This window comes from Mycobacterium sp. 852002-50816_SCH5313054-b (assembly GCF_001667185.1).
In the GTDB taxonomy this organism is placed as follows: domain Bacteria; phylum Actinomycetota; class Actinomycetes; order Mycobacteriales; family Mycobacteriaceae; genus Mycobacterium.
Map to the genome: position 1 here is coordinate 1 of NZ_LZIC01000068.1, position 56303 is coordinate 56303.

Below are 56303 nucleotides of genomic sequence, written 5' to 3' on the forward strand. Positions count from 1 at the left end.
CCGCCGGGTCCGGGGGTGCCCGCGGGCGAGCGCCCCGGCCGGGGATCGACTGGAGCTGGGTCGATCAGATCAACTGGCTGTGGGTGCGACGCGCGGCCTACCTCACGTTGGCGGCGCTGGTGCTGCTGCCGATCGTCACCTTCGCGATGGCGTACTTCATCGTCGACGTCCCCAAGCCGGGCAACATCCGCACCAATCAGGTGTCGACGATCCTGGCCAGCGACGGCTCGGAGATCGCGAAAATTGTTCCGCCCGAAGGCAATCGGGTCGACGTCAACATCAGCCAGGTGCCCGTCCATGTGCGCCAGGCGGTGATCGCCGCGGAGGACCGCAACTTCTATTCGAACCCCGGCATTTCGTTCAGCGGTTTCGCGCGTGCGGTGAACAACGACCTGTTCGGCGGCGGCGACCTGCAGGGCGGATCGACGATCACCCAGCAGTATGTGAAGAACGCCCTCGTCGGTTCGGCGCAGCACGGGCTCAGCGGCCTGATGCGCAAGGCCAAGGAATTGGTGATCGCCACCAAGATGGCGGGGGAGTGGTCCAAAGACGATGTCCTGCAGGCCTATCTGAACATCATCTACTTCGGCCGGGGCGCCTACGGGATTTCGGCCGCGTCCAAGGCCTACTTCGACAAGCCGGTCGATCAGCTGACCGTGTCGGAGGGGGCGCTGCTGGCGGCCCTGATCCGGCGGCCGTCGTCGCTGGATCCGGCCGTGGACCCGAAGGGCGCCGCGGAGCGTTGGAACTGGGTGCTCGACGGGATGGTGGAAACCAAGGCGCTGTCGCCGAGCGATCGTGCCGCACAGGTGTTCCCGGCGACTCTGCCGCCCGAGCAGGCCCGCGCGCAGTACCAGACCACCGGGCCCAACGGGCTGATCGAGCGCCAGGTGACCAAAGAGCTGATGGAGCTCTTCAACATCGATGAGCAGACGCTGAATACTCAGGGCCTGCAGGTCACGACGACGATCGATCCGAAGGCCCAGCAGGCGGCCGAAAAGTCGATATCGAAGTACCTCGACGGGCAGGACCCCGATATGCGGTCCGCCGTGGTTTCGATCGACCCGCACAACGGCGCGATACGCGCCTACTACGGCGGCTCCGACGCCAACGGCTTCGACTTCGCTCAGGCCGGCCTGCAGACCGGATCGTCGTTCAAGGTGTTCGCGTTGGTTGCGGCGCTGCAACAGGGCATAGGCCTGGGCTACCAGGTCGACAGTTCACCGCTCACCGTTGACGGCATCAAGATCACCAACGTCGACGGCGAGAACTGTGGGACCTGCAATATCGCCGAGGCGCTGAAGCTTTCACTCAACACCGCCTACTACCGGCTGATGCTCAAGCTCAAGGGCGGACCGCAGGCCGTCGCCGACGCTGCGCACCAGGCCGGTATCGCGAAGAGCTTCCCCGGCGTCGCCCACACGCTGTCCGAGGACGGCAAGGGCGGCCCACCGAACAACGGAATTGTGCTGGGGCAGTATCAAACCCGGCCGATAGACATGGCCTCGGCATACGCCACGCTGGCCGCGTCCGGCGTCTATCACCGGCCGCATTTGGTGCAAAAGGTGGTCAACGCCGAGGGCCAGGTGCTGTTCGACGCCGGCAACTCCGACAACGGCGGCGAGAACCGCATCGACAAGGGCGTCGCGGACAACGTCACGGCCGCGATGCAGCCGATCGCGGGCTATTCGCGCGGGCACAGTTTGGCCGGTGGGCGTGCGTCGGCGGCCAAGACGGGAACGGTACAGCTGGGTGACACCCAGGCCAACAAGGATGCCTGGATGGTCGGCTATACCCCGTCGCTCTCGACCGCGGTATGGGTGGGCACGGTCCAAGACAACGTGCCACTCGTAACCGCCTCGGGCGCAGAGGTTTACGGTTCCGGACTGCCGTCGGACATTTGGAAGACGACCATGGATGGCGCCCTGAAGGGCACCTCCAACGAGAGCTTCCCCAAGCCGAGCGAGATCGGTGGCTACGCGGGCGTGCCCGCGGCGCCGCCGCCGGCCGCGCCGCCGCAGGTGAGCGTCATACAGCCGACTATCGAGGTGGCGCCGGGCATCACCATCCCGGTCGGTCCGCCCACCACGATCACCAACGCGCCGCCGCCGCCCGGCGGCAACCAGCCGGGCGGCGAACAGCCGGGCTACCCCGCGCCGGGTGGGCCGCAACTCCCCGGCGTCCCACCGGGCGGCCCGCAAGCGCCCCCGCCGCCGCCGTGACCGGCGCTCGGCAGCAGGCCACCATCTCACCGCAGCCGTTGGCGGGCGATCTGCGCAGCGTCGACAACCGCGATTGCCCAAGCCGCACCGACTTTCTGGGCGCGGCGCTGGCGGAGGCCGGCGGCGGCCCGGTGGGCCGGCACGCGCTGATCGGCCGAACCCGGGTAATGACCCCGGTGCGGGTGATGTTCCTGATCGCGCTCGTGTTCCTGGCGCTCGGCTGGTCCACCAAGGCGGCGTGCCTGCAGAGCACCGGCACCGGGACGGGCGATCAACGGGTCGCCAACTGGGAGAACCAACGCGCCTACTACGAGTTGTGCTACTCCGACACCGTGCCGCTCTACGGCGCGGAGTTGTTGAGCCAGGGCAAGTTTCCGTACAAGTCGAGTTGGATCGAAACCGACGCCAGCGGCGCTCCGCAGACCCGCTACGACGGGCAGCCCGCGTTGCGATACATGGAATATCCGGTGCTGACCGGTGTCTACCAGTACGTGTCGATGGCGGTGGCCAAGACCTTCACAGCGCTGAGCAAGGTGGCCCCGCTGCCGGTGGTCGCCGAGGTGGTGATGTTTTTCGACGTCGCGGCATTCGGGTTGGCCTTGGCCTGGTTGGGGACCGTCTGGGCGACCGCGGGCCTGTCGGGCCGGCGCATCTGGGACGCCGCCCTGGTGGCCGCCTCGCCGCTGGTGATCTTTCAGATCTTCACCAATTTCGACGCCCTGGCAACGGCCTTCGCGATGGGCGGTCTGCTGGCCTGGGCCCGGCGCAAACCGGTGCTCGCCGGTGTGCTGATCGGCTTGGGCGCCGCTGCCAAGCTGTATCCCTTACTTTTTTTGGGGCCGATGTTGGTGCTCGGCGTTCGCACCGGTCGCCTCGGTGCCTTCGCGCGCACCGCGGGCACGGCGATGGCGACCTGGCTGGTGGTGAATCTTCCCGTCTTGGTGCTCTTTCCGCGCGGCTGGTCCGAGTTCTTCCGGCTCAACACCCGACGCGGCGACGACATGGACTCCGTGTACAACGTGGTGAAATCGTTCACCGGCTGGCGGGGTTTCGATCCCAAGCTGGGCTTCTGGCAGCCGCCGACCGTGTTGAACACGGTGGTCGCGGTGACGTTCATCGGGTGCTGCGCGGCGATCGCGTACGTCGCGCTCACCGCTCCGCGGCGCCCGCGGCTGACGCAGCTGACGTTCCTGGTGGTGGCCGCCTTCTTGTTGACCAACAAGGTGTGGAGCCCCCAGTTCTCGCTCTGGCTGGTGCCGCTCGCGGTCCTGGCGTTGCCGCATCGCCGAATCCTGCTGGCCTGGATGACGATTGACGCGCTGGTGTGGGTGCCGAGGATGTATTACCTGTACGGCAACCCGAGCCGTGGGCTTCCGGAGCAGTTCTTCACCACCACGGTGTTGGTCCGCGACATCGCGGTTGTGGCGCTGTGTGCGCTGGTGCTCCGGCAGATCTATCGCCCCGAGGAGGACCTGGTGCGGTGGGACGGCCGCCTGGACGATCCGGCGGGCGGCCCGTTCGACCGCGCCTCCGACGCACCGCCCGGTTGGCTCCCGCAGTGGCTGCGGCCCGCCGGGCCGCGGCGCGCGGACGCGCCGGTGGCCGAAACCGACACCGAGGCAGCGGCCGGAGTGGCGCCATGACGCTCGTCGCGATCCCGCTGTTCGATCAGTTCACTGCGCTCGACGCCGTAGGCCCCTACGAAGTGCTGCAACGGATTCCGTCGATCGAAGTCGTGTTCGTCGGACACCGCCGGGGCGAGGTGCGCACCGAGAACGGGATGCTCGGCGTCGCCTGCGACGCCACCTTCGACGAGGTCGGGGCCCCCGACGTGGTGGTGGTCCCCGGCGGCATCGGAACCCGCCGGCTGATCCACGACGCGGGAGGAGAGGCCATCCGCGGGTGGCTGCAATCGGTGCACCCCGACACCACGTTCACCACGTCGGTGTGCACCGGCGCACTGTTGCTGGCCGCCGCCGGCCTGCTCGACGGGCTCACCGCGACGACCCACTGGCGGGGCGCGGACCTGCTCAACGAGTTGGGCGCGCGTTATGTCCCGACGCGCGTCGTCGAGCACCTACCCGAGCGCCTCATCACCGCCGCGGGCGTGTCCAGTGGCATCGACATGGCCCTGCGGCTGGTCGAGCTACTGGTCGACCGCGAGGCCGCGCAGGCCGCCCAATTGCTCATCGAATACGACCCGCAGCCGCCGTTCGATTCGGGTGCGCTCGCCAAGGCCGACGAGGCCACCGTGGCGCGGGCGAACGAGTACCTCCAAGCCCGGCGGTAAAGCGGATTTCCTGGGCCGGCCCCGCGTCCGGTAGCCTGGTGCGGTTGCCGACGCAGGCGACCCTCCTGCCACGGATCGACCGTGGCCGCTCGAGACCAGAGGAGGTGGTGAGGTTTCCATGCGTCCCTACGAAATCATGGTCATTCTTGACCCCACGCTCGACGAACGCACCGTTGCCCCGTCCTTGGAGACGTTCCTCAACGTCGTCCGCAAGGACGGCGGAAGCGTCGACAAGGTCGACATCTGGGGTAAGCGCCGGTTGGCGTACGAGATCGCCAAGCACGCCGAGGGCATCTACGTCGTCGTCGACCTGAAGGCCGAGCCGGCGACGGTATCCGAGCTCGACCGCCAGCTGAGCCTCAACGAGTCGGTGCTGCGCACCAAGGTGATGCGCACCGACAAGCACTGAGTTCCGAGTGTCGTCGGAGCTGCGTAGGCTCAGCCGGAACATATCTGTGATGGCGGACCGAGGAGGAAATTGTGGCTGGTGACACCACTATCACCGTTGTCGGCAACCTGACTGCGGACCCCGAACTGCGGTTCACTCCCTCGGGTGCTGCCGTGGCGAACTTCACCGTAGCGTCGACGCCGCGGATCTACGACCGGCAGAGCGGGGAATGGAAGGACGGCGAGGCGCTGTTCTTGCGGTGCAACATCTGGCGGGAGGCCGCCGAGAACGTCGCGGAAAGCCTCACGCGCGGCGCCCGCGTGATCGTCACCGGGCGGCTCAAGCAACGTTCCTTCGAAACGCGTGAGGGCGAGAAGCGCACCGTTGTCGAGGTCGAGGTCGACGAGATCGGCCCGTCGCTTCGGTACGCCACCGCCAAGGTCAACAAGGCCAGCCGCAGCGGCGGCGGTGGCGGCGGCTTTGGCGGGGGTGGGGGCTCTCGCCCGGCGCCGGCCCCGGCACAACAACCTGCCAGCGCACCCGGTGACGACCCGTGGGGCAGCGCCCCGGCATCGGGGTCATTCGCTGGCGGCGACGACGAGCCCCCGTTCTAACCCCAAACTTCAGACCAGTAGTAAACGGAAAGAAAGACAGACATGGCCAAGTCAAACAAGCGGCGCCCGGCTCCGGAAAAGCCGGTCAAGGCACGCAAGTGCGTCTTCTGCGGGAAGAAAGAGCAAGCCATCGACTACAAGGACACCGCGCTGCTGCGCACTTACATCAGTGAGCGCGGCAAGATCCGGGCGCGCCGTGTCACCGGCAACTGCGTGCAGCACCAGCGCGATATCGCGACCGCGGTCAAGAATGCCCGCGAGGTGGCCCTGCTGCCCTTCACCTCTTCGGCGCGTTAGTCGCCGAAAGACGAACGGAAAGTGTTAACGATGAAGCTGATTCTGACGGCCGACGTCGACCACCTCGGCACCGTCGGCGACGCGGTCGAAGTGAAGGACGGGTACGGCCGCAACTTCCTGCTGCCGCGCGGCCTGGCGATCCTCGCCTCGCGTGGCGCACAGAAGCAGGCGGACGAGATCCGGCGGGCCCGCGAGACCAAGGTGGTGCGCGACCTCGAGCACGCCAACGAGATCAAGTCCGCGATCGACGCGCTGGGCCCGGTCACGTTGCCGGTGAACGCAGCGGGTGACTCGGGCAAGCTGTTCGGCTCGGTGACCGCCGGCGACATTGTGGCGGCCATCAAGAAGGCCGGGGGGCCCAACCTCGACAAGCGGACCGTGCGGTTGCCCAAGGCCCACATCAAGGCCGTCGGCGAGCATCGGGTGTCGGTGCACCTGCACCCGGAGGTCGACGTCGAGGTTTCCGTCGACGTTGTCGCGGACAGCTAACTCAGTAGCGTTTGCTCTCTCCAAGCGGCGGCCATCGATGGGCCGCCGCCTGGTTTTGCGCGCGTGACACGCGCTTCCTCCTGACTTGGAAGTCAGTCCGGGCCCCTCGCCTGGCGAACTAATTCCAGCCCCTCGCCCCAGGGGGTCATTAACCACCCCGTAACGCGGCGAAAATGTGGCCGAAAGCCAACACGCCCGACGCAGTAACCTGCGCCGACACGCCGTAGAGATTCTTGTCCACACGAAACGGGGCGAGGTGTACGACCCTTATCAGCAGAGATGTCACAGTGCCTCGAATTAATCCACAGGTTCTCCACACCCCGCTCAACACAGGTGTCGAAGGATATGCACACACGATGCACAGCGTTATGAACAACGGCCCCTTTAAGTACTGGCCAGCAACGTTTACGGTCGTCCGGGCGCGGTCGGATAGCGGTGCATGTGGTCGTTGGGTGTCGGCGCCTTGACTTAAGCTCACAACGTCGGCTATCGAATGTATGTTCGGGTACTCGTGCTAGGGGAGGTGAGAGTCCGTGGCGGTCGTCGATGACGTGACGTCTGGCATGGATTCGTCGCCTCCCAGCGAGGAGTTCGGGCGGCAGCCCCCGCAGGATCTCGCCGCCGAGCAGTCGGTGCTGGGCGGCATGTTGTTGAGCAAGGACGCCATCGCCGACGTGCTGGAGCGGCTGCGGCCCGGCGACTTCTATCGCCCCGCGCACCAGAACATCTACGATGCGATCCTCGATCTCTACGGGCGCGGCGAGCCGGCCGACGCCGTGACGGTGGCCGCCGAGCTGGATCGCCGCGGGTTGCTGCGCCGCATCGGTGGCGCGCCGTATCTGCACACCCTGATCTCGACGGTGCCCACGGCCGCCAACGCGGGCTACTACGCGGGCATCGTCGCGGAGAAGGCGCTGCTGCGCCGGCTGGTGGAGGCCGGGACCCGGGTGGTGCAGTACGGCTACGCGGGCGCGGAGGGCGCCGACGTGGCCGAGATCGTCGACCGCGCCCAGGCCGAGATCTACGACGTCGCCGATCGCCGGCTCTCCGAGGACTTCGTCCCGCTCGAGGACCTGCTGCAGCCGACGATGGACGAGATCGACGCCATCGCCTCCAGCGGTGGTATCTCGCGCGGCGTGCCGACCGGCTTCACCGAACTCGACGAGGTGACCAACGGCCTGCATCCCGGGCAGATGATCATCGTGGCGGCCCGACCTGGGGTTGGGAAAGCGCTCGCGCTGGATACGCCGCTGCCCACGCCGGCGGGCTGGACCACGATCGGCGACGTCGCGGTCGGTGACAAGTTGCTCGATGCCGACGGAGTGCCGACGCGGGTAGTGGCCGCAACCGAGGTCATGATGGGCCACCCGTGCTACGAGATCGAATTCTCGGACGGGACGGTCGTTGTCGCCGACGCTCAGCACCAATGGCCTACCACCCGCGGCATCCGGACCTCGTCTCAGTTGCGGTGCGGTTGGGACACCATCGCCACGGTCGGGTCGTCGATGCGCTCCGCCGAGCGCGGGGCGAGCACGACGGTGTTGGCCGCGGTATTGCAGGTCGAATCGGTGCGCCGCGTGGATAGCGTTCCCGTGCGCTGTGTCGAGGTGGACAACGCCGCACGCCTATACCTGGCGGGTCGGGGAATGGTGCCGACTCATAACTCCACGCTGGGGCTGGACTTCATGCGCTCGTGCTCGATCAGGCACCGGATGGCCAGCGTCATCTTCTCGTTGGAGATGAGCAAGTCCGAGATCGTGATGCGGCTGCTGTCGGCGGAGGCGAAGATCAAGCTCGCCGACATGCGCTCGGGTCGGATGAACGACGACGACTGGACCCGGTTGGCGCGGCGGATGAGCGAAATCAGCGAGGCGCCACTGTATATCGACGACTCGCCCAACCTGACCATGATGGAGATCCGCGCCAAGGCCCGCCGGCTGAAGCAGAAGGCCGACCTCAAGCTGGTCGTGGTCGACTACCTCCAGCTCATGACGTCGGGGAAGAAGCACGAGTCGCGGCAGGTGGAAGTCTCCGAATTCTCAAGGCATCTCAAACTTTTGGCCAAAGAGCTTGAGGTCCCGGTGGTGGCGATCAGCCAGCTCAACCGGGGCCCCGAGCAACGCACCGACAAGAAGCCGATGCTGGCCGACCTTCGCGAATCGGGATGCCTTACGGCGGCGACGCGGATCTTGCGCGCCGACACCGGCGCCGAAGTCACGTTTGGTGAGCTCATGCGTACCGGCGAGCGGCCCCTGGTGTGGTCGCTGGACGAACGGCTGCGGATGGTCGCGCGGCCGATGACGAACGTGTTCCCGAGCGGCCACAAGGAAGTGTTCCGGCTTCGGCTGGCCTCGGGCCGCGAGGTCGAGGCGACCGGCAACCATCCTTTCATGAAGCTCGACGGCTGGACTCCGTTGGAGGAGCTGAAGATCGGTGATCGCATCGCGGCACCTCGGCGTGTCCCCGAGCCCATCGACACGCAGCGGATGGACGAGTCGGAGGTCATTCTGCTCGCCCACATGATCGGCGACGGGTCATGCGTGAAGCGGCAACCGATTCGCTATGCCTCGATCGACGAGGCGAATCTGGTGGCGGTCACGGCCTCCGCGGCGCACTTCGGCGTGACCGCGGTCCGCGACGATTACCCCGCTGCGCGGGTGACCACGCTGCGGTTGCGGTCGCCGGAGCGGCTGGCACGCGGCCGGCGCAACCCGATCGCCGCCTGGCTCGATAGGCTCGGCCTGTTTGGCAAGCGCAGTTACGAGAAGTTCGTGCCAGAAGTCGTCTTCCGTGCGCCTAACGAGCAGGTGGCGCTATTCCTGCGTCACCTGTGGGCCACCGACGGATCGGTCCGGTGGGATGCCAAGGCCGGCCAGGGGCGGATTTATTACGCATCGACCAGCCGACGTCTCATCGACGATGTGGCCCAATTGCTGTTGCGGATGGGCGTCTTCCCGCGAATCAAGCTCGCGCGGAAGCTTGGCTACCGAGACTCGTGGCACCTGTGCATCTACGGTGCGGAGAATCAGTTGCGGTTCCTTCGTCATGTCGGCGTCCACGGCGTGAAAGCCGCAGCCGCACAGGAGGTCCTGTCTCATCTCGAGGGCATGGTGCGTAATCCCAACCTTGATACCGTGCCCAAGGAGATATGGTCGCGGGTCCGAGAGGTTCTCGCTGTCAAAGAGATGACTCATCGCCAGTTTGCTTCGGCTATGGGTATCCAGTTCTGTGGCTCGACCTTGTGGAAGCAGTCTCCGAGCAGGTCGCGACTGCATCGCGCAGCCGCGCTCCTCGGCGATGCTGATATTCATGACCTGGCCACCAACCACGTCTACTGGGACACGGTTGTCGAGATCACCAGCCTCGGAGACCAAGACGTTTATGACGGAACCGTCAGCGGCACACACAATTTCGTCGCCAACGGCATCAGCGTTCACAATAGCCTCGAACAAGATGCGGACATGGTCATCCTGCTGAACCGGCCGGACGCATTCGAGCGTGACGATCCGCGCGGCGGAGAGGCGGATTTCATTCTCGCCAAACACCGCAACGGCCCGACCAAGACGGTGACCGTCGCGCACCAGTTGCATCTGTCGCGCTTCGCCAACATGGCGAGGTGACGGACCCTTAGTCAGGACAACGATTTCCAGAGACATTCCCGCGCCACCACCTCAAGGGCTCGAGTGGCTCCAGCGATCGATCGACGACGTCGTAGCCACGAGCGCCAACATCGGTTGGTCGGTTTGCATTCGGGATTTCGCAGGTCACGAAATAGCCCGGAGTAGTGCCGATCGTCAGATGAAGACTGCGAGCGTCGGCAAGCTGCTGTTACTCGTCGAGGTCGCACGGCAATGCGCAGAGGGCGATCTCAGTGGCGCTACGTTGCTCGAGCGGGATCCAGAGCTCCTGGTCGCCGATTCGGGAATCTGGCAGCACCTTGACGTCGGGAGACTAGCTATCCAGGATCTCTGCGTTCTGATCGCCAGCGTCAGCGACAACTTGGCGACAAATGTCCTGCTGCAGCGTGTGGGCTTGGGCAAGCTTCGGAACCTTGCCGAATCCCTCGGCCTGGTCCACACAGCGTTGCTTGACTACGTCAGGGATCACCGAGGCCCAGCTGGCCCGGCGACACTGTCCACCGGCTCAGCATCCGAGTTGTCGCGTCTGGTGAGTCAGCTCGCCCGCAAAGAGCTGATATCTCCGACGGTTTCCGAACAGGTGAACGCCTGGCTGGCAACATGCGTAGACCTATCCATGGTCGCGGCCGCATTCGGGCTTGATCCGCTGGCCCATGCGCCGTCGGACCGAAACTTTTTTGTTCGCAACAAAACTGGTGCTGACGCAGGAGTCAGGGCAGATGTTGGAACCATCGGGCGAAACTCCGTCCGGTTCGACTACGCGGTGATCGCCAATTGGGATGCCTCGGACCCTGACCTCCGAGACGCGGCGCTGTCGGGAATGCATGCCATCGGCATGACACTGAGGACCCTTATCGAAAGTGCTTCGTGAACATGATCCGAATGAGACCGTGCCAGCTCAGCTGAAGCGGATGTTCAACGTCGCCATGCCGAAGATCTTTTGATCGCCGGATTTCGCGCCGACGATGACGACCCCGCTGCGGGTCGCCGGGTCCAGCGACTTGATCCGGCCGCTGTACTCGATGTCTGCGCCCTCGGCGGCCGACACGATCGCGGGCTGGGACAGCCGCACCGTGTAGCGGGTAACGGCACCGGGGTCGCCCGACCATGCGGAGGCGAATCCGGCGCCCAACCCCATGGTGAGCATTCCGTGGGCGATCACGTCGGGCAGCCCGGCCAGCTTGGCAATCTCCTCGTCCCAGTGGATGGGGTTGGCGTCGCCGGCCACGCCGGCGTAGTTCACCAGGTCGCCGCGGGACAGTCGGGCGTGGTGCACCGGGAGCTGGTCGCCGACCTGCACGTCCTCAAAGGACGGCGTCCCCGGCGTTCGGGTGGTACCGCCTCGGGCGATCCGTACCTCACCCTCGGGGCGCACCGTCTTCTCGTACCCGGTCGCTGATTCTGCGATCGCGAGGAGATCCACGTCGTGCATCATGATTTTCGGCACGACCAACTTGATCGCCGGATCGATATCTTCGGCCGTGATGCCCACGACAGTGGTGTGCAGGGTGTGTACGCGTTCGCCGGCAGTGTCGGTGTAGGTGTTGGTTACGGTGATGAAATCTCTGCCGGCGGTCCTGCGCACCGAGGTCAGTTCGACGTCGATGCGCAGTTCGTCGCCGGCCACGATCGGGCGGTGCTGCTCGAAGACCTCTTCGGTCTGCAGGTAGGTGTCGTAGCCGACGACCACCGATTCGAACATCCGGCGATTGCAGGTCATGCCGGGGACCGACGTGAACGTCAGCGGCGCCACCAGGCCGGAGTAGCCCAGCTCGGCGGCGGCGTCGACATCCCAGTGCGCGGGGTGATAGTCCTGCACTGCGCGGGCGTATTCGCGGACCTTCTCGCGGCCGACCACGTAGGTGCGATCCATCTGGTAGTAATGGCCGACCCGCGATTCGAGCGCCGACGCTGCTGTAGCTGCGGTCATCAGTTTGCTCAACTTTTCTATCGGCTTGTTTCGATGAGGCCGACCCAAGCACACTAACGTGCGGAAACCAGACCAAAACACGCCGATGCGCTTCGCCGGCTTATTTCGCCCTGAACGTCGTGGCCTCGCGTGTCAACCGGCCGCCGTCGGTGGTGCTCTTTACACTTCGGCTTGTGTCGTGCTGGGAACAACCGTCAACGATCGCGCCGTGCGGTCATTGCGGTGAAGAGACCGTCTGGCTCAAGACGGCTTACGGCGGATGGGGATTGTTCGATGCCGAGATGGTGCCGACGACGGAAAGCTACGAGGGCAATCGCTTTGCGATCGATCGTCGAACACGGCTCGTAGTCGATCTCGATTGCACGTACGAAAAGCGCTGGCCTTCAAGCTGTTTAGAGCTCCACAAATTCTCCTGCCCCGAGACCTACGACAAGGCCCGGTTTTACCCGAGTAGGCCTCGCCAGCCGGTCCACGTCGAGCTCGACGATTTCTGGGATCGGCTGATGCGTGTGGGAAATGCCGGGCAACGAAAGACGAGTTAGGCCGCAGACGGTCGGCAGCCAGGCAAGTTGAGTAGTCGACTACTCATGTGGGGCGACGTGGCGGCTGACAGGCTGTTGGCGTCCGGTAGCAGTCTGCGAACAAAGGGCGGCGATGGAAGTCACGATCGAACGGTGCGGCGGTTGGATAGGCCGCGCTGAGAGGCTCGGGCCCGTCGACATAGCGGGAATGCCGCAAGGTTCCGGCCGCCGGATGGGTGCTGCCGTCACCGAAATGAGCTTCTACGGCTTGCCGGCCACCATCACCAAGCCGGGTGGCGCCGACCTCGTCGAGTACAAGACCACCATTACCGACGGCACTCGCGCGCACACCGTCTACTCGAACGACCTGTCAGACGCGGCGTATCAACGAAAGCTTGGCGATCTGGTCGGGCTGCTCGAAATGTCGGGAGCCAAGTTCGCGGTGATCGAGCCGGCGAGCAGCTCGAAGGCCGCGATGGAAGCCCTACGATACGACCTGACCGGAGGGGGCATAACGCTCGCGTACTTCACGTTCGGTGATCTCAAGAAGGAGCGGATCCTGTGGTATTCCGACGGGCATCGCTCACTGGACTTCTACCAAAGCGACGTCCGTACCGGCGACGTGCCCGACCTTGACGGCCGCTGCGTCATGGTCAACCTCAAGGGCGAAGGCCACAAGGCGGTCACCGCGACTCTGCTGGTTCCCAGCGTCTGTTTCACCGGCGCCGACACCGCATGGTCGACACCGGTGGACGCAGCGATGATCATCGCCGCCCCGGGTGCGAGCAGCCGGGGCAAGAGCTACCACGCCATCAATCTCGTGGGCGAGGCCTGCAACCACGACTAGACTTCAGCGACTGGGCGGTACCGGAATGTCGGTATGCCGAACCTGGTTCCCCCCAGCGCGTTTCGCTTCGTACATCGCGCAGTCCGCGGCCTCCACGAGATGTTCGACGAGTTGCCGGTCCAGGGGTTCGTCTTCCGGCGACAGCTGGATGCTGCTGACGCCCAAGCTGGCCGTCACACCCCATGGCGTAGCGGCGATTGCCAGGCGCATCGCCTCGGCGGTCTGGATCGCATCCTGGGCGCCGATAGTCTCGGCCACCAAGAATTCCTCCCCACCGACCCGGGCGATCACCGTTGTGCCGTCGCTGATGCGCCGCAGGTTGTCGGCGACGGCCACCAAGATGCGGTCCCCGGTGGCGTGACCATAAGTGTCGTTGATGCGCTTGAAGTTATCGAGATCGACCATCAAGACACTGAGACACGGGGCGCGGGTATTCGTCGACAACAACCTGGACGCCGACCGATAAAACCCCCGCCGGTTGCGCAGGCCGGTAAGCGGATCGGTCGAGGACTTCAGGGCGTCGACCGACAGCCAGTGCACGAGGATCTGCCCGCAAAACGGCACGGCCAGAATGCCCGCACTCAGCACCAGCAATTTGGCCACCGCCATCGAGGCGTCACCGGCCGCGGCGATCCGGACGGCGCACACCGCCGCGGTAGCCAACGCGGCGTCCAGCGTGAGCACCAGGAGACGCGCCGAATGAAAGAACGCGACGTAACCCGCCAAGCCGCCGAACGCCGCGCACCCCAGCAACCCGCTGCGCGGATCGCTCTCGATCAGGCAAGTCACGGCGATGCCGAGCGTCCCCGCCGCCGAAAACAGCTGGGATTGAACGCGCGTCGGCCAAGCCAGCGCCCACACCAGCGCCATTCCGACCAGACTCACAATGAACACCAGCGCCACGGCGCGCCGCGCGGATGTCTGGGGCCCCGCCGGGCTGCTCAGCATCAGCAAGGTCGCCACGGCCAGCGTCGCCAGGATCGTGACCAGTAAGAAGCGGACAAACGGCTGCAATCCCCGCGCCGCGAGATAGTCCGACAGCCAGTCGTAGTGGTCGGGTTGACGCCACCAAACGCCGATCCAGTCCATTTCTCGACGCCCCCGGACCCTCCTGGACAGCACAATTCAACGGCGCAGACGACAAAGCCTTCGTCGTATGCTACTGAGCACCGCGGAAACGAGGGGCTCTTTGGGCTTTCGGCGGTTCCGCGCCATGTTCCGCGGGGAGTTGGTCAACTGATCACACGGTGGATACCTGGCCGTGGGACCGTACCCGTGTGCGAGCCGAATTGCGTGCCAGCCGATCACGGCCGGTCGAGCGATTCCATCGGTTCTGCGAGGCGATCGTCGATCGGCTTCCGTGGGGGCTCGGATCGGTCATCGCCCCGACGTTCCTGGGCTTCTGCCTCATCAACGGCGTCACGTTCAGTATTGATCTCGCGATCCTCACGGGTCTGCGCAGTGGTTTGGGCTTTCCGGTTCCGGTCGCGGTCACCATCGCGTACGCGTCGGCCTTCGCCCTGAGCTACCTACTCAACCGCACCTTCAACTTTCGGTCCCACGCTCCGGTCGGACCACAGGTTGTGGTCTACGCCGTGGTCGTCGTCGTCAACTACCTGGCTTTCATCCTCGGGGTGTCCAGCGTGTTGATCGCCCTTGGCCTGCAATACCAGTTGTCGCGGCTGGTGGCCGGCGGGTGTGAGGCCGTGTACATGTACAGCGCGATGAGGTGGGTTGTCTTCCGGCGCTGAGGGCGCCGGAACAGCCTGGTGCGCAGGGCGAATCCGCGCAACGAGGCTAGAAGGTCGGCGGCGGCCGGTCCTGTTCGATCGACCGAACGACCATGTCCTCTTCGCGACAGGCCGTCAGGGCGACAGCCTTGCCGCTAAGCGCCGCATGCTGCGGGTCAGCGATCGCGGAACGTGATCGGGATCCATCAAGTCGTTCTCGGCCAGCGGGCTATCCTCGTCGGCCACGATCCGGCTGGTGAACCGGCGCAGAGTTTTGCCTTGCCCACGAAGCGTCTCGACGGCCCGCAGGAAGGTCCCACCCTCCCGCAGGGTCTTCCCGAACTCGTCGACGGACACGCCCAGGTGCTCAGCGACGAGCTGTGCCCGCACCGACGTGATCGCCCGCCGGATGGGTTCGTGCGCTTCGGCATTGGGGTCCGCCTCGATGGCGAGGTCGCACTCGCTGTCGAAGCCCAACGACCGGTTGTTGAAATTCGACGAACCGACGCGCAACAACCGGTCGTCGACGATCAGGACCTTCGAGTGCACGTAGATGGGCGCCCCGCCGTCGGTCTCTGGCCAGTACACGCCCAACCGGCGGTGCGCATCGGCGGCCCACAGCTCTTGGATCAGCCGGTGGCGCGCACCGTCCATCGTTTCCCGCTCGAGGCGGTTCAACCCTCTTCGAGGAAGGACGATGACGACCTGCGGACCATCGTCTTCTCTGAGCCGGTCGGCCAGCGCCTCGACCACACGCCGGGAGGCCAGATACTGGTTCTCCAAATAGATGGTGTGGCGCGCCGCGGCGATCGCCGCGAGGTTGAGCGCCTCCACCTCGCGAACCTCGTCCCGATCGTTCAGCGTGGGCAACGTGCGCGCGATGCCGACGTCGACCCGGCGCAAGATCGGCTGCAGGTCGGACGGCCAAATGGCATGGGCGCCGTCGATCGGGTCCAGCGACTGGCCGGTCGCGGTCCGCCACCTATCCCGGGCGACCTCGGCGAGCGCGGTCGCCGAGGCGCCGTCCACCGCGGTCGCGACCTCGTGCCGCGGACCGTACCTGCGACCAAGCGCGCGGCGAAACCGGTTGTCATGCTTGTGTTCCGGGGTATCCCAACGATCCAGCGTGAGGTCGATGCCCCCGCAGAACGCCAAGATGTCGTCGACGACCACCAGCTTCTGGTGATGGACGGAGCCGGTCGGCCGGGCCCCGTCGATGGCCAAGCGCAAGCGCTTGCTGCTCAGCCGATTCACCACCGACACCGGGGTGATGCCGTACCAGATGCCGTCGAATACCGGCAGCAGGCGCAGGTTGGACTTCAGCACGTGAATCTCGAGGTCCGGCCTTCGCCAGAGCAGCCAGTAGAGGAAGGCGCCCAACTGATTGGGGCCGGCGAGCTTCTTGCCGCCCCGCTCAAATGTCGTCCTGGTGTCGAAGTCCCAGCCGACCAGCATGATTCGATGCTTGGCGCGCAGCATCGCCGCCTTCACATGCCGGAAATAGTCGGCGGCGTCGACGATCACGCCCATCTGGTCAGCGCACTCGACACGCCAGCAGGTCTGGCCAGTGATCAGCACGGAACGGCTCTATCGCGTGCTCTCGTCGGGGAGGTCGTGCCGGGACTGATGCAGACCGGGCCCCTGCGGGTCGTCGCCTGGGTGTTCCAATTCTTCCTGCAGTTTGCGTTGCTCCGCGGTCGCCTTCCTCGCGTCTTCGGGCGCGGGCGGCGGGTCAACGTTGACTTGCTGATCCACGCGACATCTCCTCAAGAACTCTGACTCGTGCTTTTCACAGAGAATCTCCCGAATCGCATCATTCGAAACCGGCCGGTGGCGGACCGGAAGGTCGCCGCCGACCCTGACTCTCGGTACACGCTCTGCACAGATTCGCCATAGCGGTTCCACAGGCTGTGGCGAAACGATGTGAGCAGGGGAGTGGGAGGGACGTTGAGCGGACCGGCCGCCGTTGTCGACGGAGTCCTGGCCAAGCCACGCATGCGGGGCTGGATCCATCAATACTGCGCCGTCGCCGCCCTCGTAGCGGGTGCGCCGCTGGTGGTGGTGTCGTGGGCGGAGGCCTCCAAGCGGGCCGGGCACTCGACGCTGACATACGCCCTCGCCATAGTGGCGATGTTTGCCGTCAGCGCCATCTATCACCGCGTCCACTGGGAGTCGGCGGTCTTCCGGACCTGGATGCGGCGGCTGGACCACTCGATGATCTTCGTGCTGATCGCCGGCACCTACACGCCTTTCGCCAGGTTGACGATGCCCCGGGGGACCGGGCACGTTGTGCTCGCGATCGTCTGGGGCGGGGCGCTGGCCGGAATCGCGCTGACGCTGTTCTGGCCGACGGCTCCGCGCTGGGCGGGTGTGGCGCTCTACCTGCTGCTCGGCTGGGTGGCGGTCTGGTACACCGGGTTGATCCTGCATAACGCCGGAATGGCCGCGACGGTGCTGCTGGCCGCTGGCGGCGCCCTGTACAGCATCGGTGCGCTGTTCTATGGGCTGCGCTGGCCCGACCCTTGGCCGACGACGTTCGGGTACCACGAGTTCTTTCACGCGTGCACGGCGCTCGCGGCCGTCTGCCAATACATCGCCATCTGGTTCGCCGTCTTCTAGAACCGATCCACTCGCCGATAGGCTGGAGGAATGGCAATGACCAGCGTCACCAACCCGATTCCGCCACAAGATCTTTCGGGAATCGTCGGAAGCCGCTTCATCTACACGTACGCCAACGGGTGGCAGTACGAGATGTACGTCAAGAACGCCACCACCATCGACTACCGCATCCACTCCGGACATGTCGGGGGCCGGTGGGTCAAGGGCCAGCAGGTCCACCTCGTCCAGCTCGACGAAGACAGTTACAAGGTCTCCTGGACCGAGCCGACCGGGACCTGCGTGTCCGTCAACATCCTGCCCGGCAAGCGGCGCCTGCACGGCGTGATCTTCTTCCCGCAGTGGATCCGCATGCACGGTGAGCGCACCGTGTGCTTCCAAAACGAGCACCTGGATCAGATGCGGGCCTACCGCGACGAGGGGCCCACCTACCCCATCTACGAAGTCCCCGAATTCGCCTACATCACCCTGTTCGAGTACGTCGGTGTCGACGACGAGACCGTCATCGACACCGCTCCCCACGACCTGCCCCCAGGGTGGTCCGACCGCACCGGCTGACCGACCGAAACCCGCGCTACCTCAGGTCGGCGGCGACGCGCTCCAACGCGGCGAGGTGGTCGTCGACGGTCGCCAGACCGGCGCTCATGGTGTTCACCGAGAGGTGAGTGGCCCCGGCGGCCCCCCAGGCGGCGATGTCGGCGGCGGCCTTATCGGGGTCGCCGGCCCAGCTGACCCGCCCCTCCATCCCGAGCCCGTCGACGTCGCGGCCCGCGGCCGCCGCTGCTCCCTCCACCTGCGAACGCGCGTAGTCGAGTCCTGGACCGGGCTCCATCATCGGGAACCAGCCGTCGCCGAGCCGTCCTGCGCGTTCGTAGGCGCGGTCGGAAGCGGCGCCGAACCACACCGGGATCGGCCGCTGGATGGGCATCGGGGCCAGGCCGGCAGCGCTCACCGTGTGGTACTTCCCGTCGAAGGTGACCGAGCGTTCGGTCCACAGCTTGCGCATGACCTCCACCTGCTCCTCGGAGCGCTTGCCACGGTTGCTGAACTTCTCGCCCAGCGCCTCGTACTCGACGGCGTTCCACCCCAACCCGATACCGAGCCGAAATCGCCCGTTGGTAAGCAGATCGACCTCGGCGGCCTGCTTGGCCACCAACACCGACTGGCGCTGCGGCAGGATGATGACGCCGGTGACCAGCTCGAGCGAGGTGACCGCGGCCAGGTAGCCGAACATCACGAACGGCTCATGGAATGTGGTGTCGATGTCGTAGGGGCCCTGCCAGCCCTTGTGCACCTTCGGGTCGGCGCCCACGACGTGGTCGTAGGCCAGGATGTGGGTGAAGCCCAGTTCCTCGACGCGCTGCCCGTAGGCACGCACGACTGCGGGGTCTCCACCAAGCTCGGTCTGCGGGAACACCACACCAATGCGCATTGAGCGTGCAACCGAGTCACGCCCCGATTGCTTCCGCGCCACGCAATCAACCCAGTAAACACGCGTTCACAGCGAACTGCCAGGGAACCCGGTACCGCCGGTACGCATGACCGGGCGGAGGTGTGGGTACCCGGCCGTTTGGACGGTCGCGAAGTTGGCGGCCTGCGTTCCGCCCTTGGATCGACCGCTCCCGCAATTCGAATAAGGGGAGGCCGACGGCGCACGGCCCGTCGGCGGGAGGAGCATCTGATGCCCGAGGTCCAACTTCACCACGAGGGACATCCGAAGTACCGCCGGATGGTCCGTTTCGACTGGTCGGAAACGCCGCTGCACTGGGTGCCCGGCGACCCGTTCTCGACCCACATGATCAATGTCCTGCACCTGCTGCTGCCCGAGGGGGAGCGGCATTTCATCAAGGCGGTCCTCGAAGCGTCGTCGCTGGTCGATGACCCGGAGCTGGAGGCGGCGATCAAGCCGTTCATCCAGCAGGAGTCCTGGCACGCGTGGGCGCACCAGGTGGTGCTCGACCACCTCGCCGAGCAGGGCATCGACACCAAGCCGTACACCGATCGGCTCGGGAGGCTGTTGTCGATCACGTTGGGCGACCCGCCCAAGTGGTTTCCGCCGGCCATGAAGCGGTGGTGGCTGTATCGGCGGCTGGCCGATGTGGCCGCGCTGGAGCATTACACGGCGATGCTGGGCCAGTGGGTGCTGACGAACCGCGGCCTGGATTACGCCAAGGCCGACCCCATGATGCTCGATCTGTTGCGCTGGCACGGCGCCGAGGAGGTCGAGCACCGCTCGCTGGTGTATGACGTCTACCAGCACGTGTCCGGGAGCTACTCGATTCGGGCGTTCTCGATGCTGTTCGTCTCGCCGCTGTTCATCGGCTGGTGGGTCGCGGGTGCGCGTTATCTGATGGCCCAAGACCCGACCACCGATCAAAAGTGGCGCTGGCGGGACTGGCTGGCGGCCGCTCGCGAGTACCGGATACCGGGCCCGTGGAAGCTCCTCGTGACGACGCCCGTCCGGTACATGCGGCCCAGCCATCATCCGAACGACGAGGGGTCCACCCAGATGGCGGTCGACTACCTGAACTATTCGCCGGTGGCGAAAGCCGCCCGCGAGCGAGCGGGGTCGAAAGAGAAGTCACCGGATCAAACTCGAGGGATCGAGACTTCCCGCAACGGCGCACGAAAGGCGGAGGTTCGATGAAGGTTTCGGTGGATCTGGACACCTGCGACGGCAACGGCGTCTGCATGAGCATCTGCCACGAGGTGTTCGACGTACGAGAGGACGGGCTGCACGTGCTGCAGGAGGAGCCGTCCGAGGAGTTGCGCCAGCAGTTGATCGGCGCCGAGGTGTCGTGTCCCACCCAGGCGATCACGGTGAAGGAGTGATCCGATGCCGAGCCGTCAGCTAAGGGAGGTTGTCGTCGTCGGCGAGGGCGTGGCCGGGACACGTGCCGCCGAGGCCCTGCGCCAGGATGGCTACGACGGGGGTCTCACGATCGTGGGCGCCGAGCGGCACGCCCCCTACCACCGGCCGCCGCTGTCCAAGAAACTGCTCACCGGCCAGGTGCACCGGGCCGGCGTCGACCTTGCGCCGCAATTCGACATGGATGCGCGGGTACTGCGCGGCGCGTCGGCGATCAAGCTGGATCTGTCGTCGCGCACGGTCCACCTGCGCGACGAAAGCCAGGATCTGGCACTGCAATTCGATGGGCTGGTGATCGCCAGCGGCGCGACGCCGCGCCAATGGCCGGGCGCTGCTGTCCCGGATGGGGTGCTGATGCTCCGCACCGTCGACGACTGCCTGGCCATCCGGGAACGACTCGGGTCGCGACCGCGAGTCGTCGTGGTCGGCGGCGGATTCATCGGCGCCGAGGTGGCGGCGAGCTGCCGGTCGACCGGGCTGGAGGTCGTGCTGATCGAGAAGGCAACAAGCCCGCTGCTGGCCGCTTTGGGCAAGGAGCTGGCGCCCCGCTGGGCCGATTTGCACCGTCAGCACGGCGTGGATGTGCGGGTCGGGGTGGGCGTCGACTCGTTCATCGGCAACGGTCGCGTGGAGGCGGTTCGGCTTACCGATGGTTCGCGGATTCCGGCCGACGCCGTCATCGTCGGCCTGGGCGTCACCCCCGTGACCGACTGGCTGGACGGGTCGGGGTTGCGCGTGGACGACGGGGTGGTCTGCGACGGCACGGGCGCGGTGGAGGGCGAGACCGGGGACGCCGCCGTCGTCGCCGCCGGTGACGTCGCGCGCTGGTGGCACCCGCTCTACGAGCGGCACCTGCGCACCGAGCACTGGGATGACGCCGGGCGCCAGGGTGAGGCGGCGGCCAGGACGCTGTTGGCGGGCCCCGACCGGGCCGAGACCTACGACGAGCTGCCGTACTTCTGGTCCGATCAGTATGACGTCAAGGTGCAAATGCTCGGGGTGCCAACCGATTACGATGCGGTCGACATCGTCGAGGGCGATCCCGACGCGTGGGAGTTCCTCGCCGCGTACGGCAAGGGCGGCCGCACCATCGCGGTGCTGAGCACGATCCCGAATCGGGTGTACGCCTACCGCGACGCCATCGCCAACCGCGCCGAGTTTCCGCCCAAGCGGCCGGAGTAGCCGAGGCGGGCACTTCTCACGGTCGCAGCGTCGAAACTGCGACCAGAGCGCATATCGGCTCCCTTTGCGACGCTGAGCGCAGTTTCGAGGTGCTGAGCGCAGGCTCGATAGGTTGTGCCGCGAGCCGCCCGGCGATGATGGACGCGTGACGGTGAACAAGACCAACGCGGTGCTGCGGGTCGGCAACTTCGAGCCCACTTTTGCCGAGGAGCTGGCCCTGCGCTACGAAGCCCCATCGCTTCCCCACGGTCGGGAGCGCGCCCCGTTCCTGGCCGAGCGCGCGACCGACGTCCGCGTGGTGGTGACCTCCGGCCCGCCCGGCGTCGACGCCGACATCATCGGGGCGCTGCCCAACCTGGAGGCGATCATCAACTACGGGGCGGGGGTGGACTCGATCGACCTGCACGCGGCCAAACGCCGCGGCATCGGCGTGAGCAACACCCCCGACGTGCTGTCGGACACCGTCGCGGATACGGCACTGGGCCTGATCCTCATGACGCTGCGCCGTTTTGGCGCCGCCGACCGCTACGTGCGGGCCGGGCGATGGGGGCGCGACGGCCGCTTTCCCTACGCCAGGGATGTCAGCGGCCTGCAGGTCGGGATCTTGGGATTGGGCCGGATCGGCTCGGCGATCGCGACCAGACTGCTCGGCTTCGACTGTGCCATCGCCTACCACAACCGCCACCCGGTCGAGGGTTGTCCGTACCGCTATGCGGAGTCGCCGGCGGAGCTGGCCGCGTCCGTGGATGTCCTGGTGGTCGCCACGACGGGTGACCAGGGGACGCGCAAGCTGGTCGATCGCGCGGTCCTCGAGGCGTTGGGTCCCGAGGGCTACCTGATCAACATCGCGCGTGGCAGCGTCGTCGACCAGGAGGCGCTGGTGGAGTTGCTCGCGGGGGGCGCGCTGGCCGGAGCGGGGCTGGACGTCTTCGTCGACGAACCTCAGGTCCCCGCCGAGCTGTTGGGTATGGACAACGTGGTGTTGTTCCCGCACATCGGCAGCGCGACGGCGCGGACCCGTCGGGCAATGGCGTTGCTGGCGATCCGCAACCTCGACAATTACCTCGCCAACGGAGAACTGCTGACCCCGGTGTTGCCGCGTCGATGACATCGTAGATTTCCGCCGAGTTTGCAGCCGAGCGGCTACGCCAGGCCATCGCTGCGGTTCCCTTCCCGGTCACCGCCAGCATCGGAACTTCCGGCGTCGCACTCGACACCTCAGCAGCCGACACACCTGCCACTATCCGGCGTTGGTTCGCCGGGCCGCGGGATAGCCGGTGGCACCGACCTGGGAATGGATAGGCCGCACGGTGGTGTTGGCAAGGCCATGACTGACGGGATCGAGCTGAGCCCCACTGGCTGGGTGCGCGAACAGACCGAAGAAATCCTGAAGCAAGGTACGACCGACGGGGTCGAGATCCTCGACCGGCCGGTCGTCTTGGTGACGACCACGGGGGCGAAGTCCGGGAAGCGGCGGTACGTGCCGTTGATGCGCGTCGAGAAGGACGGTCGCTACGCCATGGTGGCGTCCAAGGGCGGCGCTCCGGCCCACCCCTCGTGGTACTTCAATGTCAAGGCCAACCCTGCGGTGACGGTGCAGGACGGCGACAAGGTGGTCTCTCTCACCGCGCGCGAACTGGATGGTGCTGAGCGGGAGCAGTGGTGGCGCCGGGCCGTCGAAGCCTTCCCGCCTTACGGCGAATATCAGACGAAGACGGCCAGGCAGATTCCGGTCTTCGTGCTCGAATAACCGTTGCCGCGCCACCGCCTATAACCGACGTCACAGTCGGCGCAGGCGTGGCCCCTCGATGAAGGGGTATTCACGGCAGGCCGTGAGGACCCAGGATGAGTGAGACGATTCAACGCCGGCTTGGCGAATACGACAGCCCGATCGAGGACCAGCTCGAGGACGCCTTCAGCAGGATGCTGAGCGAGGGCACCCAGCGTATGCACCGCACGTGGCGCGGTGTGCTGGTTACCGGCTTCTTCGGCGGCACCGACGTCGCGCTGGGCGTGCTTGCCTACCTGTCGGTGCTGCACGCCACCCACCAGCCGCTGCTGGCGGGTTTGGCGTTCTCGATCGGCTTCCTGGCGCTGCTGCTGGGCCACAGCGAGTTGTTCACGGAGGGCTTCCTGGTGCCCGTGGTCACCGTGGCCGCCAAGCGCGCCAGCCTCCTGCAGTTGCTCAGGCTATGGGGCGGCACACTGTTGGCCAACCTCGTCGGCGGCTGGGTGATCATGTGGCTGATCATGACGGCGCTTCCCCAGCTGCACGACCAGACGATCGAATCGGCCACCCACTTCGCCACGGCGCCGATGTCGGCCCAGACGCTGGCGCTGTCCGTCTTGGGCGGCATGGCGATCACGTTGATGACGCGGATGCAACAGGGCACCGAGTCGGTGCCCGGCAAGATCGCCGCCGCCGTCGCCGTGGCGTTCCTACTGGCCGGCCTGCAGCTGTTCCACTCGATCCTGGACTCGCTGCTGATTTTCGGCGCGCTCGTCACGGGCCGGGCGCCGTTCGGCTATCTCGACTGGCTGGGGTGGTTCACCTATACGGCGATCGGCAATGTCGTGGGCGGACTGGGTCTCGTGACGCTGCTGCGGCTGCTGCGCAGCAAGGACCGGCTGCAGGAAGAGCGCGCAGCCGTGGAGGCCTCATGATGGGGCAGTCCACCGCGAATCATGGTGCCGCATCCGAGATCTCAGCTGAGCGCAATCTGTGGCCGAAGCGATACACGGCCCGGGCTATCGACCGGGCGGCGACTGGGTATGCGTAGTTCATGACCGCCGATTCGCTGATGGTCGCCGCTCCGGTGCGGTTCGCCCGCGCCGGCGCAGCCGATGCCGTGACGGCAACCGAATGGCGTCGTGCACTGCGGGTTTGGTTGCGCGAGGCGACCGACGTGTCTGCAGATGTTCGCGACAACATCCTCCTGGGCGCCGGCGAAGCGCTCGCGAATTGCGTCGAACATGCATACCGCACGCATCACAGCGCCGGCACCATGGAACTCCAAGCCGGCTACGATCCCGCCGCGCGATCGATCAGCGTGTGCGTCAGGGACCGCGGAACGTGGCACCGGCCGTCGCCGAAGAAACCCAACGACCCTCGTGCGTCGCGCGGCATCATGTTGATGCACGCACTGGCCGATCACTGCACCATCAACGCCCGCCCCGGCGGTACTACGGTGTGCCTGAACTACGCCGTCGACCCAATCGCCTTGGCAGACAACAACGTTTGACGCTTACATGCGGGGCGGCGGCAGTCCGGGCACCCACGCAGCTAAGCCCTCCCGGATTCCCCGGGCTATCTCGTCCCTGCGCTCCGCGCTGCCGGGCGGAGCCGTCTCTGGGCAGCCACAGCGCAGCGTGCCGAAGGGGTTCGGGTCGGCGCCCACTGCGTCGGGGTCGGCGTGCGCCGGCGCGGTTGCCGCCACACAGCAACCGGCGGCAACCGCAAAGCCGCCCAGCATTTTCGCGAGTGACATCTGTGCGGCCCTTCGGTCGGCGCCCGATTGTGCTTGCATCTGGAATGACGCGGCCGAGTGCCGATTCGTTCCGCGTCATCTCATGCCACGAAGGCGCGCTCCAGATCCTTCAGCGACGTCTCCAAATGACCGAGTAGCCGCTGCATGTGCGGGACGCTGCGACGGCAGCCCACCAGACCGAAGTCGAGGTTGTCGGCGTTGTTGGTCACGGTGATGTTGACCGCCTGCCCGTCGAGCGGGATCGACAGCGGGTAGTTTCCATCCAGCCGGGCCCCACGCCAGTACAACGGCTCGGCCGGCCCGGTCGAGACGTTCGAGATGACGACGTTGAACGGCGGCGAGGCCGTCGAGAGATATCCGGGAATCAGCCCGAAGAACAGCCCACCGATGTTGAACGCCGACAGGGCCAGCTGTTGCACCGGGGGCAGTTGCGCGAACACCTCTTTCGTGTCGCGGATCGACGAGCTGATGGTCTCCAGCCGCTGCGCCGGGTCGTCGAGGTCGGTCGCCAGGTTGCACAGGAACGTGCCGACCATGTTGCCGCCACGGTCATCGTCGTCCTTGCGGAGGTTGACCGGAACCATCGCGGTCAGCGGAGCATCGGGCAAGGCGTTCTGCTCGACCAGGTAGGCGCGCAGCGCCCCGGCGGACATGGCGAGCACCACGTCGTTGACGGTGACCCCGGCAGCCGACTTGACCGCCTTGATGCGGTCCAGCGCCCAGGACTGTGCGGCCACCCGTCGGGCACCGCCGATCCGCACGTTGAACATGCTGCGCGGCGCCCGGAACGGGAGGGTCAGTTGTTGTTCGAGCAGCGCGGCCCGCGCGAGCCGCACTGTTGACGGGGCCAACGCGAACGCGGACCCCGCGGTCCGGCCGGCCCGGTCAAGGAGCGACGGCCGTTTCTGGCGCCCGTGGCGTTTCCCGCTGTTCCTCGGCGGCAGGTCCCACGGAACGCGCACCTCGTCATCGTCGGGGTCTGAGGTAAACGCCCGTTGCACCAGCCGCAGCGCCGACACGCCGTCCATCAGGGAGTGGTGGTACTTCGTGTAGACGGCGTACCGCCCGTCCTGCAGTCCCTCGACGAGATGGGCTTCCCAGAGTGGGCGGTGACGGTCGAGCAGGCTGCCGTGCAGCCGCGAGGCCAGCTCCAGCAGGTCGCGGACCCGGCCCGGCTCGGGCAGCGCCGAGCGGCGGAGGTGGTAATCGAGCTCGACGTCCTTGTCGAGCGACCACGCGACGTTGGTGAGGCCGCCGAAGAACGCCGGGTGTTTGCGGAACGTCGGTTGAACATCGGTGCACTCGAGCATCGCCTGGTAGGACTCGCGGACGAAGTGAGGACCGGCATCCGCCGGCGGCTGGAAGAGCTGCAGCGAGCCCACGTGCATCGGATGTTCGCGTGACTCGCCGATGAGAAACAGCGCATCCGTCGGCGATATCGGTTCCATGGTCGGCCTCCCCATTCAGTCCATGCAGTCCGGCCGCACCGTCCAGCCGACACGGCTCCTCCCTTCAATTAGCCGCGGCGGGCGCCGCCCACACCTGAAAAACGTGTCGGCGCCGGATCCCGCATGCGAAGCGGACGATTCGTGGCCCGTCAGCCGGACGGATAGACTGGTGGCCCAGTAACTCGCGCGGTTGAGATCACACGCCGCTGAGACCAACAAAAGTCCACGTCAGGGGTTGTGCCGTGCCCGAGAATAAGAGCGAAGCCGCCGGCTTGCAGCCGCACTTCGAGGACGTGCAGGCGCACTACGACCTGTCCGACGATTTTTTCGCGCTGTTCCTGGACCCGACGCGCACCTACAGCTGCGCGTACTTCGAGCGCGACGACATGACGCTCGAAGAGGCACAGTTCGCCAAGGTCGACCTCTCGCTGGGCAAGCTCGGCCTGCAACCGGGCATGACGCTGCTGGACATCGGGTGCGGATGGGGCACGACGATCGTTCGCGCGCTCGAACGCTACGACGTCAACGTCGTCGGCCTGACGCTGAGCCGCAACCAGCAGGCGCACGTGCAACAACGCCTGGACCGGCATCCCAGCGGGCGAACCAAGCGTGTGCTGTTGCAGGGCTGGGAGCAGTTCGACGACAAGGTGGATCGCATCGTGTCGATCGGAGCCTTCGAGCACTTCGGACGCGACCGCTACCCCGACTTCTTCAAGATGGCCTACGAGGCGCTGCCCGCCGACGGCGTGATGCTGCTGCACACCATCATCAAGCCCAGCGAGGAGGAGTTCGCCGAACGCGGACTGCCCATCACCATGACCAAGATCCGGTTCATGAAATTCATCATGGACGAGATCTTCCCGGGCGGGGACCTGCCCAACGCCAGCGCTGTCGAGCAGCACGCCGGAAACGCCGGCTTCGCCGTCAAGCGGGTCCAGCAGCTGCGCCTGCACTACGCCCGCACGCTCGACACCTGGGCGGCGGCCCTCGAAGCGCGCCGCGACGACGCCATCGCGATTCAGTCCCAAGAGGTGTACGACCGGTACATGAAGTACCTCACCGGGTGCGCCGAACTGTTCCGCGAGGGTTACACCGACGTCGCGCAATTCACCCTCGCCAAGGGCTGAGGCCCCCGCGCGGTTTATCACCGCAGCGCTGCGGGTAACACCACGAGCAACAACCTGATTCGGTAGGCGCCGGCGTTTGTCGACGCAAAACCGAAGGAAGGATTGACCGTGGGCGCAAAGCACCGCATGACCGAGCCGTCCGAGCAAACACCGCCGGCGCTTCGAAGGCCGCCGCGCAAAATGCGGAGCGTTGCCACCGTCTGCGAGATCGTCACCGGTGCGGTCGTGTGCGCCGCGAGCCTGACCGCGTTGGTGACCAACACGGCCGAGCCCCAAAAGCCAACGGTGGAGGCGACCTTGGGGCCGGCCCCGGTTTCGCAGCCGGTGCGCCAGGAGGGAACCGTGATCGCGGTGTCCGCGGACTCGGTGACCGCGCGCAGCGCTGACGGGTACACCCAGACCTATCTCGTCACCCCCAACACCGCCTTCATCACCAACGGCAGCCGATCCGCAATCGCCGCTTCACATTTCGCGATCAACGACCACGTCGACATCATCGGGACGATCCGAAACGGTACGGCGCTGGCTACCGCCGTGGCCGACCGCGACGTGGCCAACGGCAGCGGATCGCCCATGGATCACGTTGGGGCACAACCGGTCAGCGCCCGATAGCCGCCCCGTCGGGTGGGGCCTCGACCCTATTGTTCGTCGCAACCGCATCGACGCGCGCCAGCTCGACGGTGGCGCCCGTCATCACCAGCGCCGCCACTGCCAGCACGATCGCCCCGGCGCCGCCGGTTTCCAGGGTCTCGCCGAGCACCACCACTCCGAGCAACGCCGCCACCACGGGCTGGGACACCTCCAGCGTGGGCATCGATGCCGTCAGGGAACCAGCGCGAAAAGCCGACTGTTCCCACGCGAAACCGCCCAGCCCGACGAGCACCCAGGCGTAGAGCTCCGGCGTCTGCAGCACCTCCCACGCGCCGTCACCGAGCCGGTGGACAACTGCCTTGGTGAGCACCGCGAAGACGCCCCAGAGCGAACCCGACACGAAGGCCAACAGCATCGCGGCCAGGGCTCCTCCCCAAACGCGTGCGGCCACAACGCATCCGGCGAGCAGCGGCGCCAATACCAGTAGCACAGCGGCCCAGGTGTGCAACGATCCGCCCGTGCGGCCGGCCTGCGGGTTGCCGACGGTGACGATCACCGTCACCGCGGCCGTGAGCAGCACGGCCCAGATCCACTCGCGCACGGTCACGCTGCGGTCGGACAGCCTGGCGCTGACGGGCAGGGCGAACAGCAGCGACAGGACCAGCAACGCCTGCACCAGCAGCACCGACCCCTGATCCAGCGCGGCCGCCTGCAATGCGATGCTGACCACGAGCAGCAGGGCGCCCCAGCGCCAGCGCCGGTTTCCCAGCAGCCTCGCGAACAGTTCGATCTGGCCGGCCGACTTGTCACTGATCCGATGCGTCGCGCGTTGCTGCAGCACGTCGCCAACCGCGACACAGAGCGCGGAAGCAAGCGCGAGCAGGGCGGCGATATCGACCTTGGTCATCCGCTAGCCGCCGACCACATGTGCGCTGCCGTCGTCTAAGTCGTCGCGGCGCAAGCTCATAGGAGTCGCGGCGGGGATGTCGCCACCGGCGATCACCGCCCGGGTGATCCGGGTGAGCGCCTGGAAGAGCGTCTCCACCTCGTCGTCGGTGAGCGCGTCGAGCGCCGACAGGGCGAGCGTGTCGGTGCTCGATTCGATGTGGTCCTTCAATTGGCGGCCGGCCGCCGTCACCGAGCCGTCGTCGTTGAGCAGACCCCGCTCGGCCAGCCGTTGCTCGTGATGACGCCACGCCGCCTCGTCGTAGTCGCGGGTGCGGGCGATGTAGTCGCGCTGGACCCGGCCCGCCGCGGCATGCAATACGTTGGACTCCCGGCCCGAGACGCCGGCGGCGGCCAGTACGGCCACGTGCCCATCGCCGCGCTGCTCGCGCAACAGCGTGGTCGCATGCCACAGCGCGGCAAGCGGATCCTCCGGCCAGGGCAGCGCGAGGTTCGCGGCGAACAGTGGCCGTCCGTCGAGCGGCGCCTCGCGCGCCGCCCGGCCCGCCAATTCCGCTGTCACAGAGACATTTTCATCCGCGACGCCATAGCGGCGCAGCGCCGCCACGGCGGACTCCCGTCGGGCGCGCAGCGCGGCCTCCGGGCCGGCGATCTCCCACGCGGCCGGGAGGGCCTTGGCAACCCGCTCGGGTGCGAAGTTATAGAAGACCGCGGTTACTACCTCGCGCGGCATGATGCCCAGCGGCGCCGATCGCGCGGCGAAATAGCCCATCCAGAAGCCCCGGTAACCCAGCCCGTCCAAAGCCGCCCGCGCCTCCGGCGCGAAGTAGGTCACCGCATGCACCGGCTCGAATCGATCAAAGAAGCGTCGCGCCAATCCCGGTTCTCTGCGCACGGTCGCAGTTAACCACCCGGCGCGGGCCCGAGCACACCGACCCGCCCGGCGGCCGCCTCGCGTCGCAGGGCGGTGGTGGCCAGGTCGAACTTCACCCCGGGGATCGCCTCGGTGACCAACGGGTTGCCGGTCCACCAGGCGATGCGGCACGTCCGCCGGGTGATCCGCCAGCCGGCGGGCGTGCGCCGCCAGGCGTCGTCATACCAGCCCGTCCCGTCCCACAGGGGCCCGGTGTCGGCGGCCTTGCGCACCAGTCGCCAGCCGCCGTTGCAAAAGCTGTGCGCGACATCCCCCTCGGCGCGGACCACGTGGGTCGAGATGGTGTGTTGGGTGGCGTCGAACGGGTCGTGATAGGCGGCGAAGTCCGCCTTGAAGCGCGCGAGGTCGCTCCATCGCGATGACGCCCCGTAGTCCGCCACCACGTCGGCGGTGAAGATGGAGTCAAACAACTGCCACCGCTGGCTGTCCACGGCGAACCCGTAAAGGTTGAGCAACTGCGTGATCGCCACGACGTCGGTATCGGTGCTTGCCATGGCTCATTGACCTTTCAGGCTGCCGATCCGAAGCGAAAAGTCCGCGCGGTGGGATGACGACGTGCCCTCGACGTCCTCGACATAGCGCTTCGGATCGCGGTCGACGATCGACAAACCCTCGGTGGTGGGATGCTCGGCCATGAACTCGCTGTATTGCCGCCCGAGCGCCTCGCGAAGGCCGATCGGGGCGCTGCGACGGAAGTCCGGCAACCCGTCCCGCTCCTCTTCGCTCATGTGGTCGTCATTGGCCGATCGGGTGCGCCCGACGGCCGCCCACCACTCCTCGGTGCCCACCTCTGCCGCGTCGGCGTCGCGCACTCCGTCGCGAATGTCGTTGTGATCACCGATCGCATCGAGCGTCTCGCCTTCGGGATCGTTGGTCCCGCGCCTCAGCAGCTGCGGGTAGAAGATCTTCTCCTCGATATAGGCGTGTACGTCGAGCTTGTCGGCGAGGGGACGCCAAACTCGCTCGAGCGCGGAATGGTTGACGGCTTCCTGCCCGCGCAGCGAGTCCAGCCTGGCGAACTGCTGGCGGAACCAGTCATGGTCGGCGCCGATCAACGTGGTGATGTCAGCCATTCGAACTCCCGCTTTTTCGAGCGATACCCGCCGCTAGGCTCCGCGGCCACGGCCTCCATGCTGGCAGAACCACTCAACCCGCGACAGCGTGACGTTCGCTCAATTCTCCGAGCGGGGGGTGGGGCTCTGCACCGATTCCCATTTCGACGCCAGCGACCTCGTCACAGTGGTGCCGGGCGCCATGTCGAGCTGGAAGGTCTCACCGCCGCCCTCGAGTGTGACGAGGTATCGGCCATCGGTGAAGTCCTTGAAGACCACCTTGTACGGCTGCGCGCCGGCGCCGCGGTCGACGGCGATGATGTCGCCCGGGGCGACGTCGTCGATTCGGGCGTTTGCGGAAACTTCAGTCATGGCATCGACGGTAGCCGATGGGCAGCGGGGCGGTGCGGTCCGCTCGGGCCGGCAGCCAATCTTGTTGTGCTACTTGGTCAGCTGGACCAGTAGCTCATGACACCGTTGCGCACGTTTGGAATCCTCGGCCATCACTTCCTCGAAGAATGACGCGATGTCGTCGAGTCCGGCGTTTTTGGCATCGCGCACATACTGGCCGTAGTCGTGCCCGGCCTTCAGCGAGTGGTATTGCACAGAAACAAGGTCGTAGGTCACATCGTCGAAGCCGGTTTCCCCGGAAGCCACGGTAATCCTCCCTCAAGTCGTGATTCGCGTCTGAGAGACGCCTACCCGTGGCCGGCGGCGCTAAACAGGTGGCCGGAAGACCCGTTACCGCCGCCTGGCCGGGCTGTCACCCGACGGACGCGCATTGTTTGCCCGCGGGCAACCGGCGGGCGGATTGGGTCTGCGAGCCTTGACCGACGCTCCGAGACCGGGAGTCGCCGCGGACCGAGGAAGGGCGGCCATGACGGAACACTTGCGCGCTTACAACAGTCTGTGGCAGGTCCGCAGCGACTCATGGTGCCGGCTCGAGGAGGCCGCCGATCGGCTGACGCGCCCCACCACCGAGGGCGAGTTGAAAGCGAAGTGCATCAACACCTGTCAGGAGTTGCTCACTCGCCTGAGCGCTCTCGAACCGTATTGGGCCTACCCCGGATCGCCCCAATTCGCACGAGTCCAACGGCTTTTCGCCGCCGGCAGCTATGACAAGTTCGCGCAGGCACTGGTGCAGATCAACCGCGCGCTGACCACCGAGTCGTACCGCTCGGGTGACGTGGAGAACGCCGGAGCCGACGACCTGGACATGTTCCCGTCGGATCCGCGCCAGCTCGCCGAACATCAACCGGCCACCCAGCGCGACCGTCCCTATTTCGAGGTGCTCGTCGTCGAGAAGATGACCGAAGACCAGGAGCGGGCGCTCCGCAACGAGGTCCGCAAGTGGCGGCGCCCCGACGACGAATTCGTCTACGAGCTGGTCGTGGTGTCCAGCGGCGACGAGGCCCTCATCGCCGCGCGGCTCAACGTCAATCTGCAGGCGGTGGTGATCCGGCGGCGCTTTTCGCACCAATCGACCCGGGACCTGTCGGCGCTGGCGGAGTTCGTCGATACCGGGGTGTCGCACGAGTTGGCGGATCACCAGTCGCCCGAGGAACGGGCGCAGATCCTCGCGGTGTCGCTGGCGAAGTTGCGGCCCGAACTCGACCTGTATCTGATGACCGAGATCGAGGTGGAGGACATCGCCGGGCGGCTTGGCCAGTACTTCCGCCGCGTCTTCCACGCACGTGAAGGCATGCTGGAGCTGCACCTGTCGATCCTGCAGGGCGTGGCGGCGCGCTACCGCACGCCGTTCTTCAGCGCGCTCAAGCAGTACAGCCACCGGCCCACGGGTGTCTTTCACGCCCTGCCGATTTCGCAGGGCAAGTCGATCGTCAACTCGCACTGGATCAGGGACATGGTCGGGTTTTACGGCCTCGACGTGTTCATGGCCGAGACGTCGGCAACCTGCGGCGGGCTCGACTCGCTGCTCGAGCCGACCGGGCCGCTGCGCGAATCCCAGCAGCTCGCGGCCCAGGCCTACGGTTCCCGGCACACCTACTTCGTCACCAACGGAACGTCGACGGCCAACAAGATCGTCACCCAGGCGCTGGTGGCCCCGGGCGACATCGTGCTGCTGGACCGCAACTGCCACCAGTCACATCACTACGGGATGATGCTCGCCGGGGCGAACGTGGTCTACCTCGAGGCCTACCCGCTCAACGACTACTCGATGTACGGCGCGGTGCCGTTGCGCGAGATCAAGTCGAAGTTGTTGGCGCTCAAGCGCGCCGGCAAGCTCGACCGCGTCAAGATGATGTCGCTGACCAACTGCACCTTCGACGGCATCGTCTACGACGTCGAGCGGGTTATGGAGGAATGCCTGGCCATCAAGCCTGACCTGGTGTTCCTGTGGGACGAGGCGTGGTTCGCGTTCGCCCGCTTCCACCCCGTCTACCGGGAGCGCACCGCCATGGCCTCGGCGCGGGCGCTGCGGGAGCGGCTGGCCGATCCCGACTACAAGCGCCGCTTCGAGGAGCAGCTGGCAGCCGATTCGGCCGACGACGACGATCTGCTGGACCGCCGCCTCATTCCGGACCCGGCGCGCGCGCGGGTGCGGGTGTATGCCACCCAGTCGACGCACAAGACGCTGACCGCGTTGCGGCAGGGCTCGATGATCCATGTCTTCGATCAGGACTTCGACCAGAAGGTGGCCGTGCCGTTCCACGAGGCGTACATGGCGCACACCTCGACCTCGCCGAATTACCAGATCCTCGCGTCGCTGGACCTCGGCCGCCGACAGGTGGCGCTGGAAGGCGTTGAGCTGGTGCAGCGGCAGATCGAAAACGCGATGCAGCTGCGTGACGCGATCGACAACCACCCCCTGCTCAGCAAGTACATGAGGTGCCTTCGCACGTCCGATCTGATCCCGGAGGACTTCCGGCCGTCGGCCATCGCGCAGCCGCTGCGCTCGGGCTTGCGCAACATGATGGCCGCCTGGGATCAGGACGAGTTCGTGCTCGACCCGTCGAGAATCACGCTGTTCATCGGGCCCACCGGCTACGACGGGGACACGTTCAAACGCCAACAGTTGATGGACCGCTACGGGATTCAGATCAACAAGACGTCACGCAACAGCGTGCTTTTCATGACCAACATCGGCACCACGCGCAGCTCGGTCGCGTTCCTGGTGGAAGTTCTGGTCAACATCGCCCGCGAGCTGGACCAGAACATTTCCGAGATGAGTCTCGGTGAGCGTGAACACTTCGCGCAGGCGGTCTACCGGCTGACCGAAATGTCCTTGCCGCTACCCGATTTCAGCGGCTTCCACCCGGCGTTCCTGGATCACGGCGGCAGCGAACCGACGCCCGAAGGTGATGTCCGACGAGCGTTCTATCTCTCCTACGACGACACCAATTGCGAATACCTCATGGGCGAGCAGATCCTCGAACGGCTGGACGCCGGAGCCGACATCGTCTCGGCGACGTACGTCACGCCCTACCCGCCGGGATTTCCTGTGCTGGTCCCGGGCCAGGTGTTCAGCCGGGAAATCCTGCAGTTCATGCGTGACCTCGACACCCCCGAAATCCATGGTTACCTGCCGAATTTCGGCTATCGCGTGTACACGGAGAAGGCCATCGAGACGGTCAGCGCGTCGATCGGGTTGGCGACGCACAACGGTCACCGCCCCTCCGGGAGCACTGACGGGCCGGCGCCGCAGAAGCCGTCGAAGAAGAAGCCGACCAAACGCGGAGGGAGCGATGGCGACGGGAACGTCCCGGAGGTGGGTCAGGACGAGCTGATCGGCCGGCAGCACCCGGGTGACGCGGTGGACACCACGGTTTAGTGCGGCGAGAGGCGGACGTCCAGAATGGTCAGCGCACGCTCGGCCCATCGAATGTTCTCTTCCTCGAACGATATTCCGCGCAGCAGCGTCAAGTACGGTCCCACCCGTTCGTTCTGAGCCAGGTATTCCTTCTCGCCGCGGCCGTCGAGCATCCGGGCGCGCATCCGCTCGTAGCGTTGAAGTTTGGTCTTCGCGCGTTGCAGCCTTTCCGCCATGAAGTCGCGGACGGCCCGCGCGTCACCGGCATCAGCGGCCAGCAGCTTGACCGCGAGATCATCGCGGATCACCGAGGGCTTCGGTGCCCGGGCAGTGAACTCCCGGATCGCGTCGTGGCCCGACTCGGTCAGCGAGAACATGCGCTTGTTGGGTCGGCGTTCCTGCTGCACGACGCGCGCCCGGATCAACCCTTGCTCGGCAAGGCGGTCGAGTTCGCGGTAGAGCTGCTGTGGGGTAGCCATCCAGAAGTTGGCGACCGAGGCGTCGAAGCGCTTGGCCAGGTCGTATCCGGAGGCCTCACCATCGAGGAGTGCGGCCAGCACCGCGTCACGCAGCGACACGGTGACCAGCTTAACAATGCGAATACTCAAAAAAGTGACTAACCGCACATCGACACGACGGCGAACGGCCTCTACCGTCAACCCCACCTACTAAATAAATTGACTAAGGCGGGTGTCTCGTGGTTGCTGCGCATCCCTTTCGCAAGGCGGTTGAAGAACGGGATGAGGGCGCCATCCAGGCAATGCTGGCCGACAACGTGGTGTTCATCAGTCCGGTCGCGTTCAAGCCCTATGTGGGTAAGCCGATAACCGCGGCGATCCTGCGTGGTGTCTTGCGGGTCTTCGAGGACTTCCGCTATATCCGCGAGATCGCCGACGCCAACGGCCGCGACCACGCGCTCGTGTTCGAGACCGCGATAGCGGGGGCGCCGGGGGTGAAGATCACCGGTTGCGACTTCCTGCACTTCGACGACGACGGGCTCATCGACGAGTTCATGGTGATGGTGCGGCCGCTGTCGGGCGCGACGGCGCTGTCCGATGCGATGGGCGCCCAGTTCGGGCGCATCCAGCAGGAGGCCGTCGAACTCGCCGACCAGTTCGCCGTCGCGAAGGGATCGTGAGCATGCGGATCGGATTGGGGATCAACTATGCGGGCGGGTTCAAGGACGTCGCCGCCGAAGTGGCCGACCTGGAACGCGCCGGGTTGGACATCGTCTTTGTCCCCGAGGCGTATTCGTTCGACGCGGTGAGCGCGCTGGGCTACCTGGCGGCGAGCACGGAACGGGTTCAGCTGGCCTCGGGCATCCTGCAGCTCTACACCCGCACCCCCACGCTGACCGCGATGACCGCAGCCGGTCTCGACTACGTCTCCGACGGCCGGTTCACGCTCGGTCTGGGCGCCTCCGGCCCTCAGGTCATCGAGGGTTTCCACGGGGTGCCCTACGACGCCCCGATCGCGCGCACCCGTGAGGTCATCGACATCTGCCGGAAGGTGTGGCGGCGCGAAACCCTGCAACATCAAGGCAAGCACTATGTGATCCCGCTGCCCGCCGGCCAGGGCACCGGCCTCGGCAAGCCGCTGAAGCTCATCAATCGTCCTGTCCGAGAGTGCATCCCGATACTGGTCGCCGCGCTGGGACCCAAGAACGTCGAGCTGGCCGCCGAGATCGCCGAAGGCTGGCAACCGATCTTTTTCCTGCCGGAGAAAGCGCGCGATGTCTGGGGTGAGGCGCTGGCCGCCGGGCAGGCCAAGCGCGACCCCGCGCTGGGAGACCTCGACATCTTCGCCGGACCGGTCCTGGCCATCGGCGAAAACGTCGAGCCACTACGCGAATTCGTCAAGCCGCACCTGGCGCTCTACATCGGCGGGATGGGCGCCAAGGGCAAGAACTTCTACCACACCCTGGCCACCAAGTACGGCTACGGCCCTCAGGCCGACCGGATCCAGGAGCTCTACCTGTCGGGTGACAAGGACGGCGCGGCCAAGGTGGTGCCCGACGAACTCGTGCGTGACGTCAACCTGATCGGTTCGCGCGATTTCGTCAAGGAGCGCTTGGGGGCGTTTCGGGAGGCCGGAGTGACCACCTTGAACGTGTCGCCTATCGCCGATACCCCCGCCGAACGGATCAAGCTGATCGAGACGCTACGCGAGTTGCTCTAACCGCCGAGGCTCGCGGGCCGCCGTGTGCGCCAGTCGAACTGTCCCGGGAAATCCGGCTACCGTGTCGCGACCTGCCAAGACTTCACTTGCCATAGCATGTGTGCTATCGCGCCGGCGGCCGGACGCCGTCAGAAACGGTACCCGGCTATGACCCCGAGCCCTCAAGGCGAGCCGTAGGAAGCAACTGAAATGGACCTGGACCCAATAACCCACCCGCTGAGACTGGCCAGAGGATCGCATCAGCCCGCATCGGGCAAAGGGTGTGCAATGAACGCGATTTCATACATCAACGGCGACGAGCACATCACCGACTTCCCGGCGACTTCGGCCCGCCCGCTCGCCTCCTTCGTCCAGTTGTGCAATGACCTGCTTGCCGGGCCCGACGGCTATCTTTCACCGCAGGACAGCCTGCTGGTACTCGACTTGGGGTGGCTAACGGTTGGCACCGCCGATGTCGCCGACACCGTCATGCACCCATGGGTGGCCAAGCTGTTGGTCAGCCCTCCGTGGGGCGTGGCGCAATACGCTGAGAACGCTGCGGCCGAGGCGATCACGGCCATCGCCGAACTGCATCGCCGGCTCGTCCCCGGCGAGACGCCGCCAATCGCGGAATGGGATGGCGCGGCCCGCGCCGCGCGCGCGGTCGGTACCACGCCGGTGACCGCCGAACGGTACGCGGTCCGGGCCGCCTATCAATCGACCGCACTCGTCGAGACCGACGACTGGGACACGCTAGATGCCGTAACCGGCAACGCCCTCAAAGCGCATAGATTGGCTAACGGGGATGTAGGAGCCGCCCGGGTCGTGGAGATAACGCGCAACGCCATTCGCTCATGGCGGCGTTTAGGCGGGTTGAGCGTTGTCAGCAACTCGCCAACGCGGCTCGCCGCTGCCGCGCGATGCAAAGTTGTTGCGGCATAGGACATCGACCACTGAATCAGCTCTGGCGGTGACGATCCCGTCGCAGCCGCATCGCGCGACTGACCGCCGTTGCCAACGCGAGCAGCGACATCGCGGCCAGAATCATCGTGGAGACCGCGGGCCCGACCGTGGTCAGTATCAGGGGCAGGCCGAAGCCGATGTAGGTCACCACGTAGAACGCTCCCACGAGCGCACCCCGCAGGCGCCGCGGCGCCGCGGCTTCGAGATCGATCAAGCCCTCGCGCAGGCAAAGACCTGACGCGCACCCCAGGATGAAGAACACCGACAGGCCCAGGGGCAGCGGCATGGTCGGCGGGGCCACCGCGGTGACCGTGTAGCCGAGCGCGGCCAGCGCCGCGCCCGCGGTGCCGGCATGCGGCCCCCAGCGGAGCGCGCGGGCAAGTACCTGAACTCCTCCGCTGACGCCATTGACGATCAGCGTGGCGGTGCCAGCGGCCAGGGGCGCCGCCAACCCGGTGTGCACCCGGCTGGGAATCGTGATGAATCCCAGCGTCGCCGACGCGAACACCCACGGGGCCAGCGGCAGGGCCCAACTCAGCGCCCACGCGGTTCCCTGCCGCGCCGCCGCCGACGGCTCCCAGTCGTGCGTCGTCGCCGGTGCGGTCGCGCTGCCGCGCCGCACGGCCGCGACCGAGAAGACCATCGCCGCCACGACAAGGGCGGCGGCCAGCCCGAACGACCATCGAATGCCGGGTTGTCCGGACCGCGCGATCAGACCCGCAGCGAACGGACCGATGGCGAAGCCGCCGAGCAACACCGCCCCGGCGGTGCCCGCGCCGGCGGGACCTTTCAGGTCGGAGGCCCATGCGGTGCAGGAGCTCATCAAGAGACCAACCCCGATTCCGACGACCAACCGCCCCACCAGGAGCACGTCGGGTTGCTGCGAGAGCAGCATCGCCACCGTCCCCACCAGAGTGGCCGTCGCGCCGGCCAGCGCCACCGCCTGACGCCCGAGCGCATCGGACAGCCGCCCGCCGACGAGCAGCCCGGGCAGCAATCCCAGCGCGTAGATCGCGAAGATGGCGTCGAGCCTGGTCGCATCGAGGTGTTGGCGGTCGCTGATCACGGGCATCAGCGCGACGAAGTGGTTGGCTATCCAGCCCGTTGACAACAACAAGGCCAAGACGCTGACGAAGGTCACTTGCGCCGCACCGGGGTCTGGGCGCTCGGCCACGGTGTCGGACGCCGGTCGTGGCCCAGTCGTCAGGTCGGTCGACCATTTCGACGAGAGCACGGATTTCCTCCCCTGGGGTCCTAAGAGCGCGGGCGGCCGACGACAGGTATTGGACAAACCCGCCTACCGAGTTATTCCCACTGAGCGGCAAGGATGCACAGACTCCAGCCGGCTCCTGCGCGCGCCCCTGCAAACGCTCGGCTTGCCGGTGCAAAGCGCAGGTAAGGTTTGAAACCAGCCGATTTGGTGTACAGATACCCCACTGCGAACCCAGGAGGGCAAATGATGAAGCGAATCGCTGCGGCAACGGTTGCGGTCGCCGCACTGCTGTCCGGCGCGTGTTCTGCCTCACAGGTGATCAACACCGGAGGCGACACCAAGTGCAAGGACTTCACCACGCAGGACGAGAAGAAGCAGAACGACGAGGTCAGCAAGATGCTCAAGGACAAGAGCGGCACTGACCCGACCAGTATGGAGATATCTGCCACGCGTTTGTCGGCGACGACGTGGTGCCAAACGCTGGGCAAGCCGGACTCCAAGATCTCCGAGTCGCCCCACGGCTGACGCCGGCGCGGAACAACCTCGGGGTCGGCGGCAACCTCTGCACTGCAGTGGGCAATCCGCTATCCGCGCCTATCCGCCTACTGCTTCGCCAAGGCGACGAGTAGCTGGTCCTGCGGTTGGATCAGATGGTTCTGGCTGTCGCCGCCGATTTCAAGCAGTACCCAGGCGATTTCGCCGGTGAAAGCATTGCCGGTGGGAGCGTAGTCCGGTGAGCATGGTGACCCGGTGCTGCGCCCGACATCGCATGCTTCGTCGGCCGAAAATGCCATGGGCTGGGTTATGTCCACCCGCCCCTTACCCGCCGCGGCGCCGTCGTAATACAGCATTACATCACCGCCTTTGGCGAGTCCGCCTCCGTCGTAGGCGAATTCCATGCGGAGCTGGTGCTCGCCGGCGGGGATCGGCTGATCGGCGGTCACCGTGAATCGGTGGATGCCTAGGAAGTTGTAGCAATACTTCAGCCGGCCTTCGTGGGCATATAACGCCCACCCGCCGACCAGACCTCCCTGGGCGACGATCACGCCGTTGGCACCGGCCTCGGGCACGGTGACGCTCGCCGTCACGGAATGGGAGGTGTTCTTGAGCACCAGCACGCAGTTTTCGCTGACTCGCATCCCGGGGAACAACAGCTGCCGGTTTCCGCGGATCAGTTTGGGACGCCCGGCGGTGTCGGGATTGAACCGCTCGAACGAACGATCATCGAGTGGCACCACGTTGTACTTCACCGCCTCGATGAGCCAAAGCCGTTGCAGCTCTGCCAGCTTCTGCGGATCGTCCTTAGCGAGGTCGTGGGCCTGAGTCCAGTCGTCGGGTGCGTAGAGTTCCCAGACATCTTCGTCGAATGCCGGCGCGTCGAGCAGCCATGGCGTGCGGTGCTTGGTCACCGCCATCCAGCCTTGGTGGTAGATGCCTCGGTTGCCGAGGCATTCGAAGTACTGCAGATCGTGATTTTCGGGCGCGGTGCCGTCGCGCAGCGTGCCGAGCATGCTCACGCCTTCGATGGGGGCCTGCTGAATCCCATTTACCGACACCGGGGCGGGTAGTCGCGCCGCCTCCAGGATCGTGGGGGCGACGTCAATCACGTGATGGAACTGTTGACGGGACTGGCCCTTCTCGGCAAACCCGTTGGGCCACTGCACAACCGTCCCGTTGCGGGTGCCGCCCCAATGCGACGCAATCTGCTTTGTCCACTGATACGGCGTACACAACGCGTGCGCCCAGCCGACGGCGTAGTGGTTATAGGCGCGCGGCGTTCCGAAGTCGTCGATCTTGCTCTTCAAAAACTCCGGGCTTTCGATGCCCGCCAGCCCGTTGAGCGTGGTCATCTCGTTGAAGCAGCCGATCGGAGTGCCCTCGGCGGAGGCGCCGTTGTCGCCGATGATGTAGAAGATCAGGGTGTCGTCAAGAACACCGAGATCGGCGATCGCGTCGACCACCCGACCCACCTCGTGATCCGTCTGCTCTAGGAAACCGGCGTAAATCTCCATCTGCCGAGCCAGCACGGGCTTGAGGTCGGCCGGCATGTCGTCCCAGGCGGGAATCTCCGTGTGCCGCTGGGTCAATTCGGCGTCTTGCGGTATTACGCCAAGCTGTTTCTGCCTCGAGTAGATCCGCTCACGCAACACATCCCAGCCGTCATCGAATTTGCCCCGATACTTGTCCGACCACTGCGCGGGAACGTGGTGCGGGGCGTGTGTGGCTCCCGGCGCGAAGTACATGAAGAACGGCTTGTCCGGAGCAAGGGCTTTCTGCTGGCGCACCCAGCTGACAGCGCGGTCGGCAATATCTTCCGTGAGGGTGTAGCCCTCCTCCGGAGTCTTCGGCGGCTTGATCGCGGTGGTTCCCTCGTACAACCCGGGGTAATACTGATTGGCCTCCGCCCCGACAAAGCCATAGAAGTATTCAAACCCGGAACCCGTCGGCCACTGATGGAATGGCCCGACCGCGGAAGCTTCCCAGGCGGGAACCTCGTGGCATTTTCCGAACTGGGCTGTCGAATACCCGTTCAGCCGAAGCGTTTCCGCAATCGGCGCTTTGTCTTTCGGGCGCACACTGTTGTAACCGGGAGCCGAGGTGGCCAGCTCACTGACCCCGCCGGTGCCGACCGAGTGGTGGTTTCGGCCCGTCAACAGCGCTTGGCGGGTGGGCGAGCATAGCGCTGTGGTGTGGAAGCGGTTCAGCTTGAGGCCGCCGTTTGCGAGGCGCTCGGCGGTCGGTGTGTGACAAGGGCCGCCGAATGCCGAAGAGGCGCTGAAGCCCACGTCATCAAGCAGGACGATCAATACGTTGGGCGCACCCGCCGGTGGGCGCAACATCGTGATCGGCGGATAGTGACTATTCGGATCCTTCGCGTCATATGTCGTCAACCCGACGTGCTTGCGATCCGCGATGGGCAGACTTTCCCGCATCACCTGCGCGGCAGTCTCCGTCATGATCAGTCCCTTCTCGAGCGTTCTGTGGTGGGCGGACTCGGACTAGCCCGTGCCGACGCATCCGCTGACGTTGACGTGCCGACCCACGTTGGCACATACGCTGACGCTGCCGGCCGGAGCCGGCGGCGGCGGGGGTGGAGCGGATTCCGCTGCCGATGGCGGCGGGTAATACGCCGGCGGCGGTACGTATTGTTCGACGGTGCCGGCGATGTCGGTGCACCCGCCAACAGAGACGCGGGCCCCGCCGACGCTTGCACAGGCGTCGGCTCGGGCGTGGGCGGGGACCGCGACGCTGACGGCCACCGCCACTGCGGCCATCGCGAAGACCCGCGCGCCGGCTGATAACCAAGACCGCGCGCGCCCAGACGCCTCGTGCGTCGGCTCTGTGTCGTTCCACATCGGTAATGCAGTGCCGTTCATTTCGATCCGTACTTGTCGGTGAATTTCCTTCACCGCCCACTCTCGTCCGGCCACGACTCCAGGTACCTCGGACAAATGGCCGATCTGGCGGACGAAAGTTCCTCCCCCCATCGGGGGAGGGCAGCGGTCTCCGCAGGGTGGGTGCCGGCGTTCTGGCAGTGCTGCGCTGTTATCCAGCCATAACCGGACGTGCCATCACGGTGAGGCGCGATCCGTATCGCGGTGTGGATTCGCCACCACTTCGACCGGCGCTCGTCGCCATCGGTATTCCGGGCATGCCCGGCCCGCCTTCCGCAACCGTCGGCGTGGCGCCCAGACCGCTACCCGACAACGCCGCCATGCCGGGGGTCTTCGGCGGGGCCGCTGCGCCCCAGCCCGGCGGTGCGGACATCGCCCCGACCGATACAGCATTGCCCAGCCTCGCCGAGATCGCCGCCCCACCGGCGCCGTGACCTGCTGAAGCCATCGCGCCGGCACCGGAACCCACTTCCTCTGCGGGCGATCCCAACGCCGCTATCTCTGCGGCGCCGGGTTTGGCAACGAGGCCGTTGACAGTGCCTATGCACCCCATGCACGTGCTCACGACCGTCGAAGCCACGACACTTATGCTGGCAATCGACTGCACGATGGTGTACACCCAAAGCGGCGGCGTGGCCACCGCTAGCGCCTGTAGCGCATGGGGTACCTCCGATACCACCCGTCGCGCGGCCGAAAGGTCGATGTGCGAGCGGGTTCCGGCCAAGTTGCTCGCCGCCGCGGCAACGGCGGCCGCCTGCCCGGCCAGTCCGGCCAGGTTGGTAGTCGGCGCCGGCCCCGTGAACGGTGTCAGTGTTGCCGCGGCGGCCGATGCGGCGGCGTAGGCGTACATCGCGGCGGCGTCCTGGGCCCACATCTCGGCGTAGAGGGCTTCGGTGGCCGCGATCGCCGGGGTGTTCTGACCGAGAATGTTGGTCGCAATCAGCGACATCAGCAGAGCACGGTTGGCCGCGACCATCGGCGGGGGCACGGTCATGGCGTGCGCCGCCTCATAGGCAGCCGCGGCAGCGTTGGCCTGCACATGCGCCTCGGTAGCCTGATCGGCGGTCGAACTCAACCACGACACGTAGGCTTTGGTCGCGGCGGCCATCGATATCGATGAGGGGCCCAGCCACACCCCACTGGTCAGCCCACAGATCACCGACGCGTACGCGGCTGCCGCCGAGTGCAACTCGGCGGCCAGCTCGCTCCATGCTGCCGCTGCCACTAGCAGCGACCTGCATCCGGGGCCGGAATACATTCGGCCGGAGTTGATTTCCGGCGGCAACGCTGCGAAATCCATTTCTCGTCCCCTGGCGGCTAGTCCGAGGCCGTGATCGCGTTGGCGGCCTCAGTGGCCGCATATGAACCGGCGCTGGTCCGTAGAGTGGTGGTGAACAGTTCGTGAATCTCCATGGCATGGGCGCTCACTGCCTGATACATCTGGGCGTGAATGACGAACTGCGCTGTCGTTACTGCCGATACCTCGTCGGCGGCAGCCGGAATCACCCCGGCGGTGGGGGCAGCCGCGACCGAGCTCCGGGCGTTTATCGCGACGCCCACACTCTGCAAGTCACCAGCCGCCGCCGCAAGCAGTTCTGGGACAGTCGCTACGAACGACACTGACGTCTCCTATCGCTGACGGTGCGAGATGTGTGATCGCGGTCGGTTATCGGATTCACTTTGCGTGATCGCAACCACACCATTACGGTCCTGCATCGATTCGGTGATGCCCATCGGCGGACTGGCTAGAACCGGGGATGAATCTGCACCCCCCGATTGACGGAGCCGTTTCGCAATGCGGGTACGGGTCGCGGTTCGTTGGCCGAACGGCCGTAGTGACAGCGGATTCCGTCGATCGGGGGATGGGCAGCCGTTCGCGTCGGGGGGCATTTAACGGAGTGACACTGACGAATCCTCGCGAGACAGTTGTCGAGAGGTTGCCGGATAAACAGTCATACGGCATGAATTACGACGCGCAGAATGGGGATCAGGATGGACGTGATATGCATCGTTCTGGCGATATTCGTCCTGTTGGCGGAGACGATGAATCTGCTGCCGGTCATCAAGGATTGTCTGCGTTCGGCGCCCGCGATGACGCCGCGCCGCTGAGCCGGCCTGCCCGAAGGGACGACCCCGAGCTCCCGCCCCCGCGCCGCCGAGAACTGAACTGGTTCGGCCCTTTTCGACGGCACTCTGGATTCCGTCCACCAATGGAGACGCTGGCTTGAGCCGTAACACCGCGGGCCACCTAGCGGAAGTTCAGCGGCTGGCCTCCCCATGCAGCGCGGATGCGCACGTCGATATCGTGGGTGACCGTGTCGCACTTGTCGATGATCAGACAGGCCCGGTCGACCCCCTGATATGAAGTCCACTCCGGTTCGCCGGGTAGGCCCGTCGGCTTCGAGTGGGTCGCGAAGTTCAGCCACCGGGCGCGGATCCGCCCGGAAACGGCCTTCCCGGTCTTCAGGCCGCCGAGCCGGAATGTGACGTCCTTCGGGCCCTGGACGAGATTGCCGAAGATATAAGGCAACTCGGCCGCATGTGTGGCGCCGAGACGCAGGACGCGCAGCATCGGCGTCGTCCAGTCGAACCGGTAGACGTATACCGGCGCGACCGCCCGGTGGCCTTCTGCGAACCACAGCGACGGCATCCGGAAGCCGAGGTCACATGCCACACCCATCCCCCGGGCCTTCACTCGGATGCCGGAGTAGGCGGAGCCAATCTGCGCCTCGGTCGGCAGTTGCACCCCGGGCTGCTCTGCGGCGATCTTGGTGAACATCGCGCGGATCGCCTTCGGCGTGATCGGCATCAGTGGCGACTTCATCCACCGGAACAGCGTGGCCTCGTCCTTGTTGGTGCCAATGATCAGCGGCACCGGATGTGAACGGCCCTCGCGGGCGAGCTTCACCGGATAGTCCGGCACCAGGTCACCGTCGACGATCGGAGCGAACGCCAGCGTTCCGGGGGTCAGTTGCGGTACGTTCTCGAACACCTCCTTGGAGACGTCGATGAGCACCTCGATCGGGAGAACGCGTAGCTGGTCGACATCGGTGTCGAGCCTGTCCAGCACCATCTCGGCGACCCGCCGCGCGCGTGCGCTGTCGTAAACCGAAGTCGCGGGCGAACTTTGCGCGATGGCGCCGGCGAACAGCCCCTCGGTCGCCGGCGTAGTCAGCAAGGTGGTGACGATCGAGCCGCCGGCCGATTCGCCGAACAGTGTGACGCGGCCGGGATCCCCGCCGAACGCGGCGATGTTGTCGCGCACCCAGCGCAGTCCGGCGATCACATCACGCAAGCCGATGTTGGAGTCGAACTGCTGCGACGGTGTGCTGAACGAGGACAGGTCCAAAAATCCCAGCGCGCCCAAGCGATAGTTGATCGTCACGACCATGACGTCGCCGCCGCCGGCCAGCGCTCCACCGTGGTAGAGCGGCTGGCTGGCGGATCCGAAAATATAAGCGCCGCCGTGCACCCACACCATGACGGGCTTCGCGTCGCCCGGCTTGGTGTCCGACGATGCCCAGACGTTGAGTGTCAGGCAGTCTTCATGCTGCGGCGCACCGAGATCGAGCGGGACGGCCGGGTCCGTCGGCTGCGGGCAGACGGACCCGGGTCGCGTCGCGTCGGCGGGTTCGGTCCACGGCTCGGGTGGCTGCGGCGCACGCCAGCGCAGCTGGCCGACCGGCGGCGTGGCATACCGGATGCCCTGCCATGACTTGGTGCACCCATCGTCGCGGCCGCGCACCGGGCCGTAGTTGGTAGCGATCACCGGGTAACCGTCCGACGGCGCTAGACCTGCCTCCCGGCACACCCGGTGGAGGAGGATTCGATCACGTTCGATCTGCGTCATATCGAGTTCCACACCCGAGGGTCATTGTCGCCGCGATCATTCACGACAACCACGTTCGGATGCCAGGGCCGGCGGCCGCGCCTTCGTCTCGCTCGGACCGCCGCGGGAATTCTTTGTCGTCGGGCAGTTCACCCGATGGCACTTTCAGCACGCTACGACCGGTGGCTCGCCGGTTGTTGCGGCTGGTTGAAGTCGTGCGCATATCCGCACGTTACGGCCGACCGCGCGGGCAATGGATCCGCCTATCAGACGTTTCGGGGCAGTGGTCTTGCTCCCCCGATCGGGGGGCCGGTCGCTGGGTGTGGGCATGTCACGCGCGCCGGGCGCCGGTTGTATGCACACTCGTTTCCGAGTGGTCAATGTCGCTCGCAGATCATCCGGTAGCCGGAAGGCACCTGGTCACCCCCGCGGCCCGATCGGGGGATGTTCGTTGAGCCACACGCGTTTTACGCTCGGCCGATGAGCGTGACGGCGCGCACGCGAGACGTGAGGGCATGTACTGATCGGGCAACGCCAAACACCCGGACCGCCGTGGTCGGTCGGAAAGCATTCGCCCGCTACCCGCGAATTATCTGGTTGCCGCTCACACTGATGCATGAGGTGGACGAGGTGTTGCTGCGCGACCTTTGGACTCGGTGCTATCTCGACGGTGAAGGCTTATACGAACTGGCGGACGACACCACGGCGTCAGCGCAACACCATCCCCACGCCGGCCGAGACCGTCTCGGATCATGATTGCCGTACTGTCCCTGTATCGTCCGCGCCTCGAGGAATTCCTGGCGTCGCGCGGTCAGAAGACCATCGCGTTGATACCGGACAGCGTCCGACGGCTACGCGAGTCCACCCGGCCGCAGTATCGCATCACGTCGATCGACCGTTGGGACAACTACAACGCACTTGCCGGCCTCGCAAGCCAATTCGAAGCGCTCGGGGTGACCGCCGTTGCCACAATCGATGAACCTTGCATTCGGGCTGCCGCTTTCCTGCGAGACCTGTTGGGCCTGGCCGGGCAAGACCATCACAGCGCCGTCGCGTGCACCGACAAGTCGGTGATGAAGTCGCGCCTGACGGCCGCGGGCATCCGCGTGGCCGAGCACCGCGTCGTGCGCAGCGGGGCCCACATCCGCGAATTCCTCGACGCGACCGGCGGTGACATCATCGTCAAACCGCGCTGCGGCTTCGGCTCCATCAACACACATCGCGTCAACCACGACAACTTCGACCACCTCGCGTCGCGGGGCGCGTTCGGCGCGCCGGGCGAGCTGCCCGCATACTTTCAATCCACGACCATCAGCACAGCCAGTGGTCGCATCAGCTACCTGGCCGAGCGGTGCATCGACGTCGCCGCCGAATACCACTGCGATTCTGTTCCATGAGGGCACGCAAGTGCATTGCCTGGCCGGCCGCTATTCCAAGCCGATTCTGTCGGACCCCGCGGTTGGATCGGTGTGGCTGGACCCCTACTCTGCCGAAGCGGCCGAAGTATGCGCGCTGACCCGCGCCGCCGCTTCGGCGTTGGGCGTCACCCATGGTTTCGGGCACTGCGAGGTCTTTAGGGACCGATCGGGCCAGTGGCTGGTGGGTGAATTCGCCGCACGTCCCGGCGGTCTGATGATTCCCCGAATGCTGCAGCTGCGCTACGGAATAGACAACCTCTCGCTCATGGCTGACCAACTCGTCGGGCACCAGCCGGCCACCGAACCGGCGACGCACTTGGCGGGCTCCATCGCCTGGCGCGCCATACCCATCGATCCCGGCGTCATCACGGCCATGCCCGACGAGGCGTACATGCTGAGTTTGCCCGGTGTCATCGAGGTTCAGATCATGTTGCGGCCCGGGGACTCCACCACCGGCCTTCCAGCCTCGATGTATCACGCGGCCTACATCGTCTGCATCGGCGACACCCCCCGGCAAGCCGAAGAGCGCGCCCAAGACGCTCTAAACGCCTGCCGGATAACAGTCGACCCGCGGCCCGATCGCATCATCCGCGATATTCGGGCCAACAACCGGTGGCTTCGTCGATGATCCCGATATTCAGGGCCCATTCGGGCGTAACGCATTTCGGTCTTCGCGGGTTGCGGAAGGCCGGCAGCGACGGAACGTGGGCCGCCGCAGACGCGGGCAACGAGCAAAAGAAACGGAAGAGAGGCCAGTGGTGGGTGATGACGAGACGGGACATGGCGAGAGGGGGATACGCAACGGCGCACTGCTGTCAATGAAGTACCCGGACGAGCACAACGGACGGTTCGTGTTCGTTCCAGCTGCCCTCGCCGCGACGATCGCGTCGGCGGCATATCTGATTGGTGTACAGCGCCAGCGGACACTCGAGCGCCGCCCCACGATAAGGCATATCACTCCCCGAAGGGAGCTGCACATGATCGGTGCCGCGGTGCTCGCCCAGACCGTCGTCGTGGTTCTCACGCTTTTCGTGTGACGGAGACGCGATGTTCAACTAACACGCCAACGTAACTGACATGACCGCTGCGCCCGGAAAACCCTTCTGCCCGAGCCTAATTCCGGGCCCCGAGCTCGCGCCTTGGAGTCACCGCCGCAGCGGCAGCCTTACGTGTACATGTGCCCCCACGGGTGCGTCGACGATTCTGAACGTTCCGCCGGCGGCTTCGACACGCGCGCGTTGCGAGGCTAGACCGATGTGGCCCTCGGCGAGACGGCGCGCCGCGACATCACCCGTGAACCCGATGCCGTCGTCGGCCACATCGAGACGGCACACACCATCGACGACCGCAATCGTGACTGACGCATGGGCCGCACGGGAATGACGGACCAGGTTCGACAGCAACTCGCGGGCGACCCCGAATATCATGGGATCGACGGCGTTTCGGCCGGTGTATTCAATGTCGGTTGTGATCGTGATGCCTGACCGATCGGCGGTGAGCGACGCTAACTTTTCCACCGCGGCCCCCAGGCCCACCTGCTCGAGCACGGCGGGATGAAGCTCGAAGGTCACATCCCGCAGTCGCGCTGAGGCGTTTTGCAGGCTGGCGACCGCTCTGTCGAGCTCTGTGGCCGGGGCTCGCTTGAGGTAGTCCACGATGTCTCGACGCGCCGCCAGTACATCCTGCAACGGGCCGTCGTGGATCGATTCACTGATTTGACGCCGCTGCGCCTCCGAAGCCGTCATAGTATCGGCGAGCAGCGCCTCACGGGAAGTGGTTAACTCAGCAATTTCGTCTTCATACCGTGTCCGAACGACGGTGACGACTAGCCTTGTGCCGCAAAAGAATGCGTACATCGCCACCAGAAGCGCGCTTTGAGCCCAGCCGATCCGCGGCACAGTTGCCGGGTCTCGTAGGAACTCTGCCGCGAAGACTACGAAGATCCCTGCCAAAACCACCGCAGACGGTCGCCAGGACACCCCAATGGCGACCAGGACCGGCAACAGCCCCATCACCAACAGCGGAAGGTATCCGCCTGGAGACAACATCTTGAAGCCCACCAAGGCGATGATGTCCACCAAAGTGAGCATCAACACCAATGCGTCGCCGGTGACCAAGTAACTGACGCGAGAAAACACCAATATTGCCGCCGACACCGCGATGAGTGCGTACACGGCGATCAGCACACCCTGCTTCGCCTGTGCGCCGGGATGGTTGCCGACAAACACGGCGCTGATCATGATGGCAAGCACGCCGATACGAAATGCATATCCGGCGCGTAGCGACCGTAACCGGTGCCTGCGTCGTACCCTGTTGAGATCCGTCGTGCTCATTTGTTACCTAAACATGTGGTCATCAGAGGACGATCGCCGCGCTGGGATGCGGCGAGATCTGATCGTCGTCCGTGAACGCGGCGAATGCAATGCCCAACTGGACCGCCCGGACACCGAACCGGAATGGTTCGCGCCGCGACCATGAAAGAACCGCGCTGCGTCAAAATGTCCCCCGGACGCGGCCATTGGCGGGCGTGCGCAACTCATACAAACAATTATTCGCAGTAAGAGAACGCGGCGTGGATCCGCCGACTGGCCGATCGGGGAGAGGGCACTAAGTCCCCCATTACCCGGGGCGATCCTCATCGGTGGTCCGGGCGGGGCTGAACGCCGACACCCCTGGGCAAGCACCGTGCAGAGCGTCCAGAAAGTTCCGTTAATGATGCACGACTTCCACGCCACCGGGCCACGGCGCCGTGCCGCAGTCGGGAGTTCCTCCCCTTTAGTCCTTCGCAATAAGTTCCGAGAAAGGCTCCTGTCGCGGCCGGCGGCATTCTGGTATGCCTTAAATGGCTAACGCGCCGATCACCCTAGGTCAGGAGGATTAGTGACGGGCAGAGGCCTCCACGTGCGCTAAAGCTGTGCCGACGGGCGCTGCCTCTCGTTTTGTCAAACAAGCTCGGCGCGCGCCGCAGCAAGCGACAATGACGAAAGCGCTCGCGCCGGGGCGCCTGCCTTAACTATCTGGATGGCACGGGAGCAACCCATGACATACCCCTCGAAGCGGATCAGAGTCGTCGTGGCCGACGACCACCCTCTCACTCGTCAAGGCATCGTTCGCGCTCTTAACGCGAGCGGAAAGATCGAAGTCGTCGCGGAGGTGGCCGATGGCCGCGCTGCGCTGTCCGCCATCCGCGAACTACAGCCAGCCGTGGCCCTGCTCGACTATCGGATGCCCGACCTCGACGGCCTGGCTGTGATTCACGCGGTGACCCGTGATGGTCTGCCAACCAATGTGGTGCTGCTCAGCGCTTTTGATGACAGTTCGATGGTCTACCAGGCTCTGGCAGAAGGCGCTTCGGGCTATGTGACGAAGGAATCCGACAGCGACGAGATCGTGGCGGCAGTGTTGAAGTGCGCCAGTGGCACTGGGTATCTGTCCTCCCAGCTGGCCGGCGGTTTGACCGATGAGGTCAAACGCCGCGCGAAGGGTGATGCGGCATTGCTCACCGCGCGCGAGAGTGAAGTGGTGCGGATGATGGCCGACGGGTTGTCGGTTCCCCAGATCGCGTTGCGACTGCATTTGGCAGCCAGCACCGTCAAGTCGCACGTGCAGAATCTCTACGAAAAGCTCGGTGTGTCTGACCGAGGCGCTGCGGTGGCCGAGGCGATGCGGCGTCGACTGGTGGAATGATCCACACCCGCTCTGGCTCACCGCTGCAGCTGTAACTACGCCATCCACGACGCGAACATTGCCGTCCGGTCACCGCAATAAGTCGGGTGGGCCCCGAACCGGTTGCGGCAACAATCTGCTCGGCGGCGGTTTTCAGAGTTATGCGGCATCACCCTGTGAGAGGGTCCTCTGCCAATCAGACGGCACGGTGACCTCGCCGGCGGCGTACGCGTAAGCGGGCGTACTGCGGCGGCCGGTGGTTTGGGTGTTGATTCGTGACAGAGCGCCCACATAGTTCGAGCCCGGTGAGCCGTCAAAGACCGGTTCTCCCCCAATTGGGGGAGAACCTTGCCTACCCTGGTCCCTCCGTTTACCCGGCAGACGTCCTTCGGCCACGACGAGATAGTTGGCGTATCACCAGCACGCAAGGGAAGACACAACACCTAACGGGAGTACCCATGAGCAACGCCGCAGCACGCGCAGCCATCATGACCCCGTGCCCCGATGCGCGACGCGCAACGCTGCGCGCGGGCACCGCCAAGGCCAAGCCACGGGTACTCGTAACCGGTAGCTCCGGTCACCTGGGCGAGGCCCTTGTGCGCGCCGTGCACGGCCGCGGTGCGGACGTCATCGGGCTCGACGTGCGACCGTCGAGGTGGACCGATGTTGTTGGTTCCGTGAATGATCCAGGATTGCTGCAGGAGGTCATGACTGGCGTCGACGTGGTGTTCCACACGGCGACGCTGCACAAGCCGCAGCTGGCGTTCCTGCCAAGCCAGGCGTTTGTGGACACCAACATCAGCGGCACGCACTGCCTGCTCGGCGCCGCGGTTGTCGCCGGCGTTCGCGCGTTCGTGATGACATCCTCGACGACGGTGTACGGCGACGCGCTGGTGCCGCCATCGCGGATGCCGGCGGCGTGGATCGACGAATCGGTGGCGCCGATCCCGAAGAATATCTATGGCGTGACCAAAGCCGCCGCCGAGGACCTCTGTCAGTTGGCGCACCGCAACGATGGCCTTGCCTGCGTCGTGCTGCGGGTGGCGCGGTTCTTCGCCGACGCCGACGACATGCCAGGGCATGACGCCGGCTATAGCGACGAGGCCGTGAAGGCCAACGAGTATGCGTCTCGCCGCGTCGCGCTCGAAGACGCCGTCGACGCCCACCTCCAAGCGGCCCAGCGGGCGCCTCGGCTTGGCTTTGGGCGTTACGTCATATCGGCCACCACACCGTTTGCCCGGGATGACATGACTGACCTGCGAACTGACGCGGCCGCGGTATTCGCGCGGCGGGCTCCGCTGGCCGCGGCGGAATGGGTCCGGCGCGGCTGGCGTTTTCCCAACCGCCTCGACCGTGTCTACGTCAACGCCAAGGCTCGGCACGACCTGGGGTGGTGTCCGCGTTTCGATCTGAACGCAATCGCCGCCAGAGTTGCGGGTGGTGACCCCGTTCAGACGCCGCTATCGCAACTGGTCGGGTCCAAAGAGTACGCCGACAGTCTGTACCACGTCGGGGTTTTCGACCCGACAAGCGCTGAGTTGCAAGCGAATCGGCATTCACCCGGCGTGCTGCCCAACGACAGTCGTGATGACCTCGTGTGGCGGCGAGATGAGCGACCTTACGCGAACGCCGGCACGTCGTCACAGGTTCGCAGCTATGCCGAGGCGAAGTAGGGGCTAGCCGACCGCGTCGGCTGTGCTCAACGCGACGCCGCACCACTTGCTGTGCGATCACCGTTCTCGCGTCCTAATCGACCCCTGACGACGATTATGTGGGGCGGTCGACGACGCCGCGTGATCGCCGGCGGACCGGATGTTGCGGCTCGGTGGTCGACCGCGATTGCGGCCCGGGAGTTGCCGCCGCGTCGCACAAACATGGCCAGTACCGAGCCGACGGCAGCGCAGATCGCGGCCACCATCATCGACGCCTGCAGCCCTTCCATGAATGCGGCGTGGCTGCCGTTGGCCACCGCTTGCGCGAGCGACGCCGGCATGTCTGGCGCCGTGGGAGCCACGCCTTGCGCGACGAGGCCCTGTGCACCGGAAAGCTTTTCCGCGACGGGCCCGGGCGTTCCGGCGGCCGTGAGAGCACCGACGAGCGCCGAGCCGACACGGCTGGACAACACCGAGCCGAGGATCGTCGTCCCGAGCACTCCGCCCAGTTGCACCGCCGTGCTCTGCAGGCCGCCGGCCACCCCGGCGTCGTCGACGCTGGCGTTGCCGACGATCGCTCCCGAACTGGCAGTCACGACCAGGCCGATGCCGACACCCAGCAACACGAACGCCGGCCACATCGCCTGGTAGCCCGAATCGGGGTGCAGAAATGTCAGCCAGAACAGAGCGACCGCAACGGTAGCCAGGCCGCCGACCATCGCCGGACGCGAGCCCAGCCTCGCGGTGAGGACGCCGCTCAGCGGCGGGGTCACCATCAGTGCCAGGCTCAGCGGCAACGCGCGGATACCGGCCTGCACGGGGCTGAGCCCTTGCACGTTCTGCAGATACAACGACATGAGGAAGGGCGCGCCAAACAACGCGAAGTAGTTCACGATCAGCACCAGGGTGCCGATCGACAGCGACCGGTTCGCGAACAGCCGCATCGGCAACAGCGGGTAGGGAGCGTGAAACTCGATCATCACGAACAGCCCGACAACGAGCACACCCCCAATCAGGCATGCCGGCGTCTTGGTGTCGAGCCAGCCCCAGTGCGGCCCCTCGATCAGCCCGTACACGATGAGGACCAGACCGCAGGACAGCGTCACGATGCCCGGCACGTCGAGGTGTTCGTTGCGCTCACTGCGCTTCTCGATAATTGCCAGCGTGCCGAACAGCAGCGCGGCCGCCGCGATCGGCGCGTTGATGTAGAAGATCGATTGCCAGCCAACGCCCTCGACCAGCAGCCCCCCGACGATCGGTCCTGCGGCGATCGACACGCCCGACGTGGCGCCCCAGATACCTATGGCGGTGCTGAGCTTCTCGGGCGCAAAGGTGCTGCGCACGATCGCCAGGCAGCTGGGCATCAGCAGCGCCCCAAAAACGCCCTGCAGCGTGCGGAGCGCGATCACGCCGTCGACGGTGCCGATCAACCCGATGCCAACCGATGTCGCGGCGAACCCGCTGACGCCGACAAGAAACATCTGACGGCGACCGAGCCGGTCGCCCAACTTGCCGCCGAAGATCAGCAGCGCCGCGAGCGCGAGCAGGTATGCGTTGGTGATCCACTGCAGGTCGATCAGCGAGGCGTGCAGATCGATGGCGATGCGCGGGTTCGCGATCGCCACCGCTGACCCGTCGAGGCCGACCATGACGCTGCCGATCGAGACCGCGGCGAGTGTCCACCACGGATTGGCGCGCATCCCGCTCTTGATGGACGCGCGGTTCCGCCGGCTGACATCACCGGTCACACCGGGAAACTTGTTCATTCTCAGGCCTTTCCAGCCCATGCAGCTGATCGCAATCACCGCAAACCAAAGATGCAGCCGGTGCCTTCGCAACCAGTCCAATTGATCCACCGGACGACATCAACACCTGCTCTACCACTGACGGCCGACGCGGGTACTGGTGCAGTTTCGGCCCCGGTGGGTACCGGCGGCGGTGGCGGTGGCCTGTAGCACTGACCACGTGAAACGCGGGAGCGGGTCACGTTGTGGCACACACCGGCGTGAGCGATCCCCGCTGTCGCGATCGTGACCGCTTCGGCAATTCCGGTAAGCGCCAGCACTGAAACAGCCGCCGCGACACACCTGCGCGACCGCTGAGTAGTGCGTCGTGCCTGCCCGGCACCCCCCGCCCGGCCGACGGTCGTGTTGTTCATGTGCAAAGCTCCTAATTCGGCGCGCGGTCGGTCTTTTCCGCCGATGTTCGTTCCGGTCACCGAACACCTTTTCAGCGTGATGGCTCGGTGTCCTTCGGGTAAATGTCGGAATCGGTGGGTGAGAAGCTCACCCCCTATTGACGGGGCGGCGCACAACGCATCCAGTAGGCATGTGATCTGGACTGGGCGTCCGCCACCTAATCCTTTGGTTTAAGCCGGTGGTTGGCACAGTGCCCTGTTTGCCGCAAGACAGAGCATTTGCTGCGGCAGCGACTGCGGACGCGCAAGACAGCATGTGAGTGTGCGCCGCGTGCCGGAGCATCCCCTTTGTGGCCGGTGTAGCCGAGAATCGGGCCACGCCGGCGCCACTGATTGGCGCGCTGTCAAGGCCGTTTGATGCCGGTGCACCGATGTTGCTGGTACCCAACACCTTCCGTGCGGCGCAGGCCATGTCTTCCAGTGATCGGCTGATGCCAAGCGGATTGTCGATGCCGGATGGTGCATGCGCGTCCGAGCGCGTCCGTTGTCCGTACCCACCTATTGGGGGAGGAGTTTTCATCCGCCCGTCCCCTCACTCAGCCGACAGACGACTCGGCGCCCGGGCGGAATAGTGATCGAAATGAACTGCACTACGCCCCGCGCATGCATCAGCCGAAGCGGTGATCGCCGAGGACCGAATGGCCTGTCTTGGATAGTTGGTGGTTGTGGGTTACGTGGCCGGAGGAGCGCATGACGAACTCCGCGCAGCGGGTGAGGATCATCGTCGCCGACGATCACCCGATAACTCGGGAGGGGGTCGTCCGGGCTCTGAACTCAAGCGGCAGGGCCGAAGTTGTCGCCGAAGTGGCTGACGGCCGTGCCGCGCTGGCCGCTATCCGAGAACTTCGGCCCGCCGTCGCCC

At 65.9% G+C, this 56303-nt stretch carries 57 protein-coding genes (1 of these 57 running past the window's edge); 35 read left to right on the forward strand and 22 right to left on the reverse strand.

Annotation, left to right across the window (positions count from 1 at the left end; genetic code table 11):
• The 9 genes from A5787_RS14325 to A5787_RS14365 all read left to right on the forward strand — a co-directional run.
• A partial coding sequence (locus tag A5787_RS14325; protein WP_156763948.1) for a transglycosylase domain-containing protein occupies positions 1–2222 on the forward strand: 2222 nt, incomplete at its 5' end.
• Positions 2219–3865 carry a glycosyltransferase family 87 protein gene (locus A5787_RS14330; protein ID WP_066967848.1) on the forward strand — a complete coding sequence of 549 codons (1647 nt, stop codon included), beginning with the start codon at positions 2219–2221 and terminating at the stop codon, positions 3863–3865. The genes A5787_RS14325 and A5787_RS14330, both read left to right, overlap by 4 nt.
• Positions 3862–4512 carry a DJ-1/PfpI family protein gene (locus A5787_RS14335; protein ID WP_066967850.1) on the forward strand — a complete coding sequence of 217 codons (651 nt, stop codon included), beginning with the start codon at positions 3862–3864 and terminating at the stop codon, positions 4510–4512. The genes A5787_RS14330 and A5787_RS14335 overlap by 4 nt, the downstream gene beginning before the upstream one ends.
• Before the next feature lie 118 nt (positions 4513–4630).
• Complete coding sequence (gene rpsF, locus A5787_RS14340; protein WP_061557737.1) at positions 4631–4921, forward strand: 30S ribosomal protein S6; 291 nt, start codon at positions 4631–4633, stop codon at positions 4919–4921.
• A 71-nt stretch (positions 4922–4992) separates the two neighbouring features.
• Complete coding sequence (locus A5787_RS14345; protein WP_066967853.1) at positions 4993–5514, forward strand: single-stranded DNA-binding protein; 522 nt, start codon at positions 4993–4995, stop codon at positions 5512–5514.
• 42 nt (positions 5515–5556) lie between these two features.
• Positions 5557–5811, forward strand: a complete 255-nt coding sequence (gene rpsR / locus A5787_RS14350; protein ID WP_066967857.1) for a 30S ribosomal protein S18 — start codon at positions 5557–5559, stop codon at positions 5809–5811.
• 30 nt (positions 5812–5841) lie between these two features.
• Positions 5842–6300: a 50S ribosomal protein L9 gene (gene rplI / locus A5787_RS14355; protein WP_066967860.1), complete on the forward strand. Its 459-nt coding sequence runs from the start codon at positions 5842–5844 to the stop codon at positions 6298–6300.
• A 533-nt stretch (positions 6301–6833) separates the two neighbouring features.
• Complete coding sequence (locus A5787_RS14360) at positions 6834–9920, forward strand: replicative DNA helicase (RefSeq protein ID WP_082977217.1); 3087 nt, start codon at positions 6834–6836, stop codon at positions 9918–9920.
• 127 nt (positions 9921–10047) lie between these two features.
• Positions 10048–10809, forward strand: coding sequence for a serine hydrolase (locus A5787_RS14365; protein ID WP_369829117.1), 762 nt, complete (start codon positions 10048–10050; stop codon positions 10807–10809).
• 27 nt (positions 10810–10836) lie between these two features.
• Here the strand turns inward: A5787_RS14365 and A5787_RS14370 are convergent, their stop codons facing one another.
• Positions 10837–11868: a fused (3R)-hydroxyacyl-ACP dehydratase subunits HadA/HadB gene (locus tag A5787_RS14370; RefSeq protein WP_066968141.1), complete on the reverse strand. Its 1032-nt coding sequence runs from the start codon at positions 11866–11868 to the stop codon at positions 10837–10839.
• A 173-nt stretch (positions 11869–12041) separates the two neighbouring features.
• On the opposite strand from A5787_RS14370, the gene A5787_RS26725 reads away from it, so the two are divergent.
• Together A5787_RS26725 and A5787_RS14375 are read left to right on the forward strand one after the other, a co-directional pair.
• Positions 12042–12410: a hypothetical protein gene (locus A5787_RS26725; protein WP_231993985.1), complete on the forward strand. Its 369-nt coding sequence runs from the start codon at positions 12042–12044 to the stop codon at positions 12408–12410.
• A 211-nt stretch (positions 12411–12621) separates the two neighbouring features.
• Positions 12622–13236: a hypothetical protein gene (locus tag A5787_RS14375; RefSeq protein WP_066967869.1), complete on the forward strand. Its 615-nt coding sequence runs from the start codon at positions 12622–12624 to the stop codon at positions 13234–13236.
• A 3-nt stretch (positions 13237–13239) separates the two neighbouring features.
• On the opposite strand, the gene A5787_RS14380 is transcribed toward A5787_RS14375, so the two are convergent.
• Complete coding sequence (locus A5787_RS14380; protein WP_066967872.1) at positions 13240–14325, reverse strand: diguanylate cyclase; 1086 nt, start codon at positions 14323–14325, stop codon at positions 13240–13242.
• 188 nt (positions 14326–14513) lie between these two features.
• Between A5787_RS14380 and A5787_RS14385 the strand changes: the two genes are divergently transcribed.
• Positions 14514–14987: a GtrA family protein gene (locus A5787_RS14385; protein WP_066967875.1), complete on the forward strand. Its 474-nt coding sequence runs from the start codon at positions 14514–14516 to the stop codon at positions 14985–14987.
• A gap of 114 nt (positions 14988–15101) precedes the next feature.
• Here the strand turns inward: A5787_RS14385 and A5787_RS14390 are convergent, their stop codons facing one another.
• Positions 15102–16496, reverse strand: a complete 1395-nt coding sequence (locus A5787_RS14390; protein ID WP_082977219.1) for a phospholipase D-like domain-containing protein — start codon at positions 16494–16496, stop codon at positions 15102–15104.
• Positions 16497–16553: 57 nt separating this feature from the next.
• Positions 16554–16721 carry a hypothetical protein gene (locus A5787_RS27745; RefSeq protein WP_197507135.1) on the reverse strand — a complete coding sequence of 56 codons (168 nt, stop codon included), beginning with the start codon at positions 16719–16721 and terminating at the stop codon, positions 16554–16556.
• Positions 16722–16961: 240 nt separating this feature from the next.
• Between A5787_RS27745 and A5787_RS14395 the strand changes: the two genes are divergently transcribed.
• Together A5787_RS14395 and A5787_RS14400 are read left to right on the forward strand one after the other, a co-directional pair.
• Positions 16962–17585 (forward strand): hemolysin III family protein, encoded by a 624-nt coding sequence (locus tag A5787_RS14395; protein WP_082977220.1) that lies wholly within the window; start codon positions 16962–16964, stop codon positions 17583–17585.
• Positions 17586–17621: 36 nt separating this feature from the next.
• The gene (locus A5787_RS14400) at positions 17622–18140 is read left to right on the forward strand and encodes a phenolic acid decarboxylase (protein WP_066967882.1); all 519 of its coding nucleotides are present in this window, start codon (positions 17622–17624) and stop codon (positions 18138–18140) included.
• 16 nt (positions 18141–18156) lie between these two features.
• On the opposite strand, the gene A5787_RS14405 is transcribed toward A5787_RS14400, so the two are convergent.
• Complete coding sequence (locus tag A5787_RS14405; protein WP_066967885.1) at positions 18157–19014, reverse strand: LLM class F420-dependent oxidoreductase; 858 nt, start codon at positions 19012–19014, stop codon at positions 18157–18159.
• A gap of 249 nt (positions 19015–19263) precedes the next feature.
• On the opposite strand from A5787_RS14405, the gene A5787_RS14410 reads away from it, so the two are divergent.
• The 7 genes from A5787_RS14410 (at position 19264) to A5787_RS14440 (ending at position 24875) form a co-directional block, all read left to right on the forward strand.
• A complete protein-coding gene (locus tag A5787_RS14410) occupies positions 19264–20229 on the forward strand; it encodes a metal-dependent hydrolase (RefSeq protein WP_082977221.1) in 966 nt (321 codons plus the stop codon).
• The gene (locus A5787_RS14415) at positions 20226–20414 is read left to right on the forward strand and encodes a ferredoxin (protein ID WP_066935522.1); all 189 of its coding nucleotides are present in this window, start codon (positions 20226–20228) and stop codon (positions 20412–20414) included. Before A5787_RS14410 ends, A5787_RS14415 begins: the two co-directional genes overlap by 4 nt.
• Before the next feature lie 4 nt (positions 20415–20418).
• Positions 20419–21633, forward strand: a complete 1215-nt coding sequence (locus A5787_RS14420; protein ID WP_066967888.1) for an NAD(P)/FAD-dependent oxidoreductase — start codon at positions 20419–20421, stop codon at positions 21631–21633.
• 145 nt (positions 21634–21778) lie between these two features.
• Positions 21779–22741, forward strand: a complete 963-nt coding sequence (locus tag A5787_RS14425; RefSeq protein WP_066967891.1) for a 2-hydroxyacid dehydrogenase — start codon at positions 21779–21781, stop codon at positions 22739–22741.
• Between the two features lie 219 nt (positions 22742–22960).
• Entirely contained in the window at positions 22961–23383 is a 423-nt protein-coding gene (locus tag A5787_RS14430) for a nitroreductase family deazaflavin-dependent oxidoreductase (protein ID WP_066967894.1), read from the forward strand.
• Positions 23384–23478: 95 nt separating this feature from the next.
• Positions 23479–24297, forward strand: a complete 819-nt coding sequence (locus A5787_RS14435; protein WP_066967897.1) for a formate/nitrite transporter family protein — start codon at positions 23479–23481, stop codon at positions 24295–24297.
• Positions 24298–24449: 152 nt separating this feature from the next.
• Positions 24450–24875 carry an ATP-binding protein gene (locus tag A5787_RS14440; RefSeq protein WP_066968144.1) on the forward strand — a complete coding sequence of 142 codons (426 nt, stop codon included), beginning with the start codon at positions 24450–24452 and terminating at the stop codon, positions 24873–24875.
• A 3-nt stretch (positions 24876–24878) separates the two neighbouring features.
• On the opposite strand, the gene A5787_RS26730 is transcribed toward A5787_RS14440, so the two are convergent.
• Entirely contained in the window at positions 24879–25121 is a 243-nt protein-coding gene (locus A5787_RS26730) for a hypothetical protein (protein ID WP_082977236.1), read from the reverse strand.
• 80 nt (positions 25122–25201) lie between these two features.
• Positions 25202–26569, reverse strand: coding sequence for a wax ester/triacylglycerol synthase family O-acyltransferase (locus tag A5787_RS14445; RefSeq protein WP_066967899.1), 1368 nt, complete (start codon positions 26567–26569; stop codon positions 25202–25204).
• 242 nt (positions 26570–26811) lie between these two features.
• On the opposite strand from A5787_RS14445, the gene A5787_RS14450 reads away from it, so the two are divergent.
• Both A5787_RS14450 and A5787_RS14455 read left to right on the forward strand, forming a co-directional pair.
• A complete protein-coding gene (locus A5787_RS14450) occupies positions 26812–27696 on the forward strand; it encodes a cyclopropane mycolic acid synthase family methyltransferase (RefSeq protein ID WP_066967902.1) in 885 nt (294 codons plus the stop codon).
• Positions 27697–27804: 108 nt separating this feature from the next.
• Positions 27805–28308: a hypothetical protein gene (locus A5787_RS14455; RefSeq protein ID WP_066968147.1), complete on the forward strand. Its 504-nt coding sequence runs from the start codon at positions 27805–27807 to the stop codon at positions 28306–28308.
• Here A5787_RS14455 and A5787_RS14460 read toward each other — a convergent pair.
• The 6 genes from A5787_RS14460 to A5787_RS14485 all read right to left on the reverse strand — a co-directional run bounded on the left by A5787_RS14460 (position 28295) and on the right by A5787_RS14485 (position 31836).
• Entirely contained in the window at positions 28295–29194 is a 900-nt protein-coding gene (locus tag A5787_RS14460; protein ID WP_066967905.1) for a DMT family transporter, read from the reverse strand. The genes A5787_RS14455 and A5787_RS14460 overlap by 14 nt on opposite strands.
• 3 nt (positions 29195–29197) lie before the next feature.
• Positions 29198–30088, reverse strand: a complete 891-nt coding sequence (locus tag A5787_RS14465) for a hypothetical protein (RefSeq protein WP_066967908.1) — start codon at positions 30086–30088, stop codon at positions 29198–29200.
• Between the two features lie 8 nt (positions 30089–30096).
• Positions 30097–30621, reverse strand: a complete 525-nt coding sequence (locus A5787_RS14470) for a nuclear transport factor 2 family protein (protein WP_066967911.1) — start codon at positions 30619–30621, stop codon at positions 30097–30099.
• Positions 30622–30624: 3 nt separating this feature from the next.
• Positions 30625–31200: a hemerythrin domain-containing protein gene (locus tag A5787_RS14475; RefSeq protein ID WP_066967914.1), complete on the reverse strand. Its 576-nt coding sequence runs from the start codon at positions 31198–31200 to the stop codon at positions 30625–30627.
• Positions 31201–31299: 99 nt separating this feature from the next.
• The gene (locus tag A5787_RS14480) at positions 31300–31551 is read right to left on the reverse strand and encodes a hypothetical protein (protein ID WP_066967917.1); all 252 of its coding nucleotides are present in this window, start codon (positions 31549–31551) and stop codon (positions 31300–31302) included.
• Positions 31552–31620: 69 nt separating this feature from the next.
• A complete protein-coding gene (locus A5787_RS14485; protein ID WP_066967920.1) occupies positions 31621–31836 on the reverse strand; it encodes an acyl carrier protein in 216 nt (71 codons plus the stop codon).
• A gap of 220 nt (positions 31837–32056) precedes the next feature.
• On the opposite strand from A5787_RS14485, the gene A5787_RS14490 reads away from it, so the two are divergent.
• The gene (locus A5787_RS14490) at positions 32057–34972 is read left to right on the forward strand and encodes an aminotransferase class I/II-fold pyridoxal phosphate-dependent enzyme (protein ID WP_066967922.1); all 2916 of its coding nucleotides are present in this window, start codon (positions 32057–32059) and stop codon (positions 34970–34972) included.
• Here the strand turns inward: A5787_RS14490 and A5787_RS14495 are convergent.
• Positions 34969–35529 (reverse strand): PadR family transcriptional regulator, encoded by a 561-nt coding sequence (locus tag A5787_RS14495; protein WP_066967925.1) that lies wholly within the window; start codon positions 35527–35529, stop codon positions 34969–34971. The two genes, A5787_RS14490 and A5787_RS14495, sit on opposite strands and share 4 nt — an antisense overlap.
• Before the next feature lie 119 nt (positions 35530–35648).
• Here A5787_RS14495 and A5787_RS14500 point away from each other — a divergent pair, with 119 nt between their 5' ends.
• The 3 genes from A5787_RS14500 (at position 35649) to A5787_RS14510 (ending at position 38050) form a co-directional block, all read left to right on the forward strand.
• A complete protein-coding gene (locus tag A5787_RS14500) occupies positions 35649–36089 on the forward strand; it encodes a nuclear transport factor 2 family protein (protein WP_255361723.1) in 441 nt (146 codons plus the stop codon).
• Between the two features lie 2 nt (positions 36090–36091).
• Positions 36092–37129 (forward strand): LLM class F420-dependent oxidoreductase, encoded by a 1038-nt coding sequence (locus A5787_RS14505; protein WP_066968150.1) that lies wholly within the window; start codon positions 36092–36094, stop codon positions 37127–37129.
• 267 nt (positions 37130–37396) lie between these two features.
• Positions 37397–38050 carry a hypothetical protein gene (locus tag A5787_RS14510; protein ID WP_197507137.1) on the forward strand — a complete coding sequence of 218 codons (654 nt, stop codon included), beginning with the start codon at positions 37397–37399 and terminating at the stop codon, positions 38048–38050.
• 16 nt (positions 38051–38066) lie between these two features.
• Here the strand turns inward: A5787_RS14510 and A5787_RS14515 are convergent, their stop codons facing one another.
• A complete protein-coding gene (locus tag A5787_RS14515) occupies positions 38067–39245 on the reverse strand; it encodes an MFS transporter (protein WP_369829118.1) in 1179 nt (392 codons plus the stop codon).
• Positions 39246–39527: 282 nt separating this feature from the next.
• On the opposite strand from A5787_RS14515, the gene A5787_RS14520 reads away from it, so the two are divergent.
• On the forward strand, positions 39528–39809 hold the full coding sequence (locus tag A5787_RS14520) for a hypothetical protein (protein WP_066967934.1): 282 nt from the start codon (positions 39528–39530) through the stop codon (positions 39807–39809).
• 77 nt (positions 39810–39886) lie between these two features.
• Here the strand turns inward: A5787_RS14520 and A5787_RS14525 are convergent, their stop codons facing one another.
• The 4 genes from A5787_RS14525 to A5787_RS14535 form a co-directional block, all read right to left on the reverse strand.
• Positions 39887–42241 carry an arylsulfatase gene (locus A5787_RS14525; protein WP_066967937.1) on the reverse strand — a complete coding sequence of 785 codons (2355 nt, stop codon included), beginning with the start codon at positions 42239–42241 and terminating at the stop codon, positions 39887–39889.
• A 42-nt stretch (positions 42242–42283) separates the two neighbouring features.
• Positions 42284–42559, reverse strand: a complete 276-nt coding sequence (locus tag A5787_RS26735; RefSeq protein WP_082977224.1) for a hypothetical protein — start codon at positions 42557–42559, stop codon at positions 42284–42286.
• A gap of 271 nt (positions 42560–42830) precedes the next feature.
• Positions 42831–43979 carry a PPE family protein gene (locus A5787_RS14530; protein ID WP_066967940.1) on the reverse strand — a complete coding sequence of 383 codons (1149 nt, stop codon included), beginning with the start codon at positions 43977–43979 and terminating at the stop codon, positions 42831–42833.
• A gap of 17 nt (positions 43980–43996) precedes the next feature.
• On the reverse strand, positions 43997–44299 hold the full coding sequence (locus A5787_RS14535) for a PE family protein (protein ID WP_066967943.1): 303 nt from the start codon (positions 44297–44299) through the stop codon (positions 43997–43999).
• Between the two features lie 360 nt (positions 44300–44659).
• On the opposite strand from A5787_RS14535, the gene A5787_RS28500 reads away from it, so the two are divergent.
• On the forward strand, positions 44660–44788 hold the full coding sequence (locus tag A5787_RS28500; protein ID WP_255361724.1) for a hypothetical protein: 129 nt from the start codon (positions 44660–44662) through the stop codon (positions 44786–44788).
• 139 nt (positions 44789–44927) lie between these two features.
• On the opposite strand, the gene A5787_RS14540 is transcribed toward A5787_RS28500, so the two are convergent.
• Positions 44928–46448 carry a carboxylesterase/lipase family protein gene (locus A5787_RS14540; RefSeq protein ID WP_231993986.1) on the reverse strand — a complete coding sequence of 507 codons (1521 nt, stop codon included), beginning with the start codon at positions 46446–46448 and terminating at the stop codon, positions 44928–44930.
• A gap of 812 nt (positions 46449–47260) precedes the next feature.
• On the opposite strand from A5787_RS14540, the gene A5787_RS14545 reads away from it, so the two are divergent.
• The 3 genes from A5787_RS14545 (at position 47261) to A5787_RS14555 (ending at position 48963) form a co-directional block, all read left to right on the forward strand.
• Positions 47261–47905, forward strand: a complete 645-nt coding sequence (locus A5787_RS14545; protein ID WP_066967946.1) for a hypothetical protein — start codon at positions 47261–47263, stop codon at positions 47903–47905.
• Positions 47906–47915: 10 nt separating this feature from the next.
• Positions 47916–48554 (forward strand): hypothetical protein, encoded by a 639-nt coding sequence (locus A5787_RS14550; protein ID WP_066967949.1) that lies wholly within the window; start codon positions 47916–47918, stop codon positions 48552–48554.
• Positions 48555–48681: 127 nt separating this feature from the next.
• Positions 48682–48963 carry a hypothetical protein gene (locus tag A5787_RS14555; RefSeq protein ID WP_082977226.1) on the forward strand — a complete coding sequence of 94 codons (282 nt, stop codon included), beginning with the start codon at positions 48682–48684 and terminating at the stop codon, positions 48961–48963.
• Between the two features lie 108 nt (positions 48964–49071).
• On the opposite strand, the gene A5787_RS14560 is transcribed toward A5787_RS14555, so the two are convergent.
• Positions 49072–50259: a sensor histidine kinase gene (locus tag A5787_RS14560; RefSeq protein ID WP_066967952.1), complete on the reverse strand. Its 1188-nt coding sequence runs from the start codon at positions 50257–50259 to the stop codon at positions 49072–49074.
• A 706-nt stretch (positions 50260–50965) separates the two neighbouring features.
• Here A5787_RS14560 and A5787_RS14565 point away from each other — a divergent pair.
• Together A5787_RS14565 and A5787_RS14570 are read left to right on the forward strand one after the other, a co-directional pair.
• Positions 50966–51613, forward strand: a complete 648-nt coding sequence (locus tag A5787_RS14565; protein WP_066967955.1) for a response regulator — start codon at positions 50966–50968, stop codon at positions 51611–51613.
• Positions 51614–52080: 467 nt separating this feature from the next.
• A complete protein-coding gene (locus A5787_RS14570) occupies positions 52081–53265 on the forward strand; it encodes an NAD(P)-dependent oxidoreductase (RefSeq protein WP_156763954.1) in 1185 nt (394 codons plus the stop codon).
• A 26-nt stretch (positions 53266–53291) separates the two neighbouring features.
• On the opposite strand, the gene A5787_RS14575 is transcribed toward A5787_RS14570, so the two are convergent.
• The gene (locus A5787_RS14575; protein WP_066967958.1) at positions 53292–55010 is read right to left on the reverse strand and encodes an MFS transporter; all 1719 of its coding nucleotides are present in this window, start codon (positions 55008–55010) and stop codon (positions 53292–53294) included.
• A gap of 1121 nt (positions 55011–56131) precedes the next feature.
• Here A5787_RS14575 and A5787_RS14580 point away from each other — a divergent pair.
• Positions 56132–56303: the 5' end (the start) of a response regulator transcription factor gene (locus tag A5787_RS14580; protein ID WP_066968162.1), read on the forward strand. 476 nt of this gene lie beyond the right edge of the window; only the first 172 of its 648 coding nucleotides appear in the window; it begins with the start codon at positions 56132–56134; its stop codon lies beyond the right edge, outside the window.

Excerpts from the sequence above, each read along its gene's own strand:
- A5787_RS14335 (WP_066967850.1), top strand. The coding sequence starts at position 3,862 with ATGACGCTCGTCGCGATCCCGCTGTTCGATCAGTTCACTGCGCTCGAC.
- rpsF (WP_061557737.1), top strand. The coding sequence starts at position 4,631 with ATGCGTCCCTACGAAATCATGGTCATTCTTGACCCCACGCTCGACGAA.
- rpsR (WP_066967857.1), top strand. The coding sequence starts at position 5,557 with ATGGCCAAGTCAAACAAGCGGCGCCCGGCTCCGGAAAAGCCGGTCAAG.
- rplI (WP_066967860.1), top strand. The coding sequence starts at position 5,842 with ATGAAGCTGATTCTGACGGCCGACGTCGACCACCTCGGCACCGTCGGC.
- A5787_RS14370 (WP_066968141.1), bottom strand. The coding sequence starts at position 11,868 with ATGACCGCAGCTACAGCAGCGTCGGCGCTCGAATCGCGGGTCGGCCAT.
- A5787_RS14375 (WP_066967869.1), top strand. The coding sequence starts at position 12,622 with ATGGGTGCTGCCGTCACCGAAATGAGCTTCTACGGCTTGCCGGCCACC.
- A5787_RS14380 (WP_066967872.1), bottom strand. The coding sequence starts at position 14,325 with ATGGACTGGATCGGCGTTTGGTGGCGTCAACCCGACCACTACGACTGG.
- A5787_RS14390 (WP_082977219.1), bottom strand. The coding sequence starts at position 16,496 with ATGGGCGTGATCGTCGACGCCGCCGACTATTTCCGGCATGTGAAGGCG.
- A5787_RS14395 (WP_082977220.1), top strand. The coding sequence starts at position 16,962 with ATGCGGGGCTGGATCCATCAATACTGCGCCGTCGCCGCCCTCGTAGCG.
- A5787_RS14400 (WP_066967882.1), top strand. The coding sequence starts at position 17,622 with ATGACCAGCGTCACCAACCCGATTCCGCCACAAGATCTTTCGGGAATC.
- A5787_RS14405 (WP_066967885.1), bottom strand. The coding sequence starts at position 19,014 with ATGCGCATTGGTGTGGTGTTCCCGCAGACCGAGCTTGGTGGAGACCCC.
- A5787_RS14410 (WP_082977221.1), top strand. The coding sequence starts at position 19,264 with ATGCCCGAGGTCCAACTTCACCACGAGGGACATCCGAAGTACCGCCGG.
- A5787_RS14415 (WP_066935522.1), top strand. The coding sequence starts at position 20,226 with ATGAAGGTTTCGGTGGATCTGGACACCTGCGACGGCAACGGCGTCTGC.
- A5787_RS14420 (WP_066967888.1), top strand. The coding sequence starts at position 20,419 with ATGCCGAGCCGTCAGCTAAGGGAGGTTGTCGTCGTCGGCGAGGGCGTG.
- A5787_RS14430 (WP_066967894.1), top strand. The coding sequence starts at position 22,961 with ATGACTGACGGGATCGAGCTGAGCCCCACTGGCTGGGTGCGCGAACAG.
- A5787_RS14435 (WP_066967897.1), top strand. The coding sequence starts at position 23,479 with ATGAGTGAGACGATTCAACGCCGGCTTGGCGAATACGACAGCCCGATC.
- A5787_RS26730 (WP_082977236.1), bottom strand. The coding sequence starts at position 25,121 with ATGTCACTCGCGAAAATGCTGGGCGGCTTTGCGGTTGCCGCCGGTTGC.
- A5787_RS14445 (WP_066967899.1), bottom strand. The coding sequence starts at position 26,569 with ATGGAACCGATATCGCCGACGGATGCGCTGTTTCTCATCGGCGAGTCA.
- A5787_RS14460 (WP_066967905.1), bottom strand. The coding sequence starts at position 29,194 with ATGACCAAGGTCGATATCGCCGCCCTGCTCGCGCTTGCTTCCGCGCTC.
- A5787_RS14470 (WP_066967911.1), bottom strand. The coding sequence starts at position 30,621 with ATGGCAAGCACCGATACCGACGTCGTGGCGATCACGCAGTTGCTCAAC.
- A5787_RS14475 (WP_066967914.1), bottom strand. The coding sequence starts at position 31,200 with ATGGCTGACATCACCACGTTGATCGGCGCCGACCATGACTGGTTCCGC.
- A5787_RS14480 (WP_066967917.1), bottom strand. The coding sequence starts at position 31,551 with ATGACTGAAGTTTCCGCAAACGCCCGAATCGACGACGTCGCCCCGGGC.
- A5787_RS14490 (WP_066967922.1), top strand. The coding sequence starts at position 32,057 with ATGACGGAACACTTGCGCGCTTACAACAGTCTGTGGCAGGTCCGCAGC.
- A5787_RS14505 (WP_066968150.1), top strand. The coding sequence starts at position 36,092 with ATGCGGATCGGATTGGGGATCAACTATGCGGGCGGGTTCAAGGACGTC.
- A5787_RS14510 (WP_197507137.1), top strand. The coding sequence starts at position 37,397 with ATGAACGCGATTTCATACATCAACGGCGACGAGCACATCACCGACTTC.
- A5787_RS14520 (WP_066967934.1), top strand. The coding sequence starts at position 39,528 with ATGATGAAGCGAATCGCTGCGGCAACGGTTGCGGTCGCCGCACTGCTG.
- A5787_RS14525 (WP_066967937.1), bottom strand. The coding sequence starts at position 42,241 with ATGACGGAGACTGCCGCGCAGGTGATGCGGGAAAGTCTGCCCATCGCG.
- A5787_RS26735 (WP_082977224.1), bottom strand. The coding sequence starts at position 42,559 with ATGGCCGCAGTGGCGGTGGCCGTCAGCGTCGCGGTCCCCGCCCACGCC.
- A5787_RS14530 (WP_066967940.1), bottom strand. The coding sequence starts at position 43,979 with ATGGATTTCGCAGCGTTGCCGCCGGAAATCAACTCCGGCCGAATGTAT.
- A5787_RS28500 (WP_255361724.1), top strand. The coding sequence starts at position 44,660 with ATGGGGATCAGGATGGACGTGATATGCATCGTTCTGGCGATATTCGTC.
- A5787_RS14545 (WP_066967946.1), top strand. The coding sequence starts at position 47,261 with ATGATTGCCGTACTGTCCCTGTATCGTCCGCGCCTCGAGGAATTCCTG.
- A5787_RS14560 (WP_066967952.1), bottom strand. The coding sequence starts at position 50,259 with ATGAGCACGACGGATCTCAACAGGGTACGACGCAGGCACCGGTTACGG.
- A5787_RS14565 (WP_066967955.1), top strand. The coding sequence starts at position 50,966 with ATGACATACCCCTCGAAGCGGATCAGAGTCGTCGTGGCCGACGACCAC.
- A5787_RS14570 (WP_156763954.1), top strand. The coding sequence starts at position 52,081 with ATGACCCCGTGCCCCGATGCGCGACGCGCAACGCTGCGCGCGGGCACC.
- A5787_RS14575 (WP_066967958.1), bottom strand. The coding sequence starts at position 55,010 with ATGAACAAGTTTCCCGGTGTGACCGGTGATGTCAGCCGGCGGAACCGC.